At 66.6% G+C, this 57412-nt stretch carries 51 protein-coding genes and 3 pseudogenes (1 of these 54 cut by a window edge); 16 read left to right on the top strand and 38 right to left on the bottom strand.

What is annotated here, in order from left to right:
- Window positions 1-204 precede the first annotated feature (204 nt).
- The 3 genes from tyrS to AB0B25_RS22195 all read right to left on the bottom strand — a co-directional run bounded on the left by tyrS (window position 205) and on the right by AB0B25_RS22195 (window position 2858).
- On the bottom strand, window positions 205-1494 hold the full coding sequence (tyrS, locus tag AB0B25_RS22185; protein ID WP_357182565.1) for a tyrosine--tRNA ligase: 1290 nt from the start codon (window positions 1492-1494) through the stop codon (window positions 205-207).
- Window positions 1495-1733: 239 nt separating this feature from the next.
- Entirely contained in the window at window positions 1734-2045 is a 312-nt protein-coding gene (locus tag AB0B25_RS22190) for a DoxX family protein (protein ID WP_357182760.1), read from the bottom strand.
- A gap of 180 nt (window positions 2046-2225) precedes the next feature.
- Window positions 2226-2858, bottom strand: coding sequence for a DNA-3-methyladenine glycosylase (locus AB0B25_RS22195; RefSeq protein ID WP_357182567.1), 633 nt, complete (start codon window positions 2856-2858; stop codon window positions 2226-2228).
- Window positions 2859-3297: 439 nt separating this feature from the next.
- Between AB0B25_RS22195 and AB0B25_RS22200 the strand changes: the two genes are divergently transcribed.
- The 3 genes from AB0B25_RS22200 to AB0B25_RS22210 are packed head-to-tail and all read left to right on the top strand — an operon-like array spanning window position 3298 to window position 5527.
- Window positions 3298-4020 (top strand): ABC transporter ATP-binding protein, encoded by a 723-nt coding sequence (locus AB0B25_RS22200; RefSeq protein ID WP_357182763.1) that lies wholly within the window; start codon window positions 3298-3300, stop codon window positions 4018-4020.
- Window positions 4017-4808, top strand: a complete 792-nt coding sequence (locus tag AB0B25_RS22205) for an ABC transporter permease (RefSeq protein WP_357182570.1) — start codon at window positions 4017-4019, stop codon at window positions 4806-4808. Before AB0B25_RS22200 ends, AB0B25_RS22205 begins: the two co-directional genes overlap by 4 nt.
- Window positions 4805-5527, top strand: coding sequence for a TetR family transcriptional regulator (locus AB0B25_RS22210; protein WP_357182572.1), 723 nt, complete (start codon window positions 4805-4807; stop codon window positions 5525-5527). Before AB0B25_RS22205 ends, AB0B25_RS22210 begins: the two co-directional genes overlap by 4 nt.
- Here AB0B25_RS22210 and AB0B25_RS22215 read toward each other — a convergent pair.
- From AB0B25_RS22215 to AB0B25_RS22230, 4 genes are all read right to left on the bottom strand, one after another.
- On the bottom strand, window positions 5492-6010 hold the full coding sequence (locus AB0B25_RS22215) for a L,D-transpeptidase (RefSeq protein WP_357182575.1): 519 nt from the start codon (window positions 6008-6010) through the stop codon (window positions 5492-5494). The genes AB0B25_RS22210 and AB0B25_RS22215 overlap by 36 nt on opposite strands.
- A gap of 282 nt (window positions 6011-6292) precedes the next feature.
- Window positions 6293-6526: a Trm112 family protein gene (locus tag AB0B25_RS22220; protein WP_357182577.1), complete on the bottom strand. Its 234-nt coding sequence runs from the start codon at window positions 6524-6526 to the stop codon at window positions 6293-6295.
- A gap of 9 nt (window positions 6527-6535) precedes the next feature.
- Entirely contained in the window at window positions 6536-7132 is a 597-nt protein-coding gene (locus tag AB0B25_RS22225; protein WP_357182580.1) for a GtrA family protein, read from the bottom strand.
- Window positions 7129-9387 (bottom strand): hypothetical protein, encoded by a 2259-nt coding sequence (locus tag AB0B25_RS22230; RefSeq protein WP_357182765.1) that lies wholly within the window; start codon window positions 9385-9387, stop codon window positions 7129-7131. The genes AB0B25_RS22225 and AB0B25_RS22230 overlap by 4 nt, the downstream gene beginning before the upstream one ends.
- A 292-nt stretch (window positions 9388-9679) precedes the next feature.
- On the opposite strand from AB0B25_RS22230, the gene AB0B25_RS22235 reads away from it, so the two are divergent.
- Together AB0B25_RS22235 and rffA are read left to right on the top strand one after the other, a co-directional pair.
- A complete protein-coding gene (locus AB0B25_RS22235; protein ID WP_357182768.1) occupies window positions 9680-10735 on the top strand; it encodes a glycosyltransferase in 1056 nt (351 codons plus the stop codon).
- Window positions 10732-11871, top strand: a complete 1140-nt coding sequence (gene rffA / locus AB0B25_RS22240; protein WP_357182582.1) for a dTDP-4-amino-4,6-dideoxygalactose transaminase — start codon at window positions 10732-10734, stop codon at window positions 11869-11871. The genes AB0B25_RS22235 and rffA overlap by 4 nt, the downstream gene beginning before the upstream one ends.
- Before the next feature lie 76 nt (window positions 11872-11947).
- Here rffA and AB0B25_RS22245 read toward each other — a convergent pair whose 3' ends face one another.
- Entirely contained in the window at window positions 11948-14896 is a 2949-nt protein-coding gene (locus AB0B25_RS22245; RefSeq protein WP_357182585.1) for an AMP-binding protein, read from the bottom strand.
- A gap of 283 nt (window positions 14897-15179) precedes the next feature.
- Here AB0B25_RS22245 and AB0B25_RS22250 point away from each other — a divergent pair, with 283 nt between their 5' ends.
- A complete protein-coding gene (locus tag AB0B25_RS22250) occupies window positions 15180-15533 on the top strand; it encodes a hypothetical protein (RefSeq protein WP_357182587.1) in 354 nt (117 codons plus the stop codon).
- A gap of 5 nt (window positions 15534-15538) precedes the next feature.
- Here AB0B25_RS22250 and AB0B25_RS22255 read toward each other — a convergent pair whose 3' ends face one another.
- From AB0B25_RS22255 to AB0B25_RS22265, 3 genes are all read right to left on the bottom strand, one after another.
- Complete coding sequence (locus AB0B25_RS22255) at window positions 15539-16267, bottom strand: aspartate/glutamate racemase family protein (RefSeq protein WP_357182589.1); 729 nt, start codon at window positions 16265-16267, stop codon at window positions 15539-15541.
- Complete coding sequence (locus AB0B25_RS22260) at window positions 16267-17766, bottom strand: NCS1 family nucleobase:cation symporter-1 (RefSeq protein ID WP_357182592.1); 1500 nt, start codon at window positions 17764-17766, stop codon at window positions 16267-16269. The genes AB0B25_RS22255 and AB0B25_RS22260 overlap by 1 nt, the downstream gene beginning before the upstream one ends.
- Window positions 17767-17850: 84 nt before the next feature.
- Entirely contained in the window at window positions 17851-18573 is a 723-nt protein-coding gene (locus AB0B25_RS22265; protein WP_357182595.1) for a GntR family transcriptional regulator, read from the bottom strand.
- A gap of 153 nt (window positions 18574-18726) precedes the next feature.
- Between AB0B25_RS22265 and AB0B25_RS22270 the strand changes: the two genes are divergently transcribed.
- The gene (locus AB0B25_RS22270) at window positions 18727-19896 is read left to right on the top strand and encodes a serine hydrolase domain-containing protein (protein WP_357182597.1); all 1170 of its coding nucleotides are present in this window, start codon (window positions 18727-18729) and stop codon (window positions 19894-19896) included.
- A gap of 56 nt (window positions 19897-19952) precedes the next feature.
- A complete protein-coding gene (gene ilvA / locus AB0B25_RS22275; protein ID WP_357182600.1) occupies window positions 19953-21191 on the top strand; it encodes a threonine ammonia-lyase in 1239 nt (412 codons plus the stop codon).
- A gap of 285 nt (window positions 21192-21476) precedes the next feature.
- Here ilvA and AB0B25_RS22280 read toward each other — a convergent pair whose 3' ends face one another.
- From AB0B25_RS22280 to AB0B25_RS22295, 4 genes are all read right to left on the bottom strand, one after another.
- Complete coding sequence (locus AB0B25_RS22280; protein ID WP_357182603.1) at window positions 21477-22370, bottom strand: ABC transporter substrate-binding protein; 894 nt, start codon at window positions 22368-22370, stop codon at window positions 21477-21479.
- A gap of 137 nt (window positions 22371-22507) precedes the next feature.
- Window positions 22508-23542 carry an ABC transporter permease gene (locus tag AB0B25_RS22285; protein ID WP_357182605.1) on the bottom strand — a complete coding sequence of 345 codons (1035 nt, stop codon included), beginning with the start codon at window positions 23540-23542 and terminating at the stop codon, window positions 22508-22510.
- Window positions 23539-24345, bottom strand: a complete 807-nt coding sequence (locus tag AB0B25_RS22290) for an ATP-binding cassette domain-containing protein (RefSeq protein WP_357182607.1) — start codon at window positions 24343-24345, stop codon at window positions 23539-23541. Before AB0B25_RS22290 ends, AB0B25_RS22285 begins: the two co-directional genes overlap by 4 nt.
- A 205-nt stretch (window positions 24346-24550) precedes the next feature.
- Entirely contained in the window at window positions 24551-24874 is a 324-nt protein-coding gene (locus tag AB0B25_RS22295; RefSeq protein WP_357182610.1) for a multidrug efflux SMR transporter, read from the bottom strand.
- A 111-nt stretch (window positions 24875-24985) separates the two neighbouring features.
- On the opposite strand from AB0B25_RS22295, the gene AB0B25_RS22300 reads away from it, so the two are divergent.
- Entirely contained in the window at window positions 24986-26257 is a 1272-nt protein-coding gene (locus AB0B25_RS22300) for a hypothetical protein (RefSeq protein ID WP_357182612.1), read from the top strand.
- A gap of 36 nt (window positions 26258-26293) precedes the next feature.
- Here AB0B25_RS22300 and argH read toward each other — a convergent pair whose 3' ends face one another.
- The 6 genes from argH to AB0B25_RS22330 form a co-directional block, all read right to left on the bottom strand.
- Window positions 26294-27715, bottom strand: a complete 1422-nt coding sequence (gene argH / locus AB0B25_RS22305) for an argininosuccinate lyase (protein ID WP_357182615.1) — start codon at window positions 27713-27715, stop codon at window positions 26294-26296.
- A complete protein-coding gene (locus AB0B25_RS22310) occupies window positions 27712-28617 on the bottom strand; it encodes a class I SAM-dependent methyltransferase (RefSeq protein WP_357182618.1) in 906 nt (301 codons plus the stop codon). Before AB0B25_RS22310 ends, argH begins: the two co-directional genes overlap by 4 nt.
- A 135-nt stretch (window positions 28618-28752) precedes the next feature.
- Window positions 28753-29955, bottom strand: coding sequence for an argininosuccinate synthase (locus AB0B25_RS22315; RefSeq protein WP_357182621.1), 1203 nt, complete (start codon window positions 29953-29955; stop codon window positions 28753-28755).
- Between the two features lie 379 nt (window positions 29956-30334).
- On the bottom strand, window positions 30335-30838 hold the full coding sequence (locus AB0B25_RS22320) for a hypothetical protein (protein ID WP_357182623.1): 504 nt from the start codon (window positions 30836-30838) through the stop codon (window positions 30335-30337).
- The gene (locus AB0B25_RS22325; RefSeq protein ID WP_357182626.1) at window positions 30835-31560 is read right to left on the bottom strand and encodes a hypothetical protein; all 726 of its coding nucleotides are present in this window, start codon (window positions 31558-31560) and stop codon (window positions 30835-30837) included. The genes AB0B25_RS22320 and AB0B25_RS22325 overlap by 4 nt, the downstream gene beginning before the upstream one ends.
- A 36-nt stretch (window positions 31561-31596) precedes the next feature.
- On the bottom strand, window positions 31597-32724 hold the full coding sequence (locus AB0B25_RS22330) for a hypothetical protein (protein WP_357182629.1): 1128 nt from the start codon (window positions 32722-32724) through the stop codon (window positions 31597-31599).
- A gap of 118 nt (window positions 32725-32842) precedes the next feature.
- On the opposite strand from AB0B25_RS22330, the pseudogene AB0B25_RS22335 reads away from it, so the two are divergent.
- The 3 genes and pseudogenes from AB0B25_RS22335 to AB0B25_RS22345 all read left to right on the top strand — a co-directional run.
- A pseudogene (locus AB0B25_RS22335) lies at window positions 32843-33791 on the top strand (N-6 DNA methylase); the annotation flags it as partial.
- Window positions 33791-35017: a restriction endonuclease subunit S gene (locus AB0B25_RS22340; protein ID WP_357182771.1), complete on the top strand. Its 1227-nt coding sequence runs from the start codon at window positions 33791-33793 to the stop codon at window positions 35015-35017. The pseudogene AB0B25_RS22335 and the gene AB0B25_RS22340, both read left to right, overlap by 1 nt.
- Before the next feature lie 14 nt (window positions 35018-35031).
- Window positions 35032-38679 carry a DEAD/DEAH box helicase family protein gene (locus tag AB0B25_RS22345; protein WP_357182631.1) on the top strand — a complete coding sequence of 1216 codons (3648 nt, stop codon included), beginning with the start codon at window positions 35032-35034 and terminating at the stop codon, window positions 38677-38679.
- Between the two features lie 84 nt (window positions 38680-38763).
- On the opposite strand, the gene AB0B25_RS22350 is transcribed toward AB0B25_RS22345, so the two are convergent.
- The 8 genes from AB0B25_RS22350 to AB0B25_RS22385 form a co-directional block, all read right to left on the bottom strand.
- On the bottom strand, window positions 38764-39279 hold the full coding sequence (locus AB0B25_RS22350; protein ID WP_357182633.1) for an arginine repressor: 516 nt from the start codon (window positions 39277-39279) through the stop codon (window positions 38764-38766).
- Window positions 39280-39397: 118 nt separating this feature from the next.
- Entirely contained in the window at window positions 39398-40348 is a 951-nt protein-coding gene (gene argF, locus AB0B25_RS22355) for an ornithine carbamoyltransferase (RefSeq protein ID WP_357182636.1), read from the bottom strand.
- Window positions 40345-41547 (bottom strand): acetylornithine transaminase, encoded by a 1203-nt coding sequence (locus tag AB0B25_RS22360; protein WP_357182639.1) that lies wholly within the window; start codon window positions 41545-41547, stop codon window positions 40345-40347. The genes argF and AB0B25_RS22360 overlap by 4 nt, the downstream gene beginning before the upstream one ends.
- A complete protein-coding gene (gene argB / locus AB0B25_RS22365; protein ID WP_357182642.1) occupies window positions 41544-42479 on the bottom strand; it encodes an acetylglutamate kinase in 936 nt (311 codons plus the stop codon). The genes AB0B25_RS22360 and argB overlap by 4 nt, the downstream gene beginning before the upstream one ends.
- Window positions 42476-43693: a bifunctional glutamate N-acetyltransferase/amino-acid acetyltransferase ArgJ gene (gene argJ, locus AB0B25_RS22370; protein ID WP_357182644.1), complete on the bottom strand. Its 1218-nt coding sequence runs from the start codon at window positions 43691-43693 to the stop codon at window positions 42476-42478. The genes argB and argJ overlap by 4 nt, the downstream gene beginning before the upstream one ends.
- Window positions 43690-44763, bottom strand: coding sequence for an N-acetyl-gamma-glutamyl-phosphate reductase (argC, locus tag AB0B25_RS22375; RefSeq protein WP_357182646.1), 1074 nt, complete (start codon window positions 44761-44763; stop codon window positions 43690-43692). The genes argJ and argC overlap by 4 nt, the downstream gene beginning before the upstream one ends.
- A gap of 196 nt (window positions 44764-44959) precedes the next feature.
- Complete coding sequence (locus AB0B25_RS22380) at window positions 44960-45721, bottom strand: alpha/beta hydrolase (protein ID WP_357182648.1); 762 nt, start codon at window positions 45719-45721, stop codon at window positions 44960-44962.
- A 222-nt stretch (window positions 45722-45943) separates the two neighbouring features.
- Entirely contained in the window at window positions 45944-46288 is a 345-nt protein-coding gene (locus tag AB0B25_RS22385) for an aldehyde dehydrogenase family protein (protein WP_357182650.1), read from the bottom strand.
- Window positions 46289-46473: 185 nt separating this feature from the next.
- Between AB0B25_RS22385 and AB0B25_RS22390 the strand changes: the two are divergent.
- Window positions 46474-46800, top strand: a pseudogene (locus tag AB0B25_RS22390) (DUF6745 domain-containing protein).
- A gap of 127 nt (window positions 46801-46927) precedes the next feature.
- Here the strand turns inward: AB0B25_RS22390 and AB0B25_RS22395 are convergent.
- A complete protein-coding gene (locus AB0B25_RS22395; RefSeq protein WP_357182653.1) occupies window positions 46928-47419 on the bottom strand; it encodes a pyridoxamine 5'-phosphate oxidase family protein in 492 nt (163 codons plus the stop codon).
- A gap of 64 nt (window positions 47420-47483) precedes the next feature.
- Between AB0B25_RS22395 and AB0B25_RS22400 the strand changes: the two genes are divergently transcribed.
- Window positions 47484-48455 carry a YafY family protein gene (locus AB0B25_RS22400; protein ID WP_357182656.1) on the top strand — a complete coding sequence of 324 codons (972 nt, stop codon included), beginning with the start codon at window positions 47484-47486 and terminating at the stop codon, window positions 48453-48455.
- Between the two features lie 146 nt (window positions 48456-48601).
- Here AB0B25_RS22400 and AB0B25_RS22405 read toward each other — a convergent pair whose 3' ends face one another.
- The 4 genes and pseudogenes from AB0B25_RS22405 to AB0B25_RS22420 form a co-directional block, all read right to left on the bottom strand.
- Window positions 48602-49039, bottom strand: coding sequence for an SRPBCC family protein (locus tag AB0B25_RS22405; RefSeq protein WP_357182658.1), 438 nt, complete (start codon window positions 49037-49039; stop codon window positions 48602-48604).
- Window positions 49029-49517 (bottom strand): annotated as a pseudogene (locus tag AB0B25_RS22410) (iron-containing alcohol dehydrogenase); the annotation flags it as partial. The pseudogene AB0B25_RS22410 and the gene AB0B25_RS22405, both read right to left, overlap by 11 nt.
- Complete coding sequence (locus AB0B25_RS22415; protein WP_357182788.1) at window positions 49409-49840, bottom strand: hypothetical protein; 432 nt, start codon at window positions 49838-49840, stop codon at window positions 49409-49411. The pseudogene AB0B25_RS22410 and the gene AB0B25_RS22415, both read right to left, overlap by 109 nt.
- 221 nt (window positions 49841-50061) lie before the next feature.
- Complete coding sequence (locus tag AB0B25_RS22420; RefSeq protein ID WP_357182661.1) at window positions 50062-50886, bottom strand: class I SAM-dependent methyltransferase; 825 nt, start codon at window positions 50884-50886, stop codon at window positions 50062-50064.
- A 291-nt stretch (window positions 50887-51177) separates the two neighbouring features.
- Here AB0B25_RS22420 and AB0B25_RS22425 point away from each other — a divergent pair, with 291 nt between their 5' ends.
- Window positions 51178-51738 carry a TetR family transcriptional regulator gene (locus AB0B25_RS22425; RefSeq protein WP_357182663.1) on the top strand — a complete coding sequence of 187 codons (561 nt, stop codon included), beginning with the start codon at window positions 51178-51180 and terminating at the stop codon, window positions 51736-51738.
- Here AB0B25_RS22425 and AB0B25_RS22430 read toward each other — a convergent pair.
- From AB0B25_RS22430 to AB0B25_RS22445, 4 genes are read right to left on the bottom strand one after another with little or no spacing between them, the layout of a single operon-like run.
- A complete protein-coding gene (locus AB0B25_RS22430) occupies window positions 51731-53185 on the bottom strand; it encodes a gluconate:H+ symporter (RefSeq protein ID WP_357182666.1) in 1455 nt (484 codons plus the stop codon). The genes AB0B25_RS22425 and AB0B25_RS22430 overlap by 8 nt on opposite strands.
- Before the next feature lie 9 nt (window positions 53186-53194).
- A complete protein-coding gene (locus AB0B25_RS22435) occupies window positions 53195-53836 on the bottom strand; it encodes a bifunctional 4-hydroxy-2-oxoglutarate aldolase/2-dehydro-3-deoxy-phosphogluconate aldolase (protein ID WP_357182669.1) in 642 nt (213 codons plus the stop codon).
- On the bottom strand, window positions 53833-55446 hold the full coding sequence (locus AB0B25_RS22440) for a D-aminoacylase (RefSeq protein WP_357182672.1): 1614 nt from the start codon (window positions 55444-55446) through the stop codon (window positions 53833-53835). The genes AB0B25_RS22435 and AB0B25_RS22440 overlap by 4 nt, the downstream gene beginning before the upstream one ends.
- A 13-nt stretch (window positions 55447-55459) precedes the next feature.
- Window positions 55460-56764, bottom strand: a complete 1305-nt coding sequence (locus tag AB0B25_RS22445; protein ID WP_357182674.1) for an amino acid deaminase — start codon at window positions 56762-56764, stop codon at window positions 55460-55462.
- A gap of 146 nt (window positions 56765-56910) precedes the next feature.
- Here AB0B25_RS22445 and AB0B25_RS22450 point away from each other — a divergent pair, with 146 nt between their 5' ends.
- Window positions 56911-57412 carry the beginning of a sugar kinase gene (locus tag AB0B25_RS22450; RefSeq protein ID WP_357182677.1) on the top strand. 581 nt of this gene lie beyond the right edge of the window, so 502 of the gene's 1083 nt are visible here — the first part of the coding sequence; it begins with the start codon at window positions 56911-56913; the stop codon falls past the right edge of the window.

Here is a 57412-nt window from a genome sequence, read left to right on the forward strand (position 1 = left end):
TTCCCGGTCCTCCTGCTCAGCGTTTCCGCTGGGCTTCTCGGCTCCGGGTCGGTGTCCGTGTCGCTCTGACTTGGAATAAGTTACGCGGCGGAAAACGCTACGTCAAATCGCGTGAACGAGTAGGCGTTTCGCCAGGTCACAGCCCCGCAGGCCGGGCAGTATCGGGCTTGAATCACACGGATGTGACTCAAACCACTGCGATCTTCATGCATCCGCCCGCAGAACCCCGGCGAGGTTCTTCTTCCCGCGCCGCAGCACCAGCCACCGACCGTGCAAGTAGTCGGCGTCAGCCGGGGTCCATTCGATGTCGGCGATCTTGGCGTTGTTCGCCGATGCTCCGCCTTCCTGTACCGCACGCCGGGCAGCGCCCCGGCTTTCACAGAGACCAGTCGCGACCAGGAGATCCACAATGGTGTTCGGCTCGCCCGCCTTGATCTGCGTGACCTCGCCGTCGACCGCGGCTTCACGCAACGCGGCGCCCAGCGTCGGCTCATCGAGGTCACGCAACTCCCCGCGCCCGAACAGCGCCTGGCTGGCCCGCTGCACCGCAAGGGTGTTCGCCTCGCCGTGCACCAGTGTTGTCATCTCGGCCGCCAGCCTGCGCTGCGCCTGCCTGGCATGCGGCCGCTCGGCGGTCGCCCGCTCCAGCTCGTCGAGCTCCTCGCGGGGCAGGAACGTGAACCAGCGCAGGTAGCGCACCACATCGGCGTCGGCCGTATTCACGAAGTACTGGTACCAGGCGTAGGGGCTGGTCATGTCGGGGTCCAGCCACAGACTGCCCCCGCCCGTGGATTTCCCGAACTTTTTGCCATCGGCGGAAGTGACCAGCGGCACGGTCAACGCATGCACGGACTCCCCGTCGACGCGGCGGTTCAGTTCGACGCCCGCGATGATGTTGCCCCACTGATCGGATCCGCCTACCTGCAGCGTGCAGCCGTAATTGCGACGCAGTTGCAGGTAGTCGTTGGCCTGCAGAAGCATGTAGCTGAATTCGGTGTAGGAGATGCCCTCACTGTCGAGCCGCCGCCTGATGGTGTCCCGGGCCAGCATGACGTTCACCGAGAAATGCTTGCCGATGTCACGCAGGAAGTCGACGACCGACAGCGGCCCGGTCCAGTCCATGTTGTCGACGATGACCGCGCCGGTCGGCGAATCGTCCAAGTCGACGAAACGCGCCAGTTGGGAGCGGATCCGCTCGGCCCAGTCGGCCACCGTGTCGGTCGCGTTCATCGTCCGTTCGCCGACGTCGCGAGGGTCACCGATGAGTCCGGTGGCCCCGCCGGCCAGCACGATCGGGCGATGACCCGCGCGCTGGAAACGCTTCAACGCGAGCAGCGGAATCAGATGACCCGCGTGCAGACTGGCGGCGGTGGGATCGAAGCCGGCATAGAGGGTCAGCTGCCCGGCGATCGCCGCCGCGCGCAGGGCATCCAGGTCGGTGGACTGCGCGATCAGTCCGCGCCAGGTCAGTTCGTCGATGATGTCGCCGGTCACGCTGTCCTATCTTTCCGCACGACGTCGGCGGCCCTGTCCGCGCCTCGGTGTCCTTGCGTGGCGTGAACCGAGGTCGAGCGAGTAGGCACGACTTCAGACCCGGCCATGTTCAGAATTTCGGCGGGTCTCGAGCAACCTGACCGACGTGCCGCCGGAGAACATCGAAGAGGTCGCACCTCTGCAGATCGGTACGCCGATCGGCCTACCGAAGTCGCCGATCGTCGTGTTTGTCGAAAGGCTCAGCGAGACAGCAGCTGCGACACCGCGACGATGGTGTCGCGCCGCCGGGATGCCATCCAGACGAGAAGCATCGCCAGTACCAGGGGAAATGACGCAAGGCCCGGAGCGCCCAGGACGAACGCCTGCGTGGCTGCGGCCAACACCATGACGGTCGAAAGGCCGGCTCCGGTAAGCCCACTCACCCGGGGCACCAGCGGGCCGATACCACCTGGGATCTCGACGACACCGGTAAAGCAGTGGAACCAGTCGCCGAACCCGATCTCATCGAAGATCCGCACAGCAGCGGACTGGTCGGCCAGCTTCGGCGGGATCTGCTGGGTTCATAAAGTGCGGTCGAGCGCCTTGCCCGGGCGATCGACGACGGTGGCGGTGACGGCGACGGTCATGATTCGTTCCTAGAGGTCGGTCGCGCCGGGTGGCGGCGCCTCACCTGATCAGACGCGTGTCCTCGTCCGGATTCATCGCGGCGCACCGAATTGTTCGACCGGTAATCACACCGTTTCCGCGGCGGTCAGCGGGGCGCGGGGGCTGCGCCGATAGACCGAAACGGCCCGTGAACCGGACAACCAGAACCGCCACGGCACATCCGCCGCACTGCTCACGCCCACCCGGGGACCGCTGGCGATCTCAGCAGCCTCGACCGGCCGATGCAACTCCATCCGAATGGCGGAGGATGAATCGAACAGCGGGGTTCCATAGTCGCTCAATGCGATTCCCAGCGCACTGCCGAGGTTGCCGGGGCCGCGCGCGAAATCGAGTTCGGAACGCGCGCCTGGACGCCGCGACCGCACCGTTTCCTGCCCGGCGATCACTTCACCGGAGCGGATCAGTACGGCACTGGCCGTGCCGTCCGGTCCAGTCGTCACGTTCACGCAGGTATGCATGCCGTAACTGAGATACACGTACAACACCCCGGCCGGCCCGAACATCACTCCGTTGCGCTTGGTTCGCCCGCGTCCCGAGTGCGAGGCCGGGTCCGGCCAAGGCCCGGCTGGGTCTCCCCCGTATGCCTCGACCTCGACGATGCGTACCCCGACCGACCCCGACCACAGCGTTGCCCCGAGCAGACGCCGGGCGGCGGCGGGCGGTTCGACGGCGAGTTCCTCGGCAGACACAGGCGCCATTGTGCTCGACGGCCACGACGGAATATCCGCAGGCCACCCGGAGCCCCCGTCGGCCTGCGACGGTATCGGGAGCGACCAGGCAGGAACGAGTCCCTCTCGGCGGGTCCGCGCCGCGCCGTTTGCGACCACCATCCCATTCCGTCGGATCCGGGCCGGGGCAGCTGACCGTGAGCCTCATCGTCAGTTCAACCAGGTCATCGCTGGCGCTTGTCCTTGCCCTCTGCTTCGGCAGGCTTCTGTTCTGACACGAAGACCAGGGAAGTTCGGGCCAGTTCATGGCCGCGGACCTGGAACGAGAGCGGGACTGCGTCGCGGCACGCCGAACACACCGATCTGCTGAGGGCGACACTCGATCGTGTCTTGCCGGCTCGTCGCGACCACGCTAAATTCATCACACAGTGAATTCAACACTCGATGAATTGAGCAGACCGTGTCGCAACTGCTGTCACCTCCCGTCGTCGACGTCCGGAACCTGCGGGTCGTCCGCGGCGGCCGCGAAGTCCTGCACGATGTCTCCCTGACCATTCCGCGCGGCTCCATCACCGGGCTGCTCGGGCCGTCCGGCTGCGGTAAGACCACGCTCATGCGCAGCATCGTCGGCACCCAGATCGTCGAATCAGGGGACGTGTCCGCGCTCGGCCTCCCCGCCGGCTCGGCGGCACTGCGCCATCGGATCGGCTATGTCACCCAGGCGCCGAGCATCTATTCCGATATCAGCGTCCGCGAAAACGTCGCGTATTTCGCCGCGCTCTACGGCCGCGATCGCGATGCCGTCGACGCCGCGGTCGCGGCAGTCGGACTCGGCCCGCACGCCCGACAGCGCGGCGACGAACTCTCCGGCGGCCAGCAGACCCGCGCCTCGCTCGCCTGCGCATTGGTCGCCCAACCGGAGCTGCTGATCCTGGACGAACCCACGGTCGGTCTGGATCCCGTTCTGCGCGTCGATCTCTGGAAACAGTTCCGCGAATTGGCCTCGGGCGGAACGACATTGCTGGTGTCCAGTCATGTCATGGACGAGGCCGACCACTGCGACCGGCTCCTGCTGATGCGCGAAGGGCGCCTGCTTGCCCAGCTCAGCCCCGATGAGCTGCGAGCAGAGACCGGAGAGCAGAACCTGGAGACCGCCTTCCTCACCCTGATCACGATGGGACAGAACGCATGACCGCCACCCTCCCCCTGACGCGACGGACACCGACGCTGCGCCCCTACGCCGCGACCACCGGTCGAATCCTTCGCCAGCTGCGCAACGACCATCGGACGGTCGCGATGATTCTGGTGGTCCCGGCGCTGCTGATGGCACTGCTGTACTTCATCTACCAGGACACCCCGACCAGCCCGCTGAACCCGGTCTCGCTGTTCGACCGGGTCGGCATCAGCATGCTCGGCATTCTGCCGTTCATCGTGATGTTCTTGATCACCGCCATCGCCATGCAGCGCGAACGCACCTCGGGCACGCTCGAGCGGCTGCTGACCACGCCGCTGTCGAAGCTCGATCTGCTCGCCGGGTACGGCACTGCCTTCTCGCTGGCCGCGGCCGCGCAGGCGGTGGTCGCCTGTCTGGTCTCCTTCGGCCTGCTCGGGCTCGACTCGGCGGGCAGTCCCGGCTGGGTGGTGCTGATCGCGGTGATCGACGCGGTATGCGGCGTCGCCCTCGGCCTGCTGGCAAGCGCGTTCGCACGTACGGAATTCCAGGCCGTACAGTTCATGCCGGTTGTGGTGGCGCCGCAAATCTTCCTGTGCGGCTTGCTCGTTCCACGCGGCCAACTGCCCGGTTGGCTGGAGGCGATCAGCAACGTGATGCCATTGAGCTACGCGGTCGATGCGCTGCAACGGGTTTCGACACATCCGGAGGTGACCGGCGAGATGTGGGGCGACCTGGCGATCGTCCTCGGATTCACGATCGTCGCGCTATGCCTGGGCGCTGCGACGCTACGACGGCGGACCGCGTGACGACGGCGGATGACGGATCAGACGGCACCGACCGTCCCAGCCGCTCCGGCCGCAGACCCGGACAGTCGGGCGCCCGCGAGGCCATCCTCGCGGCCGCCCGCACGCGCTTCGCGGATGTCGGCCTGGACAAGACCTCGGTCCGCGCGATCGCCTCCGACGCGGGTGTCGATCCCGCCTTGGTGCACCACTACTTCGGGACCAAACAACAGCTTTTCGCCGCGGTGGTGGAACTGCCGGTGGACCCGGAGGCGACCTTGCGGATCATCGAGTCCGCGCCACTGGACCGGTTGGGCGAGAACATCATTCGCGCGGTGTCCGCCGTGTGGGACTCCCCCGCGGGACCCGGTGTCGTCGCGGTGGTGCGCAGTATCCTGACCGGCGGCGACAACCCGGCCCTGGCAAAGAAGTTCCTGTTGGAAGTCGTCCTGGAGCGCGTCCGGCAGCGTATCGCCACCCTGGACGACGATGGCCGCACCCGGGTCGCGCTGGTCGCATCGCAGATGATCGGTGTCCTGGTGGCCCGCAAGATCGTCGGCGTCGAACCGCTGGCGTCCATGCCCGCGACCGAACTGGTCGCCGCGGTCGGCCCGACGCTCCAGCGCTATCTCACTGGGGACATCGGGCCGATCCAGAACCCCGATCCGCAAGGCGGTCAACGCATTCGCGGAGACGCGGCCGCCAGGTCACTCCACGACTTCGACGATGTCGCCAGGCCATAGATACTCGTAGAACTCCTTGGCGGCCTCATGCAGCATCCGGACACAACCATGCGACTTCTGCTCGATCGGCCCGACATGAAAGGCGATGTCGCCATTGAAGAAAACCGCATACGGCATCGGAGCGTTGTGCATCGTGCTCCAGTGGAATTCCTTCTTGAACGACACGCGGAACACCCCGGGCGGCGTCTCATATCCCGGCATGCCGTGTGAAATCGGAGTCGGGCCGTAGACCACCCGGCCCTCGTCCATCAACCAAGCATCGTCGGTCGACAGGCGCAGACAGGCGCGCGCAGCCGTGGAACATGGCGCCGTGGGCGGTGGGGGCGCCGGGGGTGGAATCAGCGCGGGCATACCAGGGATGTCGGGGCCGCCCGGCCACAGCGGTTCGGCCTGCGCAGGCACCGCCGTCGCCAACCCCGCCGCCATTACACCGAGAAGAATCGCACATCGGGCTGTCCAGTTACGTAAACGCGGTCTGCTCATTACGTTCCTGACCTCTCTACCCTTACGCCACCTGTGTCGCTCACCAGGTTGGTCGGACCGCTCCTTCGCCGGAGCGGGCGGAGCTTTCTGAGGTGTAAATGATCATGGCGGACTCTGCTTCACACGGTCAACGTTCGTACCCGAACGTGACGGATCCGTTGCCGAGCGCTATCGGCACCCACCTCGGCGCAGCAGGACGCAGCAGGACGCAGCAGGACAGGAGTGCGCGGACAGGAAGACAGCAGCAGGCCACGACCGGCCAGGTCCGGTCTCGGGCAGGGATCAGATGTCGGACTGCGCTCCGGTGAACGCATCGTGTTCGGCATCGGTGACATCGCGCGCTTCATCGATGAGCAGAACCGGGATGCCGCCCTCGACCGGGTATGCCCGGCGCAGGCGCGGGTTGTAGAGCAGCGTGCTGCCGTCGGCGGCGTGGACCAGCTGCAGCGGGCCCTTGTCCTGCGGGCAGGCCAGCAGGCTCAGCAGTGTGGCATCCAAGGTGGTGTGCTCAGGCATAAGGTGAACCTACCTGTCGTCGGTGTCCGGCCGGGAACCGTCGGCGTCGGCCGCGGGAGCCCGACGAAACGAGATGTGCCGGTGCGCGAAAAAGCTGGCGGCCGCGACCAGCGCCATCACCACGACCGCCGACGGAATACTCGGCAGGTGCCCGACCGTCACGGCGAGCTGGAGCAGCACCATATTCATCAGCAGCCCACCGGAATTCACGGCGAAGAATGCGACGAAATCGCGCAGCAGGCGCCCTCGCACCCGGAACACCAGAGTGCGGTGCAGGATGAACGCGACGAACACGCTGATGGCATAGGCCGCGGCGGGCGCGACCGCGGGGGGTACCCGATCGCCGAAAACCGCGAGCCACATCACCGTCAACACCATGCCGAGCCCGGTGTTCACCACGCCCACGACGGCGAACGCGATCTCCTGCCGTCGCACCATCCGCAGCAGCGGCCCCGGGTCTGCGGCAACAGTCGCGGATACGTCGACGCGGTCGGGCCCACCTACCGCCGGAGGGTGCGTCTCGGCCACGGGTACCTCGGTGGGCGCCGTGGTTTCCGGGCTTCGCGGGCCCGCGGTGCGCGCACCGACCGCGTCCGCCGCGCTCATCGGACAGCGTCCGCCAGACCGGACTCGGCCGACTCGGACGCAGCGGTGTCCGGTGGCGTCGGCTCGTCGGTCGGCTCGGCCGGCTCATCCGCACGTCGCCTGCCGCGCCGATATGCCCACTCCAGCACCCCGACGCCGAGCAGCCCGAACACTATGGCGGCGCCGCCGATCTTCCAGCCGGGCGGCCGCCAGGTCAGCACCAGGTCACCGGACTTCGTGCCCGCTGGAATATCCACCGCGACAAAGGTCTTCGCGACCACGTCGAAGGGAATGTCGCGACCGTCGAGGGTCACGCGGTAGCCGGGCCAGCCCAGCCGCGCGAACACCACCCGGCCGCCGTCATCCGAACTCACCTGCACCCGGCTGGTCAGATCCGACTCCGAGATCGAGGTGGCGGTCCCGCCCCGCATCGCCGCCACCCGCCCGTTCTGGTTCGAGATCAGGCCGCCTTCGCGTTCCAGCACCGCGATGTACTTCTCGTGGCCCGGGTAATCGACCCATTTCCAGCCGGGCGGGGCGGGCTGGTTGCGCGCGTCCGGATACAGCGCGCGCTGCAGCACAACGCGATCGACTTTCATCAGGTCGACGATGGTTTTTCCGGTGGCCGGCTCGGTCGCGAACGCCCGCCGGTAGGCGTCCGGGCAGACACTGGTGTCCCAGCGCATGCACAGCATCTCGCCGAACCAGAAATGCCCGTTCGGGGTGTATCCGCTGACGTAGGTGAGTTCGAGATCCTTCGCGTAATTCCCGAACACCAGCGACCCGTACGCACCCTGCAGAGTCCGCTCGCCGGGCGGGATCAGCGCACGGTCACCGAGCTGCAGCGTGGTACCCGGAAGATCGGGGAACGCGGCCTTCATCTCCGCCCGGTTCTCCGGCAGATTCCAGCTCATCGGCGTCGGTTGGGCGGCGCGCACCTGGAGGTAGACGATCGGGAATGCCGAAGCGATCACCAGTGCGCACGCCGCGACCATGCCGCGGCTGCGCCCGAGCCACACCACGGCGGACCCGAGCGCCGCGACACCGAGCGCCGCGACGACGTGCCACACCACCTCGTGCGGCGCCGCCGAGAACGATCGCACCCAGAGCAGGCCGATGAGAACCGCGGCGGCGACTGCGCGCCGCCGCCATCCCTCGAAGGTCGCGAAACGCCCGAGCAGCACGCATACCAACACCAACAGCCCGAGCGCGACCATCGGAAGCACCCGAGCCGGCCAGCGCAGGGGGCCGATGGTGCCCGGTCCCGCGGTCCACATCAGGGCCATCACCGCGAACAGTGCGGGCGCGCTGAGCTCCCGCGCCGAATCGAGCGCCTTACGCCAGTCGACGAAGGCCAGCGCGGGAACGAGGAACCAGGCGATGTAGACCACCGGCATCGGCTGCACATAGCCCCACCAAGAGCTGAACGCGGGCAAACTGCTGGGCAGGCTCGCGTTGAGCGACTCCGACCATGGCACGGTGAGGAACTGATCGTTGTTGATCTGCGCGGTACCCCGCCACGTCACCTTCGCCGACAACATGCTCGGCAGGTAGGTCGCCAACCCCGCCAGTGCGGCGAAGGCCGCCATCGTGAGCAGACGCAGCGAGGGACGCCACGCCTTCTGATAGACGAGTTCGCCGATCGCGACGGCACCGATCATCAGACCGGCCTCGACCGCGGGGAAGATGTACTGCACCGAAATTGCCAGGTACAAGAATACGAAGGCCGGAATCGGACCGCCGCGCCCGCGCGCGTACCGCACGCCGGAGGCCCAGGCGTGCACCATCCAGGCGGTCCCGGTGAACGCGGTCATCCAGCTGGCTTCGTCGAAGAACAACAGCCATCCGGTGAAGGGGATGGCACTGCCGGCCACCGCCGCCCAGGACGCCTTCGCACCGTAGACCAGACAGATCCGGAACACACCGAGCCCCAGGATGATGGCGAAGACCAGTTTGACCACGGTGACGTACAGCACAAGGTTGTCGACCGAAGGCGCGATCAGATCGATCAGCAGCTGCGGCGGATTGAGCAGACCCGCCTCTTCGATGGTGTAGTTACCCGCCATCCAGTGCTCGGGAACCAGCACCGGTAACCGCCCGTCGCGCAGATGTCTACCGAGCATCACCCACAGCGGGGTGTACTGCGACTCGGTGTCGTCGGTGTAGAAATGCCGGACGTTGGCGAACAGAACGGCAACATATCCCGCGACTACTCCGAGCGCGGTAATAATCCCCCACTTGTAGACGTCTCGCGAAGCAAGTGTGCTACTTTCCACCACGAGTCACAGACCCTACAGGCAAGCCGCTGCGCTGGCACTGTCCGATGCCGCAAAGTCGATGTCGCCGTAGGCCCGGCGACCGCACCGGCCGCCGCACGAACCCCGCCGGATCGCGTGTTAGAGTTCACGGCGGCTCGGGCTCAGCCACCAGCGACGAGTTCCTGGCACGCCCCGTCGTCGAAAGTCGATCACGCAAATGCCGATTCCTTCCGCACATACTCCCCGGTCCAACCTGGTGGCGTCGAGCGTCCTGTCGCATGCCGGGTCGAATCGCAACGGTTCCGAGCGAGTGCATTCGGTCTCCGTCGTAGTCCCCGTCTACCGAGGCGAGCAGACGATCACCGCGCTGGTGCAGGAGCTGGACCGATATGGTCGGCCGAGTCGCACCAGCGGTGGCATCCCGTTCGTCGTCGACGAGATCATCCTGGTCCATGACAATGGACCGGATCGCTCCGACGTGGTGGTGCAGCGTCTGGCGCACGACTTCCGCCAGGTCCGCGCGGTCTGGCTGAGCCGCAACTTCGGCCAGGACGCGGCGACCATCGCCGGCATGGCGGTCGCGCAGGGCCAGTGGATCGTCACGATGGACGAGGACGGACAGCACGATCCCGTCTTCATCGCGGACTTCCTCGACGCCGCGCTGGCCGAACGGGCCGATCTGGTCTACTCGAAGCCGACGAACACCCGGCCGCACGGCTTTCTGCGCAATCTCACCTCGCGCGGCTCGAAGATCGTGCTGGCCACGGTGTTCGCCTTCCCGGACTCGACCAGATTCGAGAGTTTCCGGCTGATCCGCGGCGACATCGGACGCCAGCTGGCGGAGGTCGCCGCCAATGGCGTCTACCTCGACGTCGCGCTGACCTGGGTGGTCGGCAACGCCATCTCGGCACCGGTGGTGCTGCGCGCCGAAGGACGCGAGGAGTCCGGCTACAACTACCGTCGGCTGTTCTCACTGTTCTGGAAGATGGTGCTGTGCAGCGGAACTCGTGGCCTGCGCTTGGTCAGCCTGCTCGGCGTCACGCTGGCGCTGGCCGGCGGTGTCATGGCGGCGGTCGTCATCTTCCAGGCACTGTTCGGCGCGAACAATGATCCCGAGGGCTGGGCCTCGATGATCGTCGTGCTGCTGCTGTGCTCGGGTGCGATCCTGTTCTCACTCGGCCTTATCGCCGAGTACCTCGGCGTTGCCTTGCATATCCTGGTCGGCAAGCCGCTCTATCTCACCGTCGACTCGCCGACTCCACGACCGGACAGCAACGGACGGACGGGCAGCTCCGAACATCGTGTAACCGAACACCACGCTGCCGTCGTAGCGGCAGTCGCGACCGAGAAGGGCCAGGGGGAGTGACGACGGACCGCATCATCTTCAGTCGGCCGTACCGCGCCGGACGCGAGCTGGCGAACCTCGAGGTGGTGCTGAGCTCCGACCACAGTCACGGCGACGGGCAGTTCACCAGGTCGGTGACGGCGCGGCTGAAGGAGATCACCGGCGCGCCGCACGCGTTGCTGACCACCTCCTGCACCCATGCCCTCGAACTGGGTGGACTGCTGCTCGAACTGGGCCCGGCCGACGAGGTCATCGTGCCGAGCTTCGCGTTCACCTCAGCCGCGACATCGATCGCCCTGCGCGGCGCGACCTGTGTGTTCGTCGACATCGACGAGGAGACGGGCAACATCGATCCCGCGGCGGTCGCCGATGCGATCACCGAGCGCACCAAAGCGGTACTCGTCATGCACTACGGTGGCGTCGCCGCCGACATGGCCGCGCTGCTCGCCCTGGCCGACCGGTACGGACTCGCCCTCATCGAGGACAACGCGCACGGCCTCGGCGGCACCTGGCGCGGCCGCGCGCTCGGCACTATCGGCACCATGGGCACGCAGAGTTTTCACGACACCAAGAATGTGCACTGCGGCGAGGGCGGCGCACTGCTGCTGGCCGATGACATCCTGATGGGGCGCGCCGAGATCATGCGGGAGAAGGGCACCGATCGGGCCCGGTTCCTGCGCGGACAGGTGGACAAGTACTCCTGGCAGGACATCGGCTCCAGCTACCTGCCCAGCGAACTCAACGCCGCGGTCCTCGCCGCCCAGCTCGACGAGTTCGACACGATTCAGCAGCAGCGCCACCGTGTGTGGGACACCTACGCCGCGGCACTCCCCGACTGGGCCGGCCGTAAGGGTGTCCGGCTCATGCAGGTACCGCCGGATCGCGGTCACACCGCGCACCTGTTCTTCCTGCGGATGCCGACCGAGGAGAGCCGCGACGGCATGATCGGGCACCTGGCCGCGCAGGGCATCGTCGCGCCGTTCCATTACATTCCCCTGGATTCCAGCCCGGCGGGGTTGAAGTATGGGCGCACACCGGTTCCCTGCACGCGCAGCGCCGAGTTCTCCGCGACGATCGTGCGGCTGCCGCTGTACCCCATGCTGACGGCCGAGCAGCTCGATCGGGTGATCGACGCCGTCACGGCATACTCGTGGTGAATCTGCTGTCCCGCTGACGCGATGCGCCTCCCCTCGGCGGTCGACCCGGGCTCGATGCCGGGGCCGACCGCCACGGTCAGTCGCCGAGCAGCGTGTGCGCCTGATCCTCGGTGAGGACCTCGTATACCTCCGACGCTCGGTTGTACCACCAGGTGTCCGGCCCCGGCTGCGGCCGACCGGCTGCCTGCACCGCTCGGGCGGAGGGCCGGTAGGACGTACTGCGCGGGATCTCGCGCACCGTGTAGATCAGGTCCGGACGCTGGTCGGGCTCCAGTGCGTGCAGCGCTTCGGTGAGGTCCTTCGGATCGAGTCGGAAGCCCTCGCGCACGGAGACCGCGGCCACCGCGAGGCAATGGTCACCGACGTCGAGGCCGTAGACGACCTCCATGTCGACCGCGGAGATGTCATTGAGCACGTCGACGATCGGCTGGCCGAAAACCGGTCCGCGACGGGTGCGGATGACCGTGTCCGTGCGGTCGATCAGCCAGAAGTCACCGTCACTGTCGCGACGGAACAGGTTCTCGGTCGGCATCCAGGCGTCGCCGGCGGCGAACACGCCGCGTAGGCCGCCTGCGGAGATATCGACGCCGCCGGAGGCTCTACCGAGCAGCAGACCGACCTCGTTGTCCGCGCAGCGACGGGCGAAGCCGGACCGATCGAGCAGGATCCGCTCGGTCATGGGGTCGTAGGCGACCAGTTCCACTTTCGCGGTGCCGGGGACCGGCCTGCCCTTGCACCCCCGCTTCACCCCGGTCACGTTGGCCAGGACCACATCGCCTTCGATCGAGGCGTAGAACTCCAGCACCCCAGCGGGATCGAACTGCTCGACAGTGCGCCGCCACAGCCCCGCCGGCATACCTGATCCGATGAACAGGCGGATCGGGTGGCGATGCCCGGCCGGGAAGACCCTGGCGTCCAGGATGTCGCGCAGCATGGTCCAGGTGTAGGTCACCACGGTGACGCCGTAGCGGTGCACCTCTTCGGTGAAATGTGCCGGGTCGAGCGAACGGGCCAGTGCGATCCGGCTCCCGCCCGCGATCGCGCCACCGAGGCTGACCAGCAATCCGGACGAATGATGCAACGGCGCAAGGCAGTACACCGTGTCGTGTTGGTCGAGGTCTGCGGTGGTCGCGGTGCCGAACGCCGACAGGGCCCAGCGGTGGTTGGTGATGTACTTCGCCTCCAGCCGGTTGCCGGCGCCGGTGACCAGCACGAATGCCAACTCGCGCGCGAGGCCGGGGTCCGGTCGGAACCATGCGGGCAGCTCCACCCCGGCGGGGTCGATCTGTTCCAGGTCGATCACCCGGTCGCTGACGGCAATCGGCAGCTCGCGCGCTTCGCCGCCGCCGAGCACCAGCACCCGGGCGCCGGTCGCCGCGGCCTGTCGTAGGGTCTCCGGATCGGCGATCAGGGTATCGACGCCGGTGAGCTCGATCGCTGGATCCAGTTCGCTGTCGGGGGCAAGCAGCACGGCCACCGCGCCGAGCCGCGACAGAGCGGCCACCGCGGCCAGTCCACTCGGCCGGGTCTCCATCACCACACCGACCCGCATCGCGGGCCGTACGCCGACCGAGACGAGGCCGCGCACCACATTGTCGATACGCACGTTGACTGCCGCATTGGTGTGCACCCGGTCGTCGAACAGGAACAGGTCCTTCAGCGGCGCGCGGCGCGCCTGCTCGGCGATCAGCAGACCGAGCGAGATCCGGGTGTGCGGCTGGATCATGCCCAGACGGGTCAGCCTGGGCAGCGCCCGGGCTGCCTCGCCGGCCAGCTCGATCGAGCCGCGCACGGTATTACCCGCGATGCCTTCCAAGGCCTTCCCCACCCCGGCACCGGCCTCGGCCAGAGTCGCCGCGGTGTGCACGATCCGGGTAGCCGCCGAGCGCGGACGGTTGTTCGGCACGTGCTCGGCCATCGGGACGATCTCCGGCGGCAACGGTGTACCGCCGCTCATCCAGTCGACCCACTGCCGCACCAACGGCCAGGTGTGTTTGGTCGCCGTACTGCCTGCGACCAGGCCGAAGTGTCCGGCCACCAGAATGGCCTCATACACCTCGGCGTTCGGCGCGGCCCGCACCACGCCGCGGACGGCGGCGGGCTGGCCGATATCGTCGACCTCGCCGATGAACGCCAGGATCGGGCATTTCAGTTCGGCCAGCGAGATCGGCTGATCCCGGATCACGAAACCGCCGAGCATCAGCCGGTTGTGCGCGACGAACTGCTTGAGCAGATCCGCCGCGGCCGGCCCCGCATAGCCGACCCAACCGTCACTGTTGAGGAAGCGGCGCTGACGCTCCCGCGGCAGCAATGCCTCGCGGTCGTGCAGCTGACGCAGGAAATCGATCCTCGACTTGGCCGTCTTCACCGGGTCGAGCAATTGGAAGCCGATCCGCACCATCGAATCGGTGATCGGCAGCCGGGTGACCACGTGGTCGGCCAAGAAGGTGGCGACATCCGACACCATCCCGTACGGCAATCCGAACGGCATGCCCGCGACGATGTCGACCGGGGCGCCGAAGGTCACGATGCTGTCCACGCCCTTGCCGTATCGGTAGGCGGTGGTCTGGTAGGCGAACATGCCGCCCTGTGAGTACCCCATCAGGTGCACGCCGTTGCCGGTCGCCGCGGTGACGGTGTCGATAGCGCTGCTGATCGCGAGCACATGGTCGGCGAGGTCGCGTTCCCAGCCGCCCTCCTCACTCGCGGGCGAGCCGAAATCGACTACCCAACAGTCGATTCCACCCCGAGACAGGATGCCGACGGCACCGTCGTCGACGTTCACGTCCCAGATGTCGGCGCTGACCATGAGCGGCGGAACAAGCAAGGCCACGGGACGGCCGGGGGTCGTGTCGTCGGGGAAGTAATGGCGCAGCCGGTACATCCGCCTACGTTCCACGACTTCGAACGGCGACGACTCGACGCCATGGGTCAGACCGCCGAAGCGGATGACCTCCAGGCCGTTCTGCGCGGTGGCCATCAACCGCTGCACCGAGCCCACCACATCCGTCGCACTGATCTTCACGATCGCTCCTGGCCCTACCCTAGAACGTGACTCGCATCACACAACCCGGCGTGCTCAGACGAGCTTGCCACACCACATCTCCATTATGTGTCTGCTGCGACTCGCCGCATGCCCCGGCAGCCAGGGCCGACCCTCCCGAAGGACGGATTTAATAATCAAATGCGCATATGTACGTATCGTCATGTGTCAAACCTGAGAAAACTCATATGAATGGCACAGGCTTTCGCCAGGACCGTTCTGGATCCTTGGCGGTGTACGGGTTCTCGATGAGGTGAGGTGCGCGATGGTCGAGTTCGAGGTCACCGGGACGACGGTGACAATGCACGTTCGCGGTGCGCATCAACTGCTCGCGCTCCGCGACCAGCTGACCTTCGATCTGTCCGACATCAGCGCGATCGGCCGGGCCGGGGTGGATCGCCGCCCGCCGTGGGTGCGCGCACCCGGCACGTTCTTCCCCGGTGTCATCGCGGCGGGCACGTTTCGCGGCAAGGGCCGGAAGGAATTCTGGGACACCCGCTTCGACGGTCGCGCCATCCGGGTCGATCTGGTGGGCGCCGAGGTCACCCGGCTCGTTGTCGATGTCGCCGACCCGGACGCCGAGTTGCGCAAACTCGCCTCCGCCGCGGCCGCCGCCTGATCCGCTCAGGAACCGAACGACCGCAGCGCGCCGGTATACGGCTTGAGTGGCGGCGGCGCGAACTCTCCCCTCCCCGACTTCCGCAGGCCGAGGGTGATGAGCGACTGCACGGTCAGGGTCGCGGCCGCAACTCCGTCGATCACCGGCACACCCAACTCGGCGCCCACGTGGTCGCACAGGTCCGCCATACCGGCGCATCCGAGGACGATGGCATCCGACCCGTCCGCCTCCACCGCGTTCCGGCATGCCTCGGTGATGACCTTGCGCGCGTCCGGATCGGTGTGCAGCGCCAGTACCGGGATCTCGCAGGCGTGGATGCCGCGGCAGAACCGCTGCACCCCGTAGCGTTCCGCCAGATCCGCGGCCCGACCTGTGGTGCGGTTCAACGTGGTGACCACGCTGAATCCACGCCCGAGATGACCTGCCGTGCGCATGGCGGCCTCCGCGATGCCGATCACCGGTCCCCTGGCCAGTTCGCGGGCGGCGTCGAGCCCCGGGTCACCGAAGCAGGCGAGCACATAGCCGTCGACGCCGTCGGCTTCCCCGCGCCGGATCTGGGCGAGCACTCCGGGCACGCTGAGCGCTTCGTCGTAATGGCTCTCGATCGACGCGGGCCCCAGCTCGGAGGTCACCGCATCGAGGAGGGTGCCGGCGCCGGCGACAGCCCTGGCGCACTGCTCGATCATGTCGGTCATCGCCCGGGTGGTGTTCGGGTTGATCACGCGGATACGCATCAGGCGGGAACTTTCCGCGCCGCGCGCCGTGTTCGGGTGGCGAGCAGGTAGTAGACGACGAAACCGAGGCCGCAGCCGATGAACCAGCTGTACTGCGCCGCGGTGTACATGCCGGTGATGTCCCCGGCCAGCACCGGCACGACAGCGACCAGCGCGCCGACCGCCGTGGCGATCACCGCGGCGGGATTATATCCCTTGCGATACCAATAGCGTCCGCTCGGTGACATGGAGAACAGGTCGGCGACCACCACCTGCTGCTTACGCACCTGGTAGTAGTCGGCGATCAGCACACCGAACAGCGGACCGAGGAAAGCCCCGAGCACCTCCAAGGTGTAATGGATGACCTCCGGGTTGTTGTACAGGTTCCACGGCGTGATCAGCACCGAGCCCACCGCCGCGATCATGCCGCCCGCACGCCAGCTGATCCGCTGCGGGCTCACATGGGAGAAGTCGAAGGCGGGCGAGATGAAGTTGGCGACGATATTGATGCCGATGGTGGCAACGGTGAAGGTCAGCGCACCGAGCACGATCGCGAAGGTGCTGTCGATGCGCGCCACCGTGGCGACCGGGTCGGTGATGAGCTCGCCGTAGACCGGAACCGTCAGTGACGCGGTGATCACGACCAGCAGCGAGAACAGCAGGAAGTTCACCGGAAGGCCGAGCAGGTTGCCCCGGCGCACCGCGCCGAACGACTTTCCGTACCGGGAGAAGTCGCCGAAGTTCAGCATCGGACCGGAGAAATAGGACACGACCAGTGCGATAGCGCCGAGCATGACCGGCACCGAATCCCATCCCGTGTACTTCACCGCCCCGAGACTCAGATCGATGGCGCCCCACCCCGCTTTCGCGACCAGGTAGCCGCACAGCAGGATCATCACCACGTACACCGCGGGCCCACAGAAGTCGATGAATCGGCGGATGGACTCCATGCCCCGCCAGAACACGCAGGCCTGCACCACCCAGAGCGTCAAGTAACTGCCCCAGCCCAGCAGCGACAGGCCGAGAAACCCGTGATCCGCGGCTACGGCGTAGGGCGCGAGCGACGGAAAGAGCTTCACCAGAACCACGTCCAGCGCCGCCGAGGCGAGAAACGTCTGGATGCCGTACCAGGCCACCGCGATCAGCCCGCGGATGATCGCCGGAATGTTGGCGCCGAGCACGCCGAACGCGCTGCGGCACATGACCGGATACGGAACGCCGGTCGCCTGACTCGGCTTCGCGACCAGGTTGCAGCAGAAGTACACCACCGTGATGCCGATCAGCAGTGCCGCGAGCACCTGCCAGCTGGCGAGGCCGAGCGCGAACAGGCTCCCCGCGGTGACGTAGCCGCCGACGCTGTGTACGTCCGACATCCAGAACGCGAAGATGTTGTACGAGCCCCAACTCTGCGTGCGCAGCGGCGCCAAGTCCTGGTTGGTCAGCCGCGGATCGTAGTCCCCGGGCGTAGCGGCGGTGGCGGGCTCGACGCTCGGCGGCGCCGCGACGATGGTTTCGGTCATGATCTCCCCGTCCGAAGGGTGGAACTCGATGGGGAAGACGGTAGAAATCCGCCATTGCCCGGCCGTTGCGTCAATATTTCCCGGTTATTGCGCGGCAGATATATCGTCCGGGGCGAGCAGACCGGTGTCGGTCGGCAACATCGCGATTACCGACTCCAAACTGCGATGATGCTGCTCAGCTAGGAACAACAGGCGGTCGACATCCCTGGCGAGGAAGGCGTCGAGCATCAGGACGTGGTCGCGGTGCAGCCGAACTCGATCGGCCGCGCCGACGTGCACCATCGACTGCACCGGCTCGGTGACGTTCCACGCCGATTCGAGCATGTGCAGCAGCCGGAACATCCGTGACGGCCTGGTCAACGCGACATGGAAGGTGCGCGACCTCCGGTGGTAGGCGGCCGGATCGTCGTCGCGGATGGCCTGCTCGAGGCCCGCGTTCAGCGTGAGCAACTCGACGCGGTCGGCGGCAGAGTGATTCATCGCCGCCGCTGTCAGTGCCGCCGTCTCGAGGGTCTCGCGCACAATGTACATCTCGCGCAACTCGGTGGCGGTCAACTGGGCCACCGCGTAGCCGCCGTGCGGCTCGTGCGTGACCAATCCCTCCCCGATCAGCGTTTTGAGCGCCTCCCGGACCGGGATGTGGCTGACCCCGAACAATTCCGCCACCTCACGCAGCGGAATGACAGTGCGCGGCGGCACCGCACCGTCGAGGATCACTCGGCGTAGTTCGCCGAGGATCACCTGCGGGCGACCAGGTTCGTTGACAACCAACCTCGCGAGCAGCGCGGAACGTCGTCTCGAGGGCATGGCAACACGCTATGTGAGCCGTGTTGCGTTCTCGGTCGCCTCTGTGACAGGTAGGAAACGTCTCGGCACCGTCCCGCGGGCACGCGCCAGAGGGGGTGGGGCGTGTCTGTGGGCATGCGATGCTGAAAGGACCGTGACGACAGAGAGTTTTCGATGACAGTTTCGGCAGCACAGTTCGTTGATCGCCGCTTCGCGCGGCTGGTCGCCGAGTTCGACCGGCTGTTCCGGCGGCCGTCCGACGGTGGCGGCGCACTGGCGGTCTACCTGCACGGCGAGCCGATGGTGGATGTCTGGGCCGGATTCGCCCACCCCGAGGTGCCGTGGGCGCGCGAGACCGTCGCCATGGCCTTCTCCACCGGCAAGGGCGTCGCGAGCACGCTGGTGCACCGGCTGGCGGAGCGCGCGTTGATCGACTACGACGAACCGGTCGCGACCTACTGGCCCGAGTTCGCCGCAGCGGGCAAAGAACGCATCACCGTGCGCGCGATGCTCACCCATCGGGCCGGGTTGCATCGCTTGCGCGGCTTGCTGCCGGGGCCGATCGAGCGATTCTTCGACGACGCGGCGGTGACCGCGGCACTCGCCGCCGCCGCTCCCGACCCACGGCATCTGGTCACCAGCGGTTATCACGGCATCACCTACGGACATCTGGCCGCGGAGTTGGTACGGCGGGTTACCGGCGCGGAATTCATCGATGTGTTGCGCACCGAGATCGCGAAGCCGCTGGCGGCCGAGGAACTCTGGTTTCGCGTGCCGGAATCCGAACGCGGGCGCATCGCCACCAATTTCCCGCGCCTGACGGTCGCGGGGATGGACTGGGACCGTGGCTCCCGGTTGCTGGGGCACACCCGATTCGCGGCCGCCGTCGATACCACCCCCTTGGGGTTCGCCGAGTTCATTTCCGATCCGCGCCTGCACGACTCGGTGATGCCCGGCCTCAACGGCGTCTTCTCCGCCCGCGCGCTGGCCCGCGTGTACGGCGCGCTGGCCAACGGCGGACACCTCGACGGCTATCAGGTGCTGCGCCCGGACACCATCGAGCGGATGACCAAGCGCCAAGTGTTCACCCCCGACTACGTCCTCGCCTTCCGGATTCCCTGGGCACTCGGTTACCACGGCGTGCCCATGAAGCCGTCCAAGTCGGACCCGGTGTCGGCGTTCGGGCACTTCGGCCTCGGCGGTTCGGGCGGATTCGCCGATCCTGCGACCGGGATGTCACTCGGCTTCGTCACCAACCGTCTCGGCGGCAGACTCACCCCACTCGGCGACGCCCGCCTGGCCCGGCTCAGCGCACTGGCGCACAACCTCGCCAAAGCGGCCTGACAGCAACCCGGCACACCCGCTCCGTCGTCGCGCGTTTGCACGGTGGCGGTGGCACCATGAGCGTCATGGAGCTGGTCGGAGTGAAGCAGGTGCAGGCAGCAACCCGGTTGCTGGCGCCGGTGATTCGGCGGACGCCGATGGTGGCGTCCCGGGTGTTGTCCGATCGCGCGGGTGCCGACGTGTGGCTGAAATGTGAGAATCTGCAGCGGACCGGGTCGTTCAAACCCCGCGGCGCCTACAACCGCATCGCGAACCTGCCGGACAAGGTGCGGGCGCGCGGAGTCGTCGCGGCGAGCGCGGGCAACCACGCGCAGGGGGTCGCGTGGTCGGCCAGCTCGCTCGGCATCGCGTCGACGGTGTTCATGCCGGTGGGGGCCTCGCTGCCGAAGCTGGTCGCGACCAAGGCGTACGGCGCGCAGGTACGTCAGGTCGGCGAGACCGTCGACGACTCGCTGGACGCCGCGCTGGAGTTCGCCGATCGGACCGGCGCGACACTGATCCACCCGTTCGACCATGCCGACATCGTGGCCGGGCAGGCGACGGTGGGCGTGGAGATCCTGGAGCAACTGCCGGAGGTGGGGACGGTGATCGTGCCCACCGGTGGTGGCGGTCTATTGGCCGGAGTCGCGGTCGCGCTCCACCACTTGGCGCCGGATGTGCGAGTGATCGGGGTGCAGGCGGCGGAGGCGGCCGCGTGGCCGGACTCGCTGGCGGCAGGCAAGCCGGTGCGGGTCGGGCGGATGTCGACGATGGCCGACGGCATCGCGGTCGGCCGTCCGGGTGCCGTACCGTTCGCCCATGTCGCCGAGCACGTTCCCACTGTGCTGACGGTGGACGAGGAGGCACTGTCGACAGCGCTGCTGCTGTGTTCGGAGCGGGCCAAGCTGATCGTCGAACCCGCCGGGGCGGCAGCAGTTGCCGCGCTCATGAGTCGCGCACCAGAGGATCTCGAGCTGCGGGGTCCGGTGTGCGCGATCCTGTCCGGCGGCAATATCGATCCGCTGCTGCTGACCAGGCTGATCGGCCACGGCCTGAGCGCGGCCGGGCGCTATCTGGCCGTGCGCGTGACCATTTCGGACCGGCCGGGCGAGCTGGTCGCCCTGCTGTCGGTGGTCGGCAAGACCGGGGCCAGTGTGGTGGACGTGGCGCACTCGCGCACCGGCACCTGGCTGGCCGTGGACGAGGTCGAGGTGTCGCTGACACTGGAGACCCGCGGGCCCGACCATCGCGATGACGTGCTCACCGCCCTGACCAATGCGGGATACGCTGTGCGCGTGGCGGACCAGCTGTACTGACGTGCGCGGGTCGTGAACGCGGTCGCCCGGTGGGTGTCCACCGCGGTGATCGTAGTGGGTAACCAGTCGGTGAACCCCGCGCAGCGTTCGGCGTCGCTGTAGGAGCTACGGCGGGCACAGGCACTCGTCGAACACGGTGCGGTGGAAGCGCTCCCTGTCTCCGGTTCGGCGGATCCGCCGTTCTTGCGGGGTGCGCGCCACGACACCGCTCTCGATAGCTTCGGTCGCGCCGAACGATCCGACCGTGCCGACCGCTATTACCGGCGGCACGCCCGCATCAACCGGTCAGCACGTGCGTTTGTAGAAGTACTTCGCGTTGGCGTCCATGTCCGTCTGGGTGATCGCGATCATCGCCGTCTGGATATTCCTGGTGACCGGTTTGCCCTCCAGGGCAGCGACCACCTGGTCGACGCCGGTGGCGCCGATCCCGGCCGGGTCCTGGGCGATGAGGGCCTGCACAGTTCCTGCTTTCAGATCCTCGACCTGTTTGGGGCTCGCGTCGAAACCCACGAGCTTCACCTGCCCGAGTTTGTTGGCGTTGCGCAGCCCGGTGGCGGCGCCCTCGGCCGAACTCAGGTTGGTGGCGAACACCCCCGCGAGGTCCGGGTGTGCGGCCAACGTCGCGGTGATGATCGACGCCGCCTGCGCGGCCTCGTTGTTGTTGTATTGCACACCCAGCGCGGTAATGCCCGGGTAGTTCTTGATCGCGTCCTGGAAACCTTCGGCCCGCTCATCGGTGGTCGAGGTACCGGCTTTGGTGTTGATCACCAGCACCGGCCCCTTCTCCCCCACCAGCTTCGCCAGTGTCGCGGCCGCGAGCGCACCGCCCTTCTTGTTGTCCGACGAGATCGACGACAGCGCGACGGACGTGTCCTGCAGCGCGGTGTCCACCTCGACGATCTTGATCCCGGCGTTCTCGGCCTGCGCGAGCGGACCGGCCATGGCCGTGGCGTGCGTCGGAGCGATCAAGATGCCGGCCGGCCGGTTGGCCACCACGCCGGTGAGCACCGGGGTCTGCGCGCCCGCGTCGAATTTCGTGGGCGCCTGGGTGTCGAGCCGGTACCCTAGCTTCGCTGCCTCGTCCCGCGCACCGCACTGCATCGAGATGTAGAACGGCTCGTCGGCCACGCCCGGGATCAACACCAACTGCTTGCTGTCCGCGCCGCCCGAATTACTCACCTTTCCACTGCAACTCGTCACGAGCGCGCCAACCGCGACCATCGTGCCGATCACTAAGACGGTCCGCTTCACCACGGTCCGATACGCCACCCTCATCCGGCAACCTCCACATACTGTGCGCTGGTACTGCAAAATCTCTACTTCCGGTCCCGCGCCCGCCGGCGGATCTGGTCGAACCAGACCGCGGCGACCAAGACCACACTCACCGCGATCGGCTGCCAGAACACCGGAACCTGCGCGATGACGAACCCCTTCTTCAGCACCGAGGGGATGAACACGCCGATCACCGTGCCCACGATCGAGCCGGCGCCGCCGAAAAGGCTTGTCCCACCGATCACCACGCCCGCGATCGCGTCCAGGTTGTCGGTGCCGTGCCCGCCGATGGTGGTGGTACCGAAGTAGGCCAGGTTCATGAACCCCGCCAATCCGGCCAACAGCCCGGTGAGCAGATACACCAGCACCAGATGCCGGGTCACCGCGATGCCGGAGCGGTGGGCGGCCTCCCGGTTGGAGCCGATCGCATAGGTGTGGCGGCCGAAACGGGTGGTGTGCAGCACCCAGGCGGCCAGCACCGTCACGGCCGTGGCCACCAGCACCAGGTTCGGCACTCCGCCCAGCGAGGTACCGAACCCCAATGAGTCACGCAACTTTTCGGGCACCGTGCGGGTATCCACGCCGCCGGTGATCAGCTGGGCCGCGCCGAGTGCCGCGCCGAAGGAACCCAGCGTGACGATCAGCGGCGGAATCCCGGCCTTGGCCACGAGCAGACCGTTGAGCAGGCCCCAGCCCGCGCCTCCCGCGAGCGAAAGAAGCAGTCCGACGGCGATGACGCCCCAGCCCGCACCGGTGGCGTCCGCGTTCGGACTGAGCCACTCCATGGACTTCGCGCCGAGCACACCCGCGAAGATCAGCACCATGCCGACCGAGAGGTCGATGCCCGCGGTGATGATCACGAAGGTCATCCCGACCGAGAGCACCAACAGCACGGATGTCTCGATCAGCAGCGTCTGCAGGGTGAATCGGGTGGGGAACGCGTCGGGCCGGATCACGCTGAACACCACGCACAACACCACCAGCACGATGCCGATCCACACGGTGCTCGCGCCGAGCAGTCGTTGCAGTACGGTGCGCTCGATCGGTTCGCCGCCGGCGGCGACCTCGACATCGCTCATGTGGTGTCCTCCTGCGACAACGCGCCGGTCATGGCACCGACGAGGTCTTCCAATGTGGCGTCGGCGGCGGTGAACCTGGCTACCCGTCTGCCGAGCCGCAACACCTCGATGCGATCGGCGACCGCGCGAACCTCCGGCATGTTGTGGCTGATCAGCACCACGGCGACACCTTGGTCACGGACCCGGCGGATGACGTCGAGAACACGCTCGCGCTGCACGACGCCCAGCGCCGCGGTCGGCTCGTCCAGGAAGACGACCTTGCTCGCCCACAGCACCGCCCTGGCCACGGCGACGCTCTGGCGCTGGCCCCCCGACAGCGCGCCGATCGGAACGTCGGCACTTTGCAGCGTTACGCCGAGCCGCCGGAAGTGGTCGATCGCCTGACTTCGCATCGCGGCCTTGTCCAGCATCCCCAGTGTGCCGGCGAGGCCCTTGCGGAGTACTTCCCGACCGAGGAATAGATTGGCGGCGGGGTCGAGATCGGGAGCGACGGCGAGATCCTGGTACACGGTCTCCACACCGAGCTTTCGTGCCGTCGTCGGGGAATTCAGCACGACCGGAACTCCGTCCAGCACGATCGTTCCGGAGTCGGGTTGCTCGGCCCCGGAAAGACATTTCACCAGGGTCGATTTTCCGGCGCCGTTGTCCCCGATCAATGCGACGACTTCACCGGCGTTCACCTGAAAATTCGCGCCCCGCAATGCCGCCACGCCGCCATAGTGCTTCACCAGTCCGGCCGCTTCCAACACAACGGGGGATTCACGGGGCGACCCCGTCCGTTTCGCGGAATCTTCGGAGGTCATCGGACACGTCCGCGTGGTCTTTGCTGAGCGAACGTCCGATCCATCGCCCGATATTACGTTCGCCTGCTCGCCAGTGGAAGATATTCGGAAAAATGCAAAGAACGCAACGGAGCCGAACGATACGACCATTCTCAGGTGGGTAGAAAATAACGAACTAAAGGCCGGACAGGTCGACTCGCGCGGTATTCGACGCCGGTCGAGAAGGTCAGTGCACTCCGCCGAGTTCCAGCGCGAGCACACCGAGGATCACCAGTCCGATGCCGCCGACTTGCACCAGGGTCAGTCGTTCGTTCAGGAACAGCACGCCGATCATGGCGATCGTGGCGACACCGACCGCCGACCAGATGCCGTAGGCCACCCCGATCGGCATGCCGCGCATCAACACCTGGGACAGGAAGAAGAACGCCGCGCCGTAACCGATCACCACCACGATCGACGGCACCACATTGCTGAACCCGTGGGAATATTTCAGCGAAACGGTCGCGGTCACCTCGGAGGCAATGGCGCAGGCGAGCAGTAGCAAGGTCATCGCCGCAGCGTAGCCAGCAAGGCTACGTCCGGCGAGCGGTCCGCTGCGTGGCTTCTCAGCGCCGAGAAGTCCGGCCCCGCTTCGACTATCCCGCGACAATACGATCGGCCGATGATCGGCGAGCTGGACGTGGCAGTGGCGGAGTTTCCCTTCGGCGAAATGACCTGCAACGAAATGTCGTTCACCGAACGCGACGAACGGTATCGACGACTACACGAGTGGCCGGAGCCGACCTATCCGCACCCATCCGGACTGCGCATGATCTGGAAATACGCCGACGTGCGCGAGGTATTGGACGCGACGACACCCGGATTGTCCACCGCGAATTCATTGGATCCACTGGTGGGTTTCGGGCGGATCGCGGCAACGCCGCGCGCCCTCCCGCATGTCGTCCGGCACCTGGTTCCGCCGCCCGCCGCGGCGACCGCCAACCTCACCGACGACCAGTTGCACAAGCGGGTGTGGAGCACCATGGCCGGTCCGACGGGCCACTTCACGATCGCGCCTGGCGAGCGGACGCACCGTGCCGCGGCCATGGCTGAGCACTTCCATGCGGTGTGCGATTCGTTGCACCAGCCCCGCGCGGGCGCCCACCTCGACGTCACCACAATCTCGATCGCGTATGCCGCGCAGACGGTGGGCGCGGCCGTCGGCTTGCCCCCGACGGACTGGCCGCAGGTGGCGGTCTGGAGCGGCGCGCAATCGGGGCTGCTCGGCCGGGCCATGCGGGGCCGCGAACTGGCCGATGCGGTCCGCGCGCTCGGCTGGTTGTTCACCGTGAGCAGCCGGGCCACCCGGGCCCGTCGCGGCGACGAGGCGACCGGCTTCGCACGCAGATTGCGCGACGCGGGGATCTCCCGTCGAATTGCCGTGTCGGCCATGGCGAATTCGCTTGCCGCCGGGGTACACACCGTGAGCGGCACCCTCCAGCAAGGCGTGCAGCGATTGCTCGCCGACCCGGAGCGGAAATGGTGGAAACTGCTGACCGAGCCGGAGGGTTGCGCGCGGGTCGCCGCGAAACTGCTCCAGCTCGACCCGGGACTAGTGGCGTGGAAACGTCGCGCCGAGACACCGGTCGTCCTGCGCAGCGGCACGCAGCTTCCCGCCGGACCGCTGCTGGTCATGTTCGGTGCGGCGAACCGAGACCCGGCGGCCTTTCCGGACTGCCTGGACCTGCACGGGTCCGGCAAGTTGCCGTTGACCTTCGGGTTCGGCAGACACATCTGCCCCGGCAAGAGCATGGCCACGCTCGCCGTCGAAGTGTTCCTTCGTCAGCTGTATGAACTGGCGCCCGACGCCGAACTCGTACCGCACGCCGGTCACACGGCGCCGCGACGAAGCGATCTGCTGTTCAGCGGAGCCGACATCACCGTCCGCTGGTAGACACCGCGCCTACCGAGTCCGCGCACCACCCGCTGGTCAGCCCAGCCAGGCTCGGGCTGTCTCCACCGCCGTGCGTACCTGCGCGAGCTGCGCCGCGACCTGCACGCCCGCGGTTCCACCCCAGGCGTTGCGGGAGGCGATCGAGCCCTGCACGGTGAGCACCTCACGGACCTTCCCGGTCAACGCCGGGTCGATGGCGGCGAACTCCTCGTCGGTGAGCTCATCGAGGCCGACGCCGCGCGATTCGGCGGCGCGCACGCACGCGCCCGCCGCCTCGTGCGCGACGCGGAACGGAATGCCCTGGCGGACAAGCCACTCGGCGATATCGGTGGCCAGCGTGAAACCGGCGGGCGCGAGTTCGGCCATCCGGTCGGTATGGAAGGTCAGCGTCGAGACCAGACCAGCGATAGCCGGGAGCAGCAGCTCGAGTTGTGCGACCGAGTCGAACAGCGGCTCCTTGTCCTCCTGCAGGTCACGGTTGTAGGCCAGCGGCTGCGCCTTGAGGGTTGCCAGCAGGCCGGTGAGGTTTCCGATCAGCCGGCCCGCCTTGGCTCGGGTGAGCTCGGAGACGTCCGGGTTCTTCTTCTGCGGCATGATCGAGGAGCCGGTGGACCACGCGTCGGCGAGCGTGAGGTAGCCGAACTCCGGTGTGCTCCAGATGATCACCTCTTCGGCCATCCGGCTCAGGTCCACGCCGATCATGGCCAGCACGAAGGCGGCCTCGGCGGCGAAGTCCCGCGCGGAGGTGGCGTCGATCGAGTTGGCGGCGGCCGCGTCGAAATCCAGTTCCGCGGCGATCGCCTCCGGATCGAGTCCGAGCGATGAGCCCGCGAGCGCGCCGGAACCGTAGGGCGAGATCGCCGCCCGCCTGTCGAAGTCGCGCAACCGGTCGAGGTCGCGCAGCAAGGGATGGGCGTGGGCGAGCAGATGGTGCGACAGCAGCACCGGCTGGGCCGCTTGGAGATGGGTCTTGCCGGGCATCACCGCGTCCGGATGCGCGCCGGCCTGCGCGACCAGCGCGTCGACCACCGCGAGCACGCCCGCCGCGACCCGGCGCACACCGTCACGCAACCACATTCGGAACAAGGTGGCCACCTGGTCGTTGCGGGAGCGGCCGGCCCGCAGCCGACCACCGAGTTCGGCGCCCACCCGCTCGATCAGGCCGCGCTCCAGCGCGCCGTGCACATCCTCATCGGAGTCGGCCGGGCCGAACGCGCCGGAATCGACGTCGGCCGACAGACGCTCCAGCCCCGCCAGCATTCCCGCCAGATCGCTGTCGGACAGTAGACCTGCCTTGTGCAACACCCGTGCGTGCGCCTTCGACGCGCGGATGTCGTAGGGCGCAAGCACCCAGTCGAAGTGGGTCGACTTGCTCAGCGCGGCCATGGCATCGGCAGGTCCGGAGGCGAATCGCCCGCCCCAGAGCGCACCCTGGTTCGTGCTGCCGCTCTGCGTCATCGTGTGCTGTCTCCTCGAATCGCGGTCATCAGTGTCTGGCTCATCATTTCGTCGGTGATGTCCTCGGGCACCGCGCGGCCGCGGTCGGCGAGGACGGCCATCGGGCCGGTGCGGTCGGTGGTCCAGCCCTGCGCGGCGAACCAGTCGACCGGATCGCTACGGCCCTCGGCCGGGTACCACAGGTCGGTCAGGTCGACATCGATTCCCAACGTGGCCATCATGCGAGAACGACCCGCGCGCAACCGATCCGGGTTCGGTGTGTCACTCGTGTGGTTGGCCGCGAATCGACTGCCCGGTGCGCTCAGTGCGACGACGTTCTCGAACAACCGGTCCTGTGCGTCCGACGGGAGGTAGCGCAGCAGGCCTTCGGCCAGCCATGCCGTCGGAGCCTGCGGGTCGAAGCCTTTCTCCCGCAACGCGGTCGGCCAGTCTTGTCGCAGATCCACCGCCACCTCGCGCCGGTCCACCGCGGGACAGGCCCGCGCGAGCGCGGACGCTTTGAATTCGAGCACTTTCGGCTGATCCAGCTCGAACAGCGTCGCGCTGTCCGGCCAGTCCAGCCGATAGGCCCGCGCGTCCAGTCCAGCCGCCAGGATGACGATCTGCCGCACGCCCGCGGCGGATGCCGTGTCGAAATAGTCGTCGAAGTAGCAGGTCCTGGCGACCAGAAAGCCGCCGAGCGGACCGTAAACCCGCGCGATCTCGGCGTCGAGTCCGCTGACGTCACCGCTGACCAGTTTCCGCCAGCCGGGCAGACCGACCGCCGAGACCAACTGTTCGGCGTACGGATCGTGAAACAGCGCGTCCGGGCGCCGGCTCTCGGCGGCGCGCATGGCCGCCACACCGAGCGCGGTAGCGCCGACACCGGTCACGATGTCCCAACTGTCGTCATCGGTCCGCATCTCGCTCTCCCTTCTGGCCGACCTGCCTGTTCCGAGACTACGACCGTGGCCGACCATGGCGGTGACGCGAGCGGATATCCGGCCGGCGAGCCGCTCGCACTCGGAGCGAGAGCGGCGTGCCGGCCGGCTCGGCGACTACTTCTGGTTCAGGTCGCGACGTGCGGCGACCTTGGACGACAGGCCGTGGATCTGTACGAAGCCCTTGGCGAGCGACTGGTCGAAGGTGTCGCCCTCGTCGTAGGTGGCCAGGTTGAAGTCGTAGAGCGACTGCTCGGATCGGCGGCCGTTGACCACGGCGGAGCCGCCGTGCAGAACCATCCGGATGTCGCCGGACACGTGCTGCTGGGTGTCGCCGATGAAGGCGTCCAGGGCGCGCTTGAGTGGGGAGAACCACAGGCCGTCGTAGGCCAGCTCACCCCAGCGCTGCTCGAGTTGCCGCTTGTAGCGGCCCAGCTCGCGCTCGAGGGTGACGTTCTCCAGCGCCTGGTGCGCGGTGATCAGCGCGAGCGCGCCGGGCGCCTCGTAGATCTCGCGGCTCTTGATGCCGACCAGCCGGTCCTCGACCATGTCGAGGCGGCCGACACCCTGGCGACCCGCGCGGTGGTTCAACTCGACGATGGCCTCGAGCACGCTGACCTGGCGCCCGTCGATGGCCACCGGGACACCCTTGTCGAAGGTGACGATGAGTTCGTCGGGCGCCTCGAAGTTGACGGTCGGATCGGAGGTGTAGTCGTAGACGTCCTTGGTCGGAGCGTTCCACAGGTCCTCGAGGAAGCCGGTCTCGACGGCGCGGCCCCAGACGTTCTGGTCGATGGAGAACGGCGACTTCTTGGTCACGTTGATCGGCAGCGTGTTCTCTTCGGCGAAGGCGATGGCCTTCTCCCTGGTCCACGCGTAGTCGCGGACCGGAGCGATCACGGTCAGGTCGGGCGCGAGGGCGCCGATGCCGACCTCGAAGCGAACCTGGTCGTTGCCCTTGCCGGTGCAGCCGTGCGCGACGGTGCCGGCCCCGTGGAACTTGGCGGCCTCGACCAGATGCTTGACGATCAGCGGACGACTGATTGCCGACACCAGCGGGTACTGGCCCTGGTACAGGGCGTTGGCCTGGATGGTGGGCAGACAGTACTCGTCGGCGAACTCGTCGCGGGCGTCGACCACGATCGCCTCGACGGCGCCGCAGTCCAACGCGCGCTGGCGCACCACGTTCATGTCCTCGCCGCCCTGGCCGAGGTCGATGGCCACGGCGACCACCTCGGCGCCCGTCTCCTTGCCGATCCAACTGATCGCGACGGAGGTGTCCAGCCCACCAGAGTAGGCGAGTACGACGCGCTCGGACATGTCTTGTGCTCCTCGTTTCGGTGCGTGTCTGCGTAGTACGGACCGGCCGCCCGGCAAAGCGGCCCGCACCGTCTGCAAATGATTATGCACGATGATGCAAGCCCATGCACAATGGGGTGGATGTCGCCGCCACGCTGGGACGACAACTGCGCGTACACCCTCGCACAGCCGTCAACCGTCGCGCTCTATGTCGGTATCCACGTCCGTCACGACCACGCCGGAACAACCTTGTGGCGAATCTCTGGTCCAACGTGCCGGGATTTTCCCGCACACGCTTCGGTGCGGTTCCGCACGTGTTTCGCGTCGTCCGCAGTCCAGATGTTGGTGGTGGCGAAAAGCGCCGGGTTGCGGATCCTGTCGCCCTGGCTGAGCACGTGGACTATGTGTCGAACAGCTGTATATGGACGAAGCGGCTCGACGGGTCCCGCTCGTCCACGATGACGATCCGGTTGACCGACTTTCCGTCGGGGTGCCGGTAGACGTCCTCGGCCTGCAGGATCGACGGCGATGTCTCCAGAGGCGGACCCGCAATGGTGGTCTCGGCCACGCGGAAAACCTTGTTCAGCGGCGCGGAGAATTTCGATGCGGCCAGCAGCAGGGGAAGACCCTGCGTATCCGTGGATATGGCCAGCCGGTATAGCGTGTCGCGACCGTGCTCCGTTCGGGCGCCGAGCACGGAGGCAGTCTCCGGAATGACGATTCCGCCGAATTCGGAAGCCTCCCTGATGGTGTCGCTGTCCTTCATGGCCTGGGTAGGCTCCGACCGGTGGTCGCCGTCATCCCTTTCGCTACTGCAGCCGGTCATGCAGACCGTCACGGCCAGTAGGCCGGCGACGACACAGGCCAGCTTCACCTGCCGGATTCCCGGCATCGGGTGCTTCATCGGGTGGGATCACTCCTCTCACCGTCCCGGCCGCCGGTCGCCCCTGGCAGGTTCATCGGCCCGATAGACGGTACCGTCCCCTCGTACCGCCGGACTCCGCTACATCCTTCGATGTCGTACTCCCGCGCCAGGCCAGCCGTATGCAGCGCTCCCATACGCTTGTCCGAGACCGTGACACCGGCGATCTCGGTGCTCTTGTCACCGTCCCAGTTATAGCGGTCGTGCACATGCACCTTGTACTCGGCAGTGATGCTCAACTCGGCACCCTCGGCCGGATTGTGCACTGTCACCACACCGGTGACCGACAGATGGATACCGCCCATCGCAAAGAACCAGTCGTCGCTCAGCGCCCGGGTGATGTAGAACCCACTCCACTGCGACTGGAATTGCGCTGGGTTGTCATAGTCCTGGGCGGCTGACGCTTCGTTAGTGATCCGCCGGATCTCCGTCTCAGCTATCGAGTTCGCTTTGGTGTCGGCCGCGGACACATCCCGCAGTACTGTCTCCGCGTTGATGGTCAGCAGCTTGCCACTGTTTTCGAGGTAGTGGTTGAGGTGAGCGGAGGCGTGGGTCCAGCCCGCGGCATCTGCGGCCACGGATGCCGCGGCGGCCACCTTGGCGAAAGCGACATCATCGGCGCGGCTGTAGATGGGCTGTGAACCCCACGCGCCCTGCCCAGGGTCGGCCGGCGGTGCGGGAAGTGGTCCAGGAATCGATGCCATGGTTCTATTCGTTCGTCGTTGCTGAAAGCGGTCGGGTCAGTTAGCCAAATCGATGGTGTGTTCCCACCAGACGTTGTCGCCGTATCCGTACCGGCTGGCGCCCAGGTCCACGGTCACTTTGTCAGGCAGCTCGAATTCGCTCGGATTGTACGAAGGGGCGGTTCGGCCCGGTTCGTAGTTCAAGGCGCCGGAGATCCGCTCAATCATGTTCGATATCTTGTCCTGCCGGGTTGCGGCCGACGCCTTCAGCGCATCGACGGCAGAGCAGACCTGGAACTTCATGGAATCCTGCATCGGACTGTCGATCAGCTGTGCCCATACGCCCAGGGGCAGGGTGAAATCGAGGAAGTTCATGGACTTGGTGATGGTGTCGGCCAGATCCATCGCCTGGTTATACACAAGGCGTTCGAGCAGCAGCCCGCCATTTTCAACGATCTTGGCTACCGCGTCGAGGTCGCTGCTGCGCCCGGCGATAGGTCCCCCGAGAGCGGTCGTGGCGGTTGCGAACGCGGTCGAAGCGTCACCGGACCAGCTGTTCTGCAACCACCTGGTGCTGCTGGAAAGGTTCTCCGAGGTGACGTAGTCGTTGAGCCCGAGCAGGCCGATGCGTTTACCCACCGATTGCAGCGCCTCCCAATCCGCCACGAGTGGGGAAAGGTAGTCGGCAACAGGTTTGATGCCGATCGCCTGGCTCAGGGGCTCGTCGTATGGGGTCAAGATCTCGATGCTCGCGATGACCACTTGGCGGACCGTGTACTGGGCTTCCTTCACGTCCTGCAGGATCGGGAGCTGCAATCCGCTGAATCGCGAGACGCCCTGCGGCGACCTTGTCGCGGGCAGGTCCTGCCCGCTGAGGGCGGTGGTCGCTGCCTTGGAGATAGCGTCAGCGTGCTGCTCGTCGGAAGTCTGGTATCGGTTCTCCGCAGTACCCAGCTTCGTGCCGAGCGCGCCGACGGCGCTCATGTCGCTCTGATGTACACGGGACAGTGTGCTTTGCAGTCTTTGAACCGACGGTGTCAGAGTGGCCAGCTGCCCGGTCGTCCCGGCTGGTAGTGACACCATTGGGAGCAGCCGGGTGGCATTCGAGGAGGCGGCGACACCGAGGTCCTGCAGATCCAGCTTGAAGCCTGCAAGCTTGGACACGTCGACGGCGAAATCAACCATGCCATCCCCCAAATCAACCTACGCCAGCGCCATCCATGGAGCTGTCCCGGTGCGCCATCGGACTTTAACACAGCCTCGGACCATGCACTGCCACAGCGCCTCTCGCGTTCCCCGTACCTCGTGCGGCACTGCGGGCTTCCTCGTCGGCGCGGCCGAATACATCCGACACACCCACCGCGAAGCTCTGCTTGAGTCCACACAGCAAGATCACTTCCACCGCAGCATGTTCCACGGTTTCGATTTCGACTCCACCATGCTGCGCATCGCGAGCATGAACATGCTCATGCACCAGATCGAGCACCCCGACATCCGCTACCGCGACTCGCTCGCCGAGTCGGTGGCCGGCGAAGCGGGCAGGTACACGATGATCCTGGCCAATCCACCCTTCGCTGGCAGCCTTGATTACGAGACCACCGCCAAAGACCTGCTTCAGGTGGTGAAGACGAAGAAAACCGAACTACTGTTCCTTGCGTTGTTTCTGCGCCTGCTCAAGACCGGTGGCCGAGCGGCGGTGATCGTCCCTGACGGCGTCCTGTTCGGATCGACCAAGGCGCACAAGGACTTGCGCAAACTTCTCGTCGAAGAACACGGCCTCGACGCCGTGGTAAAGTTGCCTTCCGGCGTGTTCAGGCCGTACGCCGGTGTATCGACGGCGATCCTGTTCTTCACCAAGGACGACGCGACCGACCATGTGTGGTTCTACGATGTCAACGCTGATGGATTCAGCCTCGATGACAAGCGCAATTCCCTGCTTGCAGACGAAAAGCTTGGCGTCAACGCGACTCTCACCACCGACGAGCACACCAAGAACAACCTTCCCGACGTGCTCGCCCGCTGGTTTCGACGCAGCGCCAGCGAACGCGACCGAGCGCGCACTGAACAGAGCTACTGTGTGCCGAAGGCGGACATCGCGGCCCAGGATTACGATCTCAGCCTCAATCGGTACAAGGAGATCGTCCACGAGGAATTGGAGCATCGGCCGCCGCTGGAAAATCATAGATGAACTGGAGTCGATCGAGGCGAAGATACAGCAGGGCATGTCGGATCTTAGGGAGATGCTGGCGTGATGCAGTCGGTGAAGCTCGGGGAGGTCTCTGCGATAAACCCACGACCACCGGAGAGACTCGACGATGAGCAGCTTGTTTCATTTCTCGGAACGGCCGATATCGACGCAGGAGGTACCACTTCCACTGGAGTCACATGCGAGTTCAAAAAAGTATCAACTGGATACACCCAATTTCTTGATGGTGACATTTTAGTCGCCAAGATCACTCCTTGCTTTGAGAACGGTAAGATCGCTCAGGCGAAGATAAGACATCATAATGGATCAGGCTCGACGGAGTTTCATGTCATCCGGCCAGACCCCCACGAACTGAACTCCCGCTACCTGCTTCACTTCTTGCGCCAAAAGTACATCCGCATAGAAGGCGAACGACGCATGACCGGCAGCGCCGGGCAACGACGCGTACCCGCCAACTTCCTTGCCAATCTCTCGGTACCTCAGCCTGTGATCGCTGAACAGCGGCGGATTGCGGAGGTGCTGGATAAAGTGGATGCACTACGGGAAAAGCGGCGGAAGTCGATCGCCCTCCTCGATGACCTCGCCCAGTCGCTCTTCCTCCACATGTTCAGCGACTCTTCAACCCAACCTTCTGAAAGAAATATAATCCCACTTGCCGACGCATACTGGTTCCAAGAAGGACCCGGCATTCGAAAGTGGCAATTCACCGATTCTGGCGTCAAGATCCTAAACGTCAGGAACATAGAGCGAGAAGGCAAGCTTAACCTAGCTTCCACCGACCGACACGTTTCGACGGAAGAAGCACATGGGCGATACAAGCATTTCCTGGTAGATTCAGGAGATCTAGTAATTGCAAGCTCAGGCATCTCTTTCGATTCGGATAAACTACTTCGAACCCGTGGAGCATTCGTATCGCAAAGCGATCTACCGCTCCTTATGAACACCAGCACCATCCGATTCAAAACCAAATCAAATAAAGCTACGCTAGAGTATCTACATGCATGGATTTCCTCCCCGGAATTCCGATCCCAGATCACAAAGCTCGTTACCGGTTCTGCGCAGAAAAATTTCGGCCCGAGCCACCTTTCAGCGCTCAAAATTGGTTTGCCGCCGATCGAGTCACAGCGCGAGTTCGAGCAACGGATCAAAAAACAAGCAGAGGCGCGCGAAGTGGCCGTAGCCCACCTTCGCAGCCTCGACGCTCTCTTCGACTCCATCCAGTCCCGCGCCTTCCGCGGCGAACTCTGGCAAGATGACGTGAAAGATCTGTAAGGGGAGGGACTTTCGTGACCGAGAGCAACTTCGACTTCCTGCAAGCGGAGTGGCCGGAATTGCACGCGGAGGCGGTGCGGGCGGAGCGGAGCGCGGTCGGTGATCCGCGGGTGTCGTGCTTCTTCGCGCGGCGGGCTCTGGAGCTAGCGGTCAACTGGCTGTTCAAGGCCGATGGGGCGCTGCGGATGCCATATCGGGATGATCTGAGCGCCAAGATCAAAGAACCGACGCTGGTGCAGGTGGCGGGGTCGGTGATCGTCACGAAGATGGATGTGGTGCGGCGGCGCGGGAATATCGCCGTCCACCGCATGGGCGAGGTGCCCGCGCAGGACGCGATGAGCGCGGTCGATGAGTTGTTCCATGTGCTGTATTGGCTGGGGCGCACGTATCCGCGCGCCGAGGAGGCGAAGCCGTTCGACGGGCAGCGGTTCGACACCACGCTGATCCCCCGGCCTGTTCCTGCGGACGTGCGGCGAAAGAAGTACGCCGAGGTCCAGCAGATGGCGGCCGAGTTCGCGGCGCAGCAGGCGGAGCTGGCGACGGAGCGCCGGCATCGCAAGGAGCTCGACGACGAGGTCAAGCGGTTGCGGACCGAAGTTAAGGCGGCGAAGGCGGCCAATGCCGCGGTTCCGGACCGGCACGACTACTCCGAAGCGCAGACCCGCGCCCAGCTGATCGACCTGCTACTGCAAGAGGCGGGGTGGGCGCTGAACGGGCCCGACGACCGCGAATACCCTGTCGCCGGGATGCCGACCGACAGCGGCAAAGGCAAGGTCGATTACGTGCTGTGGGACGACAACGGCAAGCCGCTCGCCGTGGTAGAGGCCAAGCGCACGTCCAAGAGTGTGGAATCGGGCAAGTATCAGGCCTCACTGTATGCCGACGCGCTGGAACAGCGGCACGGGCAGCGGCCGATCATCTTCTACACCAACGGCTACGACACCCAGATATGGGACGACGCCTTCTACCCGCTCCGCCCGGTCCAGGGTTTCTACACCAAAGACCAATTGCGCACAATCATTCGGCGACGGGCGGGGCGCAAGGTTCTGGCCACGGAGCCGATCGATGATGTGATCGTGAACCGGCACTACCAGCATCGGGCGATCCGGCGCATCGGGGAGGCGTTCGAGAAGGACAAACAACGGCAAGCCTTGCTGGTGATGGCGACCGGAACGGGCAAGACCCGCACCGTGATCGCGCTCGTCGATCAGCTGATCCGGGCCGGCTGGGCGAAACGGGTGCTGTTCCTGGCCGACCGGCAGGCGCTGGTGTCGCAGGCGACGAACGCGTTCAAGACCCATCTGCCGAGCGTGCCGACGGTGAACCTGCTGACCGAGAAGGACGGCAACGCCCGGGTCTACGTGTCCACGTATCCGACGATGCTGAACCTCATCAACGAGATCGACGACACCAAACAGCGCCCCTTCGGGCCGGGGTACTTCGATCTCGTGGTCATCGACGAGGCGCACCGATCGGTATATCAGAAGTACGGCGCGATCTTCGAGCACTTCGATTCGCTGCTGGTGGGATTGACCGCGACGCCGAAGAACGAGATCGATCGCAACACCTACCGGTTGTTCCATCTCGAAGAAGGGGTGCCGACCGACGTCTACGACCTGGAACAGGCGGTAGCCGAAGGCTATCTGGTCCCGCCGGTGGCGAAATCGGTGCCGTTGAAATTCCTACACTCCGGCATCCGCTACTCCGAGCTGTCCGACGAGGAGAAAGCCTACTGGGAAGATCTCGAATGGCGCGATGACGAGGACATTCCCGAATCGGTCGACGCGCATGCGCTGAACCAGTTCCTGTTCAATCACGACACCATCGACCAGACGCTGCTCGTGCTCATGGAACAGGGCGACCGGGTCGCCGACGGGGAACGGATTGGCAAGACGATTATCTTCGCCCGCAACAACCGGCATGCGGACCTGATCGTGCAACGATTCCGCGTGCTCTATCCCGACCTGCCGGGCGACTTCATCGAGATGATCACCCACAGCGTGAGCCACGCCCAAAGCCTCATCGACAAGTTCGAGAACCCGGGCAAGGCTCCGCATATCGCGGTATCGGTCGACATGCTCGACACCGGCATCGACATACCCGCCGTCGCGAACCTCGTGTTCGCGAAGGCCGTGCGCACCACCACCAAGTACTGGCAGATGATCGGACGCGGCACGCGGCTGTGCCCGGACCTGTACGCGCCGAACCAGGACAAGGAACGGTTCGTGGTGTTCGACCTGTGCCAGAACGTCGAATACTTCAACCAGGACCTGCCCACCGCCGAAGGACGCACGCAGGCGTCGATGAGCGAAAAGGTGTTCGAGGCCCGCGCCGACCTGCTGCGCGACATCGACCGGCTCCAGCCGCCGGGTGGCCGGCCCGCCGACGTCCCGGAGGGCGAACCGGCGAGCCTCCCGGACGTGCGGTGGCAGCTCGCCGAACGTCTGCGGGTGGAAGTGGCGAGTATGAACACCCAGAACGTGGAGGTGCGCAAGGAACTGCGGCACGTCGAGAAGTTCGCCGAGCGAGACAGCTGGGACATCGTCACCCCAGAGGTCCGGGTGGAGGTAGGCAAGCTCGCTGGGCTGCCCACCCAGTTCACCGACGACGACCCCGGTCCGGCGGCAAAGCGGTTCGACCTGCTCGCGCTGCGGCTTCAGTTGGCGCACCTCACCGACGACACGAGCTACGACGGACTGCGGGAGAAAGTCCAGGAGACCGCGAACGCCCTGCTGGATCCTGGTCTGAACACCATCACCGCCATCCGGCAGCGACACGCTTTCCTCGAAGACGTGGCCGGTGACACATGGTGGGAGGATGTCACCCTCCCCATGCTGGAAACGCTGCGCCGGCGGCTGCGGGGATTGGTCAAGGCTATTCCCCCCAAAGACGCCCAAAACCCGCTCTACACCGATTTCCGGGACGAGCTCGGCGAAGTCAGCGACATCGCGTTAGCCGTGCTACCCGGCGGCGGTAAGGGCATGGCGCGCTTCGAATCTAAGGTCCGCACCTACCTGCGCAGCCACGAGGACGTGCTCGCCGTGCAGAAACTGCTGCGCAACAAGCAGATCACCTCGGCCGACCTCGGCGAACTCGAGAAAATTTTCCTCGACAACGGATTCGGCACCACCGAGGACATCGAGCACGCCGCCGCCACACACGGCGGACTCGGCCTGTTCCTACGTTCGCTCACCGGCCTCGACGCTACCGCGGCCACCGCCGCCTTCGACGAATTCCACACCGGCCGCCCCCTCACCGCCAGCCAACTTCACTTCCTGAACTTGCTCACCGACTACATCAGGAAAAACGGGGTGATCGAGGTGGACGCACTCTACGAGCCGCCGTTCAAGTCGGTTGCGCCGACCGGGCCGGAGGACATCTTCTCCGAAGAGGACGTGGACCGGATCGTGGCGGTTGTCAAGAACATTCGCACTACTGCGCTCCCCGCTCGCGGCACACGGATAAAGCGGATCAGGCGAGTTTCCTCGATGCCGTCGCCGGTGAAGCCGTGCCGACGGTGCGCACGCCATGGAACTTTGGCGGCCTCGACCCAATCACAAATCAGGGTCCTGGCTCGCGCACTCGTCGAATACCTTCAGGTACTGGTCGGCGTCGGTGATCCGCTACGGCCGCACGCTGACGATGACGCCCGCCGAGGCTGACCGGATCGCGTTCAGCACCTCACGTCCAAGGGCATCGCCACCGGGACCTTCACCGCGATGGTCACCGCACCGGGCCCCGACGACTCAAGCCAGTTGTTCAATCCTCGCGGCCAGTTCGGCGCCGGTCAGCGGCTCACGCGCGATCACGGCGATGGTGTCGTCACCCGCGATGGTGCCGACGATATCCGGCAGTGCGGCGCGGTCGAGGGCGCTGGCAAGGAAGTGGGCGGCGCCCGGCGGAGTACGGAGGACGGCGATGTTGCCGCTGGCATCGGTGGAGACCAGCAGGTCGCTGAGCAGCTTCGACAGCCGGTCGGTGCCGCCGGTCACGCCACGGACCGGGCTGCCGTCCTCGGGAACGACGTAGACGCCCGCGCCGCCGTCGGCGGCGCGCAGTTTCACCGCGCCCAGCTCGTCCAGATCCCGCGACAACGTCGCCTGGGTGGTCTCTATCCCCTCGGCGGCCAGCAGCGTGGCCAGCTCGGTTTGGCTGCGCACCATGTGCGCCGACAACAGTTCGACGATGCGCGACTGCCGTCCGGCCCGGGTACGCGCGATCGCGGGACCGGCCTTGCCCGACTCCGACTGCGAGATGGTCACGACTGCGCCTCGCCGGGGCACGGTCGCAGCGCGCGTGACTGCGTGCTGCTCGCGGGGCTCACTCGCCGATGCGCGCGCACGTCACCCCGACCTGGTTCGGTTCGCTCGCCACTTCCACTCACGTCGTACCCCCGTATCGTCGCTCCAACAGCCAGACCAGCAGCGCCTTCTGCGCGTGCAGTCGATTCTCCGCCTCGTCCCACACCAGACTGTGCGGGCCGTCGAGCACCTCGTCGGTGATCTCCTCGCCGCGGTGCGCGGGGAGACAGTGCAGCACAACAGCATCCGACTGCGCTCGCGCCAGCAGGTCGGCATTGAGCTGGAACGGACGGAACGGCCCGACCCGGTCCAGACCGTCGCCCTCCTGCCCCATCGAGGTCCAGGTGTCGGTCACCAGCGCGTCTGCGCCTTCCGCGGCGGTGATCGGATCATCGGTGAGCGTAATGGTGGCGCCGGTTTCGGCGGCCCGCTTCCGCGCCGCCTCCACGATCCACGGCAACGGTTCGAAGCCGGGGGGCGCGGCTATGGTCACATTCAGACCCGCGGTCACGCCGCCGAGCAGCAGCGAGTGCGCCATGTTGTTCGCGCCGTCACCGAAGTAAGTCAGATTGCGGCCGATCAGGTCGCCCTTGTGCTCGGCGAGCGTCTGCAGATCAGCGAGCACCTGGCACGGATGGAACTCGTTGGACAGCGCGTTGACCACCGGAACCGTTGCGGAGGACGCCATTTCGTCCAGTCTGGTCTGCTCGAAGGTGCGCCAGACGATCGCGTCGACGTACCGGGAAAGCACCCGTCCGGTGTCGCCGAGCGTCTCCTCCCTGCCCAGCTGGGTGTCGCGGCCGTCGACGACCACCGCGTGCCCGCCGAGTTGGGCGATACCCATCTCGAAGGAGAACCTGGTGCGGGTGGAGTTCTTCTCGAAGATCACGCCGACGCCGCGCGGCCCCGCCAGCGGGCGCCGAGACAGCGGCGCCTTCTTGAGTTCGGCCGCGAGCGCGAGGACATCGGCCTGTTCGACCGGGCTGAGGTCGTCGTCGCGTAGGAAATGCCGGATGGGATCGGTGGTCATTGCGGCGCAGTTCCTTTCGAGTCCGCGAGCGCGCCGTCCAAGATTTCCGGCAGATCCGCGACGAAATTGTCGGCTTGCGTCTCGGTGAGCACTAGCGGCGGAGCGAGCCGGATCACGTCCGGCTTGGCGGGATTCACCAGGTAGCCCGCCGCCCGCGCCCGGGCCTCGACCTGGGCCGAGAGGTTGTCGGTGAGCACGATGCCCAGCAGTAGGCCCGCGCCGCGCACCTGGTCGATCAGCGGATGCTCCAGCAGTTCGATGCCGTCGCTGAGTCGCTTGCCGACCGATTCCACATGCGAGAGCAAATCGGTGTCATCGATCGTGCGCAGCACCGCGAGCGCGGCCGCCGCGCACACCGGGTTGCCGCCGAAGGTGGTGCCGTGCAGGCCAGGCGTGAGCAGTTCGGCCGCACGGCCGTTGGCCAGCACCGCGCCGATCGGCAGGCCGCCGCCGAGGCCCTTGGCCAGGGTGATCACGTCCGGCACGATGCCGACGGCTTGGTGCGCGTAGAACTTCCCGGTCCGGCCGATACCGGTCTGTACCTCATCGAGCACCAGCAACGCCCCGTTGCGGGCAGTGATCTCGCGTGCCTTGGCCAGATAGTCGATCGGCGGAACCACCACGCCGCTCTCACCCATGATCGGCTCGAGGAAGACCGCGGCGGTGTCCGTGTCGACCACGGCTTCCAATGCGGCCGCGTCGCCGTAGGGCACATGCACCACACCCGGTGGCATCGGCTCGAACGGCGCCCGCTTGGCCGGTTGCCCGGTGAGGGCCAGCGCCCCCATGGTGCGGCCGTGGAATGCCTCGTCGCACGCGATGATCTTGTGCCGCCCGGTCAAGCGGGCGATCTTGAACGCCGCCTCGACGGCCTCGGTGCCCGAGTTGCAGAAGAACGCCCGTCCCTCGCCATCGCCGAAGTGCGCGAGCAGCCGCTCGGCCAGCTCGACCACCGGCTCGCTGGCGTACAGATTCGAGACATGCCCGAGCGTGCCGAGCTGCTGGGTGACCGCCGCCAGGATCGCCGGGTGCGCGTGGCCGAGGCTGTTGACCGCGATGCCGCCGAGGAAATCGACGTAGCGCTTGCCGTCCGCGTCGTAGACCACCGCGCCCGCGCCGCGCACCAGCGCGACCTTCGGGGTGCCGTAGTTGTTCATCAGCGCGGCGGACCACCGCTTCTGCAGTTCAGCTGTGCTCATTGTCTCGTTCCGTCGAGTGAGCCCGACCCGTTCGGGGCGAGCGGGGCGGGCGTCACCATCGTGCCGATTCCTTCTCCGGTGAACAGTTCCAGCAACACCGCGTGCGGGACACGACCATCGATCACATGCGCGGTCGGCACCCCTGCTCGTACGGCGCGCAGGCAGGCTTCCATCTTGGGCACCATGCCGGTATCCAGGCTGGGGAGCAACTCGGCCAGTTCTGCGGTGTCGATGCGCGAGGTGAGCGACGAGCGGTCCGGCCAGTTCGTGTAGAGGCCCTCGACGTCGGTGAGCACGACCAACTTCTCGGCGCCGATGCCGGCGGCGAGCGCAGCGGCGGCGGTGTCGGCATTGATGTTGTGCACCACACCGTCGACGTCCGGCGCGATGGTGGACACCACCGGGATGCGGCCGGCGCCGATCAAATCGAGCACCGCATCCGGGTTCACATCCGTGACGTCGCCGACCAAGCCGACATCGGTCGGCTCGCCGTCCACGTCGACTGTGCGGCGCGTCGCGGTGAACAGTCCGGCATCCTCACCGGAGATGCCGACCGCGTACGGGCCGTGCGCGTTGATCAGGCCGACCAGCTCGCGGCCGACCTGCCCGAACAAGACCATCCGCACCACGTCCATCACCTCGGGTGTGGTCACCCGAAAACCGCCACGGAATTCCCCGTGCATGCCCAGTTTTTTCAGCATCGCACTGATCTGCGGTCCGCCGCCGTGCACTACCACGGGATGCACGCCGACCGTGCGCAGAAAAGCCATGTCGGCGGCGAAGGCCCGCTTGAGTTCCTCGTCGATCATGGCGTTCCCGCCATACTTCACCACGACGATCTTGTCCCGGAACTTCTGTAGCCACGGCAGAGCGCCAGCCAGGACGTGCGCCTTGTCCAGTGCCGAGAGCGTGGGCAATACCTGACTGGTCATGAGCTGTAGGCCGAGTTCTCTTCGACGTAGTCGTGCGAGAGGTCCGTGGTGCGGATGGTCGCGCTGGCCGTACCGACGTTCAGGTCGATGAGCACCGCGATGTCTTCGCCGGACAGATCGACCTCCCGGGCGCCCGGCGCACCGACACTGTCTACGCACACCGGGTTTCCGTTGAACGACACCGAGATCCGGTTCGGGTCGAGCGTGACCGGCGCCATGCCGACGGCCGCGAGTACGCGCCCCCAGTTCGGGTCGGAGCCGAACAGTGCCGTCTTGACCAGGCTGTCGCGCGCGACCGTGCGTGCGGCGATGACCGCCTCGTCCTCGCTGACCGCACCCGCGACGGTGACCCGCACCCGCTTGGTGACGCCCTCGGCGTCGGCCATCAGCTGGGCGGCAAGATCGTCACAGACCGCGAGCACGGCGGCGTCGAGTTCGGCTTGGCTCGGGGTGACCTCGCTGGCCCCGTTGGCCAGCAGCAACACGGTGTCGTTGGTGGAGCAGGATCCGTCCACGTCGAGCCGGTCGAAGGTGCGGGCGGTGGCGTTGCGCAGCGCCTGGTCGAGCTGCTCGGCGGAGACGGCGGCGTCGGTGGTGAGCACCACCAGCATGGTCGCCAGCGACGGGGCCAGCATGCCCGCGCCCTTCGCCATGCCGCCGACATTCCATTTGTCTTGATGATGGTAGGCCGCTTCCTTCGGCACAGTGTCGGTGGTCATGATGGCGTACGCGGCGTCCGAGCCGCCGGAAAGACCGCCGCCCATCTCGTGCACGATCTCGGTGACCGCGGGGATCAACTTGTCCATCGGCAGCCGATCGCCGATCAGTCCGGTCGAGCAGACGGCGATCTCGCCCGCGCCGGTCTCGGTGCCCCAATTGCTCAGCGCGGTGGCGAGTTCCTCGGCGGTCCGGTGCGTGTCCTGGAATCCGGCCGGACCGGTGCAGGCATTGGCGCCGCCGGAGTTCAACAGCACCGCGCGCAGCCGCTTGCCGGTCAGCACCTGCTGCGACCACAGCACCGGAGCGGCCTTCACCTTGTTTCTGGTGAATACTCCGGCGGCCGCGTACTCGGGGCCTTCGTTGAACACCAGCGCCAGATCGGGTTTGCCGCTTTTCTTGATGCCGGCGGCGATGCCCGCCGCGCGGAAGCCGAGCGGCGCCGTGACGCCCTGGTTGCGCACCAGCTTGCCGCTCGCGGTCTCGGTTGTCGTCACGGTGCCACTCCTACGGTGGAAAGTCCTGCGGTCTCATCGAAACCGACGGCCAGATTCATCGATTGCACCGCGGCGCCCGCGGTGCCTTTGGTCAAGTTGTCGATCGCGCCGATCACGACAAGCATGTCCGCGTCGGCGTCCACCGCGACCTGCAGCGTGACGGCGTTGGAACCGAGCACCGAACCGGTCTGCGGCAGTACGCCTTCCGGCAGCAGGTGCACAAAAGGCTCGTCGGCGTATGCCTTTTCGTAGACAGCGCGTGCCTGCGCGGCGTCGACCCGGGTAGGCGCGGTGCAGGTGGCCAAGATGCCGCGCGGCATCGGCGCGAGCACCGGCGTGAACGACACGGCGACATCCGTGCCGCCCGCCGCGGCCAGGTTCTGCGCGATCTCCGGGGTATGCCGGTGCGCGCCCGCGATGCCGTAGGCCCGCACCGAACCCATCACCTCGGAACCGAGCAACGCCACATCGAGCTTGCGGCCGGCACCGGACGTGCCGCTCACCGCGACCACATGCACCGCCGGCTCCACGATGCCCGCCGCCACCGCGGGCGCCAGTGCGAGGCTGGCCACCGTCGGGTAGCACCCGGGAACCGCGATCCGGTGCGCGCCGCGCAGCTTCTCCCGGCCGCCGGGCAGTTCGGGCAAGCCGTAGGGCCAGCTGCCCGCATGCGGGCTGCCGTAGTACTTCTCCCACGCCTTCGGGTCGGTGAGGCGGAAGTCGGCACCGCAGTCGATGATCACCGTCGAGTCGGACAACTCCTGTGCGATGGCGGCCGACCGGCCATGCGGGAGGGCGAGGAAGACCACGTCGTGTCCGGCCAATTCCGTGGCTGTCGTCGGCGCGAGCACTCGGTCGGCCAGCGGCAGGAGATGCGGCTGCAACTCCCCCAACGTGGCTCCCGAGTTCGACCCGGCGGTCAGCGCCCCGATGACGAGGCGCCCGGTTCGGTAGGCCGGATGCCCCAACAGCAGACGCAGCACTTCACCGCCCGCGTATCCGCTCGCACCAGCTACCGCGACCCGCACATCGGGTCCGGCCGGGTGAGGGACATCCGAGGAATCAACCATGTGATGATTATGCACGACTATGCAATCTCATTCACAGTCCGGGGTTCGTCCGGGTGGTCCACGGAGCCGGCCATACCCGGCGCACGATGACCCAAACCGTGCGGGTACGCGACTCGCTGTCTGATCCAGGCCGGCAGGAGCGCGGCAATGACGGTATCGGCGTCCGGCGCGGGCCGGACGCGGATACCTGTTCACGTCAATCCGACGCCGCGTCGGCGGCCCGGCCGAGGTGGCGGGCGAAGAACCGTGCCGAACTGTCGCGCTCATGGTCGGGTACCGGGTAGTACCTGCCCGAGTGGGCGTGCAATGTCTTCTGCTTCGAGGCGAAGGCGTCGAACAACGCGACCCCGGATGTGCGATCGAATTCCTCGTCGTCCCACGGAATCCGGTACTCGACCGGAACGGTGATCTTTTTTGCCGCCTCGATCAGAGCGTCCCACGCGAAGACCGCACCGAAGCTCACGGCAGCGATCCGGGATTCGACCGCCGTCAACATCAGCCCGGTCATGACACCCAACGTCATACCGCCGTAGCCGATCGGCGCTTCGACGCCGATCTCGGGCAGCGCCTGCAGGGCGTCCAGGGTCGCCTGCCATTCCGGTACCGCACGCTCCGCCAGCGACATGTTGTAGTCGATGGCGATCGGGGCGATCGGCTCGCCCGCCGCCCGGGCCCGATGGATCGCCTCGGCCCAGCCTTGATCCTGAAGATTTCGTGGCCGGTCACCATGTCCGGGCGCGTCGATGGCGGCGACGGTGAACCCATAGGTGGTCACGCTGTGGAGTGCACCGGCTACCAGCCCCGGCGCCTTCTTGTGCATACCACCGGAGTGGCCCGACAGCAGCAGCGGTGCGCCAACGGTTCCGGATGTGGGCGACCAGAGCACGCCGGTGATCTCATCCAGAATGAAAGAACGTTCGATGACACCGTTCAACGATGTCTCAGAGGTGAAATGCATGGTGTTGCCCTTCGGGATTGCCTGGTTCAGGTGCTCCCGGCGACACCTACGTCTATCGCCCGACCGTGCACACGAGTGGGAGCACCCACATGGTTGCTACGTTCATGGGTCTCACCTCCTCGCGTGACGTCACGGTCTCGCGCACGCTATCAACCTGAAACGAATCCCGTCCACCCTATTTTCCTGCCCACCGACCCGACCGGCTGCCACCGACCGCGCGGTTCACGGAGGGTCGGAATGTTCGTTGATGATCGCGGCGACACCGGGGGGCTCGCGCACCACCATCGTGCGCTTGCCCGGTTCAGCCTCCATGACACGGCCGTAAGTGGTCTGCGCCAGAGCGGCGGCGGTAGTGAAGTTGTCCTTTGCGAAACCGACCTCGAAGGATGCCTCGCCGAACGTCTTGTCGTTCTCCAGCGTGTTCAGCTCGGCGAACTCCGGCTCATGCCGCTCGAAGCACTCCGCGATGTCCCATGGAGTTGCGCACCTGAGTCCTGCTGTCGTTGGCCGACGTGGTGTCGCGGAAGGCCGCCTGGATCGCTCGCTCGGCCTCACCACGGCCGGCATCGGCGTAAGTGCCCATCACCTCACCCGTCGCCGGGTCAAAGGTCTCCCGGTGCTCCGCCGAGTCCACCCACTCGCCGTTGATACAATGCCGGGCGATCCGACCTCTACCGGTCGAGAAATGAGTAGATGGATGACCGAACAGGGTGCATGGCAGGAGGTTTCACTGGCTACCAGATCTGTGGTCGGTGTCGTTCGAGCGCATCCTGGCGGAGGAGAACACCGAGTTGCGCGAGGTGCTGGTTGAGCACTACGGCCGCGACCGCTATCCAGCGGATCAGGGGTTCCACCCAGTTTGAGCGCGACGAGACAGGGGCACTGATGCGCGAGCGCAGCGTGCTGGACGACGAAGAGGACTTGGTCCACGTTGTGGTAGTCGATTCCATGCTCGAGCCGGACGGCACCGAAAACTGATACTACCTGTGGGTGCCGCCCACTACTGTACGGCCCGGGAGGGAGTCGCCTGGACGTTCGGACTGAGCGCCGAGGAATACCAGCCAGTCCAGCAGACGTGAGCAAGTCTCCGAGTGGTTGGCCATGGCCGGTATCAGCGTCGCCCACCCACTGGTCCGGCGCCAATCGCGAGGTCGCCGACAGCACGTATCCGGACGGACGGCCGACCGGCGTCCCGCTCCGTCCGCCTCAGTGTTTGCGCACCACCCGCTCCCCTTCGCCCAATTTCCAGATGGTGATGTCGAGGTGGTCGTCGACGACCTCCACCGTCGAGGCACCGGTGAGGTCGGCGATGTAGAAGTGGTCGAATTCCTGACCCCGGATGTCGAGGCCGCTGTCGTCGAACAGGTTCTGGGCGAAGCGGGCGTGCACGTCTCGGGCCGGGAGGTCGACCACAGTGCCGAAGAGTTTGGCATCGCCGTCGGATACCGTGGTGTCAACGGTGGCGGTGTGCAGACAGAACCGCGGATCACGGGCCAGATCGCGGAACTTGGTGGTTCCCGGCATGCCCACGATGACAAGCATCTCCTCGAATATTCTCGGCTCGACCGGACTGATGCGCGGAAATCCGTCGGAACGGAGGGTTCCGAGCATGCACAGATTGCCCGCGGCCTGATGCCTGCGGGTGAAGATCTCGGCGATGCGGGGCGCTTCCTCGACGAATCGGCTCCAAGTAGTCATGTCGAACGACGGTACGGTGAATTCCTGACATCTCCTGTCAAGTTTTCCGGCTAGTCTCGCGTTCATGCGTGCGAGTCGACTGGTGCAGCTGCTGCTGGTGCTACAGACCCGGGGCCGCTGCACTGCGGCCGAGCTGGCCGAGCTGCTCGAAGTCTCAGTACGCACCGTCTACCGGGACGTCGAGGCGCTATCCGCCGCGGGCGTGCCGGTGTACAGCGAGCCGGGTCGCGCGGGTGGCGTACAACTGGTGGATGGCTACCGGACTCGGCTCACCGGCCTCACCATCGAGGAAGCCGATGCGGTATTGCTGGCCGGATTGCCCAGCGCCGCAGCGGATCTCGGTCTCGGCACCGTATCGGCCGCCGCGCAGCTCAAGGTGCTCGCCGCATTACCGCCGGAACTGCGCGGTCGGGCGACGCGCATCGCCGAGCGAGTGCACCTCGACGCACCGGGCTGGTTCCACCGACCGGACGAGACGCCGACACTCGCCGCGGTCGCCGACGCGCTCTGGCACGACCGAAGGCTGCACGTACGCTACGGCCGCAAGGACAAGGTGGTCGAACGCCACCTCGACCCGCTCGGCCTGGTGTTGAAAGCGGGCACCTGGTATCTCGTAGCGCGGGATGGACCAACGCTCCGCTCCTACCGGGTAAGCCGAATCCTCGCCGCCGAACCGACGGGCGAGACCTTTGTCCGCCCTGCGGAATTCGATCTGCAGGCGCATTGGTCCCGCACTACCGACGACTTCGCGCACTCGATGCTGCGCGTCCGCGCTCGATGCCGGATCGCCGCCACGCACCTACCGCTACTGCGACTGACGAACGAGCCGGCTGCGGTCGCCGAGGCGCTGGCCTCCGCGGGAACGCCCGATGTCGAAGGGTGGGTGCAGGTGGTCCTGCCTTCGGAGTCCTACGAGGTGCTCGCGCATGGCATCCTTCCGCTCGGCGAATTCATCGAGGTCCTCGAACCGCCGGAACTGCGCGAGCGGCTCGCGGCGACAGCCGCCGCCATGCACGCGCGGTACTCCCGCGCCTGAGCCATGCCCTGCACGTCGCTGCTCGGCGAGGCCTATGCCGCCCCCGCGGGTCACCGGGCGATCCGTATCCGTCTCGGCGGCGTCGTCCCCGCCAGATGCTGTGGCGCGGGTTGGGACGGCCCTCCGAGTGCGCGGCGCCAACGGAGTCAGCGTTCGACTCGCGTCCGCAAGCCGGTCAGCGTGCCGTCCACCAGCCCTTTGATGACTCGGTTGCGAAGGAAGCCGGGCAGCGGCAGGTTGTGGTGGATGGTCAACTGGTAGGTGACCGAGGTGGTGTCCGGGCCGGCTTCGTCGAGCTGGTAGCGGCCTTCCTGACCGGTCTGTAGGCGTCCTCGCACCATCGACCAGCTCATGCCGTCGTCGCGGTGGCGGTAGGCGAGGGTGTAGGTGTCGGTGCCGACCGTCGCGGACGCCTTGAACCGGGCGGTCAGGGGCAGACCGGTCTGCTGGTCCGCCTCGAGCACGTCGGCTTCGAGGATCTCGGGAATCCACTCCGGCTGGCTTTTCACGTCGCGGATCGTCGCGAGAACCCGCGCCGCCGGGGCGTGTACGCGCACGGTCTTGGTGGCGCTGTCAGTGGGCATGGTCGCCGTCCCCGTAGTAGCCGAGCCGGAGCAGGGTGGTGATCTCGCTGATCAGCGGCATCCGCGGATTGGTCCGGTTGCTCAGGTCCTGGAAGGCGGTGATCGCCAGTTCCGGGAGCGCCGCGACGAATTCGTCCTCGGGGACGCCGATCTCGCGGAGTGTGCGCGGCACCGCACGCCGCTCGAGCAGGTCTCGCACGCCCTGGAACAGCCGACGGCGGCTCTCCTCGGGTACGTGTCCGCCGAAGACGATCCGGCCGAGCTGGGCGTACTTCTCGGGCGCGACGTAAGCCGAGTAGCCGGGGGCGGGCATGAACTTGGTCGGCAGGCTGGCGTTGTAGCGCAACGTGTGCGGCAGGAAGACGCCGTTCACGCGGCCGTGGGCGATGCCGAATCGCGCGCCGACGGCGTGCGCCAGAGCGTGGTTGGTGCCGACGAAGGCGTTCGAGAACGCCAGGCCGGCCAATGTGGCGGCGTGTCGCGCAGGTAGTCGTAGAGGAACTCGGTGGCGATGTAGTTCTTCACGACCTTGTCCTCGAAGACGCCGAAACCGGTCTCCTCGATGGCGACCCGCGCCAGTTCGGCGGCCGACCGGATCCCGGCGCACACCATCGCCGCCACGATCGCGTCGACCTGCTGCTGGTCGAGCTCGCGTAATGTCTTCGCCGCGGCGGTAGCCGTGGCGACCATAGCGTCCACCTCGTGGTACCGGGAGATGTCGGTCTCGACCGGCGCGGCGGTGTCGGCGTCAGCGCTGCGATTCACGGCTTGAGAGGCGGTGCCGATCCGGGTATCGGTCATGATATCTCCTCGCACTGGAGATTCCGGTGTCCTCGGTCTCCGAGGCGTCTGTTCGCGACAGTACCCCCGCTCGGCGGCGTTGACTGTGGTCTTTGTGCCCTGTTATCGGCAATTCCGCGCAGCAACGGCACCACCGTGAGCGAGTGGCCTCGTCAGCGGTAGCGACTGAGGAATGCTGCGTACTCGGCGTGCGCCTCGAGACCGATCGCCGAGCGCCGTGGTCAGAACGCGTACCGGTGGTACTGCGCCATGTAGCGAAGTGCCGGCACCAACGACATCACCTTGCCCATCACCCGGTAGACGCCGGGCACCTGTGCGAAGGTATCGGAATCGAACGGCGACACCCGGTTCACCAACCGCACGCCAGGCACCGCCGCCAAGATCTCGTCGGGCCTGTTGATCGCCCAGTGCAGCCTGGATCCGGATCGGCGCACCACCGCGTTGAGCCACTGCGATTCGATGCCCAGCGAGTTGAACGCGTCGAACTGCAGTTCACCGGTTGCGAAGTGCTCGACCACGCGGCGCAGCAGCGCGATGCCATCCGCGGCGGTGAGGTACATGGTCAGGCCTTCACCGACCATCAGGGCCGGGCGGTCATCCGGAATGTCGGCCAGCCATTCGGGTTCGGTCACCGATGCGGAGACGACGTGGTAGTGCTCGCGTGGCGGATACAGCCGTTCCCGCAGCGTAGCGACGTCGGGATAGTCGACGTCGTACCACTCCACTCCCGGACCGGGATTCAGCCGAAAGAATCTGCTGTCCAGCCCAGCGCCCAGATGCAGTACGACCGCCTCGGGATGCCGAGCCAGGAACTGACGGACCCAGTTGTCGAAATGCGCGCAACGGGTTGTCACCGACGGAGCGACACGTGGCGTGATGGCCGTCTTCTTCCAGTCGTAGTCGATGTGCTCGACGATCTCTTTCGCGTACCGGTCGCCCAAGATCGGATTCGGGAAGTCGGCATCCAACGCCTTGGCATACAACGTCGCCAACATGGTCTGCGGTGCGCCGATGAGGTCGACGTGAACTTTTTCGCCATCGCTCATGGCATCCGAGGCTACCTCGCCGCGCACCAGCCGACCGCAGATCTCGCCGTCACGGATTTGCCTTGGCACTTTGCTTTTCGGCGCACCTGCCCAGCATCACAACGCCTCGCGAATCGACTCCCGACCGGCCGCGAGCGCCTGCAGCTTGTCATCGACGAGCGATACTCGCGGCAATGAGCTCACATCCATGGCGTTCATCGGTAGGGCGAGTCGGCGTGAGTCGAACGACATTGCGAACGCAGGTAATCACTACCGCACTCAGGGCTGACACTACCGATGTAGTATGGCCAGGTGGTCTCCCAGCGAGAACTCCTCTTGGATGCGGCGATCGACCTGCTCGGATCGCGCGGCACCCGCGCGCTCACCCACCGCGCGGTCGACCAAGCGGCGGCCATGCCCCTCGGGTCGGCCTCCAACTACTTCCGCACCCGTGAGGCGTTGTTGTGCGGCATCACCGAGCGGCTGGAGAAACGCGAGAACGCGGACTGGGAGACGCTGAACCGCACGCCGACACCGCGCACGATCGACGAACTCGTCGACGCCATGGCGAACTTCGTCGTGCGCGCGGTGCAGGCCGATCGCACCAGGACACTGGCGCGATACGCCCTTTCCTTGGAAGCGCAGACAATGCCCGCGCTGCAGGAAAACATGCGGAGCGGGCACCCCCGCCTGACCGAATGGGCGGCCAGGCTGCTGTCGAACGTAGGCGCCGAGCGGGCGTCGGCCAGGATCCTCGTCGATTACCTCGACGGTGTGATCCTGCACCAGCTGGTGTACCCGACACCGGACTTCGACCCGCGCAGCGCGCTGGACCAGGTGGTCCGCGCGCTGCGCGGCACCGTGGTCAGCTGACGATCGCGAACAGGATCGCGGCCACCGCGAAACTCACCACCGACAGTACAGTTTCGAGCACGGACCAGGTCTGCAGCGTCTGCTTCACCGTCAGGTTGAAGTACTTCGCGATGATCCAGAAACCGCCGTCGTTGACGTGGCTGAGGATGATCGACCCCGCCGCGATCGCCATGGCGATCAGGGCGATCGACACCTGCGAGTAGCCCTGCTCGGCGACCAACGGTGCGACGATTCCGCCGGTGGTCACGATGGCGACCGTGGCCGAGCCCTGGGCGATCCGCAGTCCACAGCTGATCAGGTAGGCCAGCACGATCACCGGCAGCCCGGCCGCCGACATGGTGTCGGCGAGCGCGGTGCCGATGCCGGTGGCGGAGATGATCTTTCCGAAGAACGCACCGGCACCGACCACCAGCAGCAGCATGCCGACCGGCCGCAGCGACTCCGCGGTGAGAGCGCTCAGCTGCTGCACGGTCGATCCCCGCCGCACACCGAGTACGTAGAAGGCGACCAGCACCGCGATCAACAGCGCGACGGCGGGCGTGCCGAGGAAGGTCAGCACCGACAGCAGCGTGGAGCCGGCGGCCAGCAGTTGGGTGCCGAAAGTCGCGCCGAGGATCAGCACCAACGGGATCGCGATGATGGCGCCGATCAACCAGACCGACGGCGGGCGCAACTCAGTTCTCGTCGCTCCGGCCGCCTGCAGCGCACCCGGCCCGTCACCGGCGTTCGCGGCGACCTTGTCCTGCGGCCGCACCAAGAACTCGTCGGGGACCTCTACCTGCACCCGCTTGCCGATATAGGTTCCCCAGACCAGACCGGCGGCGATGAATCCCGGGATACCGCAGACGAATCCCATCAGAATCAACCAGCCGAGACTCACGCCGAGGAGCCCGCCGAGTGCTACCGGCCCGGGATGCGGAGGCAGAAACGCGTGCGTCATGGACAGTCCGGCCAGCATCGGCATCGCGTAGAGCACCAGCGACCGGCCGCCTCGTTTGGCGGCCACGTAGATCAGCGGCGCCAGCACGAAGATACCGATGTCGAAGAAGACCGGGATGCCGAAGATCAGCCCGAGCAAGCCCATGGCGACCGGCGCGCCCTTGTCACCGAACAGCTTCAGCAACTTGCCGGTCAAGACATCCGCGCCGCCGGAGCGCTCGAGAATCGCGCCGAGCACGGTTCCGAGTCCGATGATCACCGCGATGTGTCCGAGAATGCCGCCGAATCCGGTCTCCAGCAGCGAATCCCCCGGTTTGATCGCCGTGCCGACGATCTTGGTGACCGGGAGCCCGGCGGCCAGCGCCAGCCCCAGTCCGGTCAGCAGCAGCGCGATGAACGGCTCCAGCTTGAACTTGATGATCGCGAACAGCAAGACCGCAATCGCGAGACCGCAGAGCACCAGCAGCCCTGGGGTGGTGGTGCGCAGCCAGTCGACGGTGGCGCCCATGGGTACCTCTCAATTCATGGATCGAACGAACGACGCCGCACGCGAGGCGATGGCGAACCAACGGCCCGCGGCGACATCGGAAGGGGCAACGACATCGGTTCCCGCGCTCACGGCGACCGCGCCGCAAGCGAGGAATTCGACGGCATTGCCTGCGTTGACGCCACCGGAAGGGATGAACGCCACGTCGGGGAACGGACCGCGTAGGTCCTTCAGGTAGCCGGGGCCCAACGCCCTGGCCGGGAAGATCTTCACCGCCGCCGCGCCGTGATCGAGCGCCTGCATGACCTCGGTGGCGGTGAACGCGCCCATGACAACGGGGATGTCGCGACGCACCGCGACGGCGGCGACCTCCGCACGCACGCCAGGAGTGACCAGGAACCGGGCGCCGCTGTCTATGGCGGCCTCGGCCTGATCGGCTGTCGTCACGGTGCCTACGCCGACCACGGCGCCCTTCACCTCGGCCGCGGCGGCGAGATGGCCCAGCACGCCGGGGGTGGTGAAGGTCAGTTCGACCGCGCGAATTCCCGAGCGCGCCAGCGCATCCGCCAGCGACACCGGATCCGGGATCTCGGGGGCGCGGACCACGCTGAGCACCCGATCGGCCCGGATGACGTCCACGGCGGATGCCGTGATGGACGAGGTCGCGTTCACACTGTCTCCTTCCGAGCGGGATCCCTGCGCAGCGCGCGGCCCGCGAGATGTCCGGTGGGGGCGCCGTTCTCGATCGCGAACTCGCCGTTGACGAGCACGTGCCGGATGCCCCGCGCCTGCTGTTTCGGGTGGTCGAAGGTCGCCGCGTCCGCGACGGTCGCCGGGTCGAACACCACGAGATCAGCGGCGTAGCCGGGCCGGACCAGGCCGCGGTCGCGCAGCCGGAGTCGGTCGGCGGGCCGTCCGGTCAGGTGGTGCACGCAGTCCTCCAGCCCGAGCACACCGAGATCGCGCACATAATGACCGAGATAGCGCGGAAACGTGCCCCACGCCCGAGGATGGGGGCGGTCGCCGACGAGCAACGCATCGCTACCGCCCATATGCGCGGGATGCACCATGATCGCGCGCACGTTCTCCTCATGCCCGACATGCTGGAGAATCGTGGTGGCCAACTGGTCACGGCGCAGCAGGTCGAAGAACACCTCGACCGGGGCGACGCCGCGGTCGGCGGCGATCTGCTGGACCGTCTTGCCGACGTACTGGTCCAACGCCGCAGTGCCGACGCCGCTGATCTGGATGGTCTGCCATTCGACGGTGACGCCGTGGCAGCCGTCGGAGCCGTTCACGTCGACATCCACGGTGATTCGCGCCCGAGCCGCCGGATCGTCCAGCCGCGCCAACGCGGCATCCGGGCCGCCGGACATGGCCCAGCTCGGCAGCAATGCCGAGAGCGTGGTCGAGCCGGGTAGATAGGGGTAGGTGTCCAGCGTGATGTCACAGCCCTCGGCCCGCGCCGCGTCGACGAGGGCGAGGAATTCCGGTGCCCGCCCGCGGTTCACACCGAAGTTCATCGTGGCGTGGGTGAGATGAAGGGCACATCCGGTCGTCCGTGCCAGTTCGATCATCTCGGCGTAGGCCGCCAGCGCACCGGCGCCATAAGAGCGGGTGTGCGGCGCGTAGAAGCCGCCGAAGTCGGCGACCACCTCGCACAACGCGGCCAATTCGCCGGTGTCGGCATACATTCCCGGCGTGTAGGTGAGTCCGCTCGACATGCCGACCGCACCCTCGCGCAACCCCTGGGCGAGTAGCTCCCGCATCCGCTGGATCTCGGCCGGGGTCGCCGCGCGCTGTTCGGCGCCGACGACCAGCAACCGCAGCGTGCCCTGCGGAACCAGGTACGCCGCGTTCGGCGTAATGCCCTGGTCGAGCCGGTCGAGGTATTCCGCGACGCTGCGCCAGGAGAAGTCCAGATCCGCGGGATTGCCGTTCCACCCGGCGATCTGGCGACGCACCACCGCGAGGGCGACGTCGTCGACCGGGGCGTAGGACAGCCCGTCCTGCCCGATCACTTCGGTGGTGATGCCCTGGCTGACCTTCGGAAAGTGTCCGGGCTCGGTCAGCAGATGCAAATCGGAATGGGCGTGCATGTCGATGAAGCCTGGGCACAGCACGGCGCCGGGACCTGCGTCGATGATCCGATCAGCACTCTCGATGACGCCCGGTTCGGCGATCCGGGCGATGCGCCCGTGCTCGACGAGGACGTCACCACGTGAGCGCGGGCCGCCGGTGCCGTCGATGATCTCGACAGCGCGGAACAGTAAGTCGGTCATGGGTTTCGGCTCATCAGAAGAAGGTGTGCAGGAAGTCGACGACACGCGGCATCGGGGCCTCGGCGTCGTCGATCACGGGGATGAGCCGCCACTTGTCGAAAGCGGTGCACGGATGCGACAGCCCGAGGCGCACCACGGTGCCGATCGGCAATTCCGTTGCGGCGCCGCCCGGCAGGCGCAGGAAGGTGTGCTGGTCGTTGAGCGCCGACACCGTCGCGTCCGGATCCAGGGCAGCGCCTTCCGGTCCCGCAACGCGTTGCGGGACCGGAAGCCCCTCATCGTAGGGAAGATCGCGCTTCCCCGCGTCCAGCAAGGCGAGCGTCGGCTCGGGTCGGGAAAGAGCGCGCGCCCAACCGTGCATCGCCGAGCGCAGCGGCTTCTCGCTGCGCGGCGGCGCCAAGGGTGAAATGCCCGCGTAGAAGCCGTCGTCATGGATGAGGTACGCGCCGGAACGCAGCACGACCGTCGTCACCGTGCCGCGCGCGCCCTCTTCGTCCGCGAGCGGGGCGAGGCGCTCGACCACGAGGTCGGGGTACGCGCTGCCGCCCGCGGTGACGATCGCGGGGCCGCGATACAGTCCCGCCGCGTCGATCTCGCGATGCAGGCGCTCGAGTCCGTCGAGATAGTCGCGCACCGCACGGATGCCGTCTGGCGTGCGGTCGTGCGCGAGGGCGCCTTCGTACCCACCGACGCCTGCCAGCGTCAGTCGCGACGCCGCGTCGATCTCCCTCGCCACGGCAAGGGCCTGCTCGACGGTGCGCGCCCCGGTGCGGCCGTGCGGCCCGCCGAGTTCCACCAGCACCCGGATCCGCTGCGCGCCCGGCAGTGCGCTCAGCTGCTCCTGCATCAACGCGACGGTTTCGACGCTGTCGGCCCAGCAGGTGAACTCGAAGGACGGGTCGCGCGCTGATTCCGCCGCCACCCAGCGCAATCCGACCGGATCGACCAGCGAATTGGCCAGCAGTACCCGCCCGACGCCGAACGAGCGCGCCACCTGCGTCTGCCAGATAGTAGCCAGCGTGATCCCCCACGATCCGGCAGCCAGCTGGTCGGCCCACAACTGCGGAGCCATCGTGGTCTTGCCGTGCGGCGCCAACCGCACACCCGCCGCGCCCACCCAGTCGGCCATGATCGCGATGTTCGCCGCGACCGCCGCGCGATCGATGGTCAGGATCGGCGTCTCGAGTCGGTCGAGAGTCGGTGCGGTGGCCAGGAACTCACGCACAGTACGCCCCCAGGACTCGGGCGGCATGCCTTTGTGCTCGGGACCGATCGTGCGGTCCCCGAGTGCTGCCACGGCTGCGTTGTCTATCGACACGAGGCTCCTTCCTGACTAGGCCCGCGTGCATATCTGATTGCCATTACCCACTATTGCAGTATGCGCAACGCTTGTTGCACATTGCGTTTGGTCTGGCTATTCTGCACGCAAGGGCCAGTGCCCGCAAGAGCAGAGAGGAGATCCGTGTGACGTGGCTCAACGCGCCCGAGCGGACGAACACCCGCCCGTCGCGCACGTCGAGCCGCCCACGGGTGGTGACCGTCGGCGAAGGACTCGCGGTTCTGGTGGCCCAACCGGGCCCGCTGGAGGAGTCCGAGACCTTCGACCGGACCGTGGGCGGCGCCGAGGCGAACGTGGCCACCGTGCTGGCCCAACTGGGCGTGGACGCGGCGTGGCTGTCCCGAGTCGGCGACGACGGGTTCGGCCGGTATCTCGTGCACCATCTGGCCGACCGCGGTGTGGACGTGTCGGCGGTCGGCACCGATCCGCGACGACCTACGGCGATGTACGTCAAGGAGCGCGGTGGCGGCTCCGGCCGACCGACCGATCTGGGCGAGCGGGTGAGCCGAATGCTGTACTACCGCACCGGATCCGCGGCCAGCGCGCTGTCGCAGGCCGATCTCACCGCCGAGTCCGCCGCCCGATTGCTCGCAGGTTGCGAACTGATCCACTTCACCGGCATCACCA

The organism is Nocardia sp. NPDC049190 (assembly GCF_040648115.1).
Classification (GTDB): Bacteria; Actinomycetota; Actinomycetes; order Mycobacteriales; family Mycobacteriaceae; genus Nocardia.

Excerpts from the sequence above, each read along its gene's own strand:
- AB0B25_RS22255 (WP_357182589.1), bottom strand. The coding sequence starts at position 16,267 with ATGCGTATCCGCGTGATCAACCCGAACACCACCCGGGCGATGACCGAC.
- argC (WP_357182646.1), bottom strand. The coding sequence starts at position 44,763 with ATGGTTGATTCCTCGGATGTCCCTCACCCGGCCGGACCCGATGTGCGG.
- AB0B25_RS22315 (WP_357182621.1), bottom strand. The coding sequence starts at position 29,955 with ATGTCCGAGCGCGTCGTACTCGCCTACTCTGGTGGGCTGGACACCTCC.
- AB0B25_RS22340 (WP_357182771.1), top strand. The coding sequence starts at position 33,791 with ATGCAGTCGGTGAAGCTCGGGGAGGTCTCTGCGATAAACCCACGACCA.
- AB0B25_RS22310 (WP_357182618.1), bottom strand. The coding sequence starts at position 28,617 with ATGCGGACCGATGACGACAGTTGGGACATCGTGACCGGTGTCGGCGCT.
- ilvA (WP_357182600.1), top strand. The coding sequence starts at position 19,953 with ATGAGCGTCATGGAGCTGGTCGGAGTGAAGCAGGTGCAGGCAGCAACC.
- AB0B25_RS22325 (WP_357182626.1), bottom strand. The coding sequence starts at position 31,560 with ATGGCATCGATTCCTGGACCACTTCCCGCACCGCCGGCCGACCCTGGG.
- AB0B25_RS22380 (WP_357182648.1), bottom strand. The coding sequence starts at position 45,721 with ATGCATTTCACCTCTGAGACATCGTTGAACGGTGTCATCGAACGTTCT.
- AB0B25_RS22265 (WP_357182595.1), bottom strand. The coding sequence starts at position 18,573 with ATGCCCTCGAGACGACGTTCCGCGCTGCTCGCGAGGTTGGTTGTCAAC.
- AB0B25_RS22360 (WP_357182639.1), bottom strand. The coding sequence starts at position 41,547 with ATGAGCACAGCTGAACTGCAGAAGCGGTGGTCCGCCGCGCTGATGAAC.
- AB0B25_RS22225 (WP_357182580.1), bottom strand. The coding sequence starts at position 7,132 with ATGAGCGCGGCGGACGCGGTCGGTGCGCGCACCGCGGGCCCGCGAAGC.
- AB0B25_RS22290 (WP_357182607.1), bottom strand. The coding sequence starts at position 24,345 with ATGACCTCCGAAGATTCCGCGAAACGGACGGGGTCGCCCCGTGAATCC.
- AB0B25_RS22395 (WP_357182653.1), bottom strand. The coding sequence starts at position 47,419 with ATGACTACTTGGAGCCGATTCGTCGAGGAAGCGCCCCGCATCGCCGAG.
- AB0B25_RS22400 (WP_357182656.1), top strand. The coding sequence starts at position 47,484 with ATGCGTGCGAGTCGACTGGTGCAGCTGCTGCTGGTGCTACAGACCCGG.
- AB0B25_RS22415 (WP_357182788.1), bottom strand. The coding sequence starts at position 49,840 with ATGACCGATACCCGGATCGGCACCGCCTCTCAAGCCGTGAATCGCAGC.
- AB0B25_RS22260 (WP_357182592.1), bottom strand. The coding sequence starts at position 17,766 with ATGACCGAAACCATCGTCGCGGCGCCGCCGAGCGTCGAGCCCGCCACC.
- AB0B25_RS22195 (WP_357182567.1), bottom strand. The coding sequence starts at position 2,858 with ATGGCGCCTGTGTCTGCCGAGGAACTCGCCGTCGAACCGCCCGCCGCC.
- argH (WP_357182615.1), bottom strand. The coding sequence starts at position 27,715 with ATGACGCAGAGCGGCAGCACGAACCAGGGTGCGCTCTGGGGCGGGCGA.
- AB0B25_RS22250 (WP_357182587.1), top strand. The coding sequence starts at position 15,180 with ATGGTCGAGTTCGAGGTCACCGGGACGACGGTGACAATGCACGTTCGC.
- argB (WP_357182642.1), bottom strand. The coding sequence starts at position 42,479 with ATGACCAGTCAGGTATTGCCCACGCTCTCGGCACTGGACAAGGCGCAC.
- AB0B25_RS22215 (WP_357182575.1), bottom strand. The coding sequence starts at position 6,010 with ATGAGCAGACCGCGTTTACGTAACTGGACAGCCCGATGTGCGATTCTT.
- AB0B25_RS22320 (WP_357182623.1), bottom strand. The coding sequence starts at position 30,838 with ATGAAGCACCCGATGCCGGGAATCCGGCAGGTGAAGCTGGCCTGTGTC.
- AB0B25_RS22430 (WP_357182666.1), bottom strand. The coding sequence starts at position 53,185 with ATGGGCGCCACCGTCGACTGGCTGCGCACCACCACCCCAGGGCTGCTG.
- AB0B25_RS22330 (WP_357182629.1), bottom strand. The coding sequence starts at position 32,724 with ATGGTTGATTTCGCCGTCGACGTGTCCAAGCTTGCAGGCTTCAAGCTG.
- AB0B25_RS22220 (WP_357182577.1), bottom strand. The coding sequence starts at position 6,526 with ATGCCTGAGCACACCACCTTGGATGCCACACTGCTGAGCCTGCTGGCC.
- AB0B25_RS22205 (WP_357182570.1), top strand. The coding sequence starts at position 4,017 with ATGACCGCCACCCTCCCCCTGACGCGACGGACACCGACGCTGCGCCCC.
- AB0B25_RS22405 (WP_357182658.1), bottom strand. The coding sequence starts at position 49,039 with ATGCCCACTGACAGCGCCACCAAGACCGTGCGCGTACACGCCCCGGCG.
- AB0B25_RS22420 (WP_357182661.1), bottom strand. The coding sequence starts at position 50,886 with ATGAGCGATGGCGAAAAAGTTCACGTCGACCTCATCGGCGCACCGCAG.
- AB0B25_RS22270 (WP_357182597.1), top strand. The coding sequence starts at position 18,727 with ATGACAGTTTCGGCAGCACAGTTCGTTGATCGCCGCTTCGCGCGGCTG.
- AB0B25_RS22285 (WP_357182605.1), bottom strand. The coding sequence starts at position 23,542 with ATGAGCGATGTCGAGGTCGCCGCCGGCGGCGAACCGATCGAGCGCACC.
- AB0B25_RS22295 (WP_357182610.1), bottom strand. The coding sequence starts at position 24,874 with ATGACCTTGCTACTGCTCGCCTGCGCCATTGCCTCCGAGGTGACCGCG.
- AB0B25_RS22385 (WP_357182650.1), bottom strand. The coding sequence starts at position 46,288 with ATGCCGGCCGTGGTGAGGCCGAGCGAGCGATCCAGGCGGCCTTCCGCG.
- AB0B25_RS22300 (WP_357182612.1), top strand. The coding sequence starts at position 24,986 with ATGATCGGCGAGCTGGACGTGGCAGTGGCGGAGTTTCCCTTCGGCGAA.
- AB0B25_RS22440 (WP_357182672.1), bottom strand. The coding sequence starts at position 55,446 with ATGACCGACTTACTGTTCCGCGCTGTCGAGATCATCGACGGCACCGGC.
- argF (WP_357182636.1), bottom strand. The coding sequence starts at position 40,348 with ATGACCACCGATCCCATCCGGCATTTCCTACGCGACGACGACCTCAGC.